49 protein-coding genes are annotated in these 55,244 nt (G+C 66.9%); 31 read left to right on the top strand and 18 right to left on the bottom strand.

All coding sequences use genetic code 11. From position 1 onward, the window contains the following. Positions 1-529: 529 nt before the first annotated feature. Positions 530-4,216: a vitamin B12-dependent ribonucleotide reductase gene (locus ACK8OU_RS15720; protein WP_410304362.1), complete on the top strand. Its 3,687-nt coding sequence runs from the start codon at positions 530-532 to the stop codon at positions 4,214-4,216. 50 nt (positions 4,217-4,266) lie between these two features. Next, the gene (locus tag ACK8OU_RS15715) at positions 4,267-4,521 is read left to right on the top strand and encodes a hypothetical protein (protein WP_410304361.1); all 255 of its coding nucleotides are present in this window, start codon (positions 4,267-4,269) and stop codon (positions 4,519-4,521) included. Between the two features lie 147 nt (positions 4,522-4,668). Here ACK8OU_RS15715 and ACK8OU_RS15710 read toward each other — a convergent pair whose 3' ends face one another. Next, positions 4,669-5,472: a helix-turn-helix domain-containing protein gene (locus ACK8OU_RS15710; RefSeq protein ID WP_410304360.1), complete on the bottom strand. Its 804-nt coding sequence runs from the start codon at positions 5,470-5,472 to the stop codon at positions 4,669-4,671. A 355-nt stretch (positions 5,473-5,827) separates the two neighbouring features. Here ACK8OU_RS15710 and ACK8OU_RS15705 point away from each other — a divergent pair, with 355 nt between their 5' ends. After that, the gene (locus tag ACK8OU_RS15705) at positions 5,828-5,998 is read left to right on the top strand and encodes a hypothetical protein (protein WP_410304359.1); all 171 of its coding nucleotides are present in this window, start codon (positions 5,828-5,830) and stop codon (positions 5,996-5,998) included. Here ACK8OU_RS15705 and ACK8OU_RS15700 read toward each other — a convergent pair. Both ACK8OU_RS15700 and ACK8OU_RS15695 read right to left on the bottom strand, forming a co-directional pair. Next, positions 5,966-6,487, bottom strand: a complete 522-nt coding sequence (locus ACK8OU_RS15700; RefSeq protein ID WP_410304358.1) for a hypothetical protein — start codon at positions 6,485-6,487, stop codon at positions 5,966-5,968. The genes ACK8OU_RS15705 and ACK8OU_RS15700 overlap by 33 nt on opposite strands. Continuing rightward, positions 6,480-7,205: a helix-turn-helix transcriptional regulator gene (locus tag ACK8OU_RS15695; RefSeq protein WP_410304357.1), complete on the bottom strand. Its 726-nt coding sequence runs from the start codon at positions 7,203-7,205 to the stop codon at positions 6,480-6,482. Before ACK8OU_RS15695 ends, ACK8OU_RS15700 begins: the two co-directional genes overlap by 8 nt. A gap of 613 nt (positions 7,206-7,818) precedes the next feature. Here ACK8OU_RS15695 and ACK8OU_RS15690 point away from each other — a divergent pair. The 5 genes from ACK8OU_RS15690 (at position 7,819) to ACK8OU_RS15670 (ending at position 15,405) form a co-directional block, all read left to right on the top strand. Then, on the top strand, positions 7,819-9,606 hold the full coding sequence (locus ACK8OU_RS15690; RefSeq protein ID WP_410304356.1) for a hypothetical protein: 1,788 nt from the start codon (positions 7,819-7,821) through the stop codon (positions 9,604-9,606). Positions 9,607-9,811: 205 nt separating this feature from the next. Further along, positions 9,812-11,908: a hypothetical protein gene (locus tag ACK8OU_RS15685; RefSeq protein ID WP_410304355.1), complete on the top strand. Its 2,097-nt coding sequence runs from the start codon at positions 9,812-9,814 to the stop codon at positions 11,906-11,908. 14 nt (positions 11,909-11,922) lie between these two features. Beyond that, a complete protein-coding gene (locus ACK8OU_RS15680; protein WP_410304354.1) occupies positions 11,923-13,161 on the top strand; it encodes an ABC transporter transmembrane domain-containing protein in 1,239 nt (412 codons plus the stop codon). After that, a complete protein-coding gene (locus ACK8OU_RS15675; protein ID WP_410304353.1) occupies positions 13,061-14,029 on the top strand; it encodes a type I secretion system permease/ATPase in 969 nt (322 codons plus the stop codon). Before ACK8OU_RS15680 ends, ACK8OU_RS15675 begins: the two co-directional genes overlap by 101 nt. Then, positions 14,026-15,405 carry an HlyD family type I secretion periplasmic adaptor subunit gene (locus ACK8OU_RS15670; RefSeq protein WP_410304352.1) on the top strand — a complete coding sequence of 460 codons (1,380 nt, stop codon included), beginning with the start codon at positions 14,026-14,028 and terminating at the stop codon, positions 15,403-15,405. Before ACK8OU_RS15675 ends, ACK8OU_RS15670 begins: the two co-directional genes overlap by 4 nt. A 60-nt stretch (positions 15,406-15,465) precedes the next feature. Here ACK8OU_RS15670 and ilvN read toward each other — a convergent pair whose 3' ends face one another. From ilvN to ACK8OU_RS15655, 3 genes are all read right to left on the bottom strand, one after another. Next, positions 15,466-16,026 carry an acetolactate synthase small subunit gene (ilvN, locus tag ACK8OU_RS15665; protein WP_410304351.1) on the bottom strand — a complete coding sequence of 187 codons (561 nt, stop codon included), beginning with the start codon at positions 16,024-16,026 and terminating at the stop codon, positions 15,466-15,468. 60 nt (positions 16,027-16,086) lie between these two features. Continuing rightward, a complete protein-coding gene (locus ACK8OU_RS15660; protein WP_410304350.1) occupies positions 16,087-17,841 on the bottom strand; it encodes an acetolactate synthase 3 large subunit in 1,755 nt (584 codons plus the stop codon). A 109-nt stretch (positions 17,842-17,950) separates the two neighbouring features. Then, positions 17,951-18,289 (bottom strand): hypothetical protein, encoded by a 339-nt coding sequence (locus ACK8OU_RS15655; RefSeq protein ID WP_410304349.1) that lies wholly within the window; start codon positions 18,287-18,289, stop codon positions 17,951-17,953. Here ACK8OU_RS15655 and ACK8OU_RS15650 point away from each other — a divergent pair. Then, a complete protein-coding gene (locus ACK8OU_RS15650) occupies positions 18,288-19,388 on the top strand; it encodes a TRAP transporter substrate-binding protein (RefSeq protein WP_410304348.1) in 1,101 nt (366 codons plus the stop codon). The genes ACK8OU_RS15655 and ACK8OU_RS15650 overlap by 2 nt on opposite strands. 118 nt (positions 19,389-19,506) lie before the next feature. On the opposite strand, the gene ACK8OU_RS15645 is transcribed toward ACK8OU_RS15650, so the two are convergent. From ACK8OU_RS15645 to ACK8OU_RS15635, 3 genes are all read right to left on the bottom strand, one after another. Further along, the gene (locus ACK8OU_RS15645; protein ID WP_410304347.1) at positions 19,507-20,895 is read right to left on the bottom strand and encodes a TRAP transporter large permease; all 1,389 of its coding nucleotides are present in this window, start codon (positions 20,893-20,895) and stop codon (positions 19,507-19,509) included. 4 nt (positions 20,896-20,899) lie between these two features. After that, positions 20,900-21,448: a TRAP transporter small permease subunit gene (locus ACK8OU_RS15640; protein ID WP_410304346.1), complete on the bottom strand. Its 549-nt coding sequence runs from the start codon at positions 21,446-21,448 to the stop codon at positions 20,900-20,902. 221 nt (positions 21,449-21,669) lie between these two features. Then, positions 21,670-22,512, bottom strand: coding sequence for an arginyltransferase (locus ACK8OU_RS15635; protein ID WP_410304345.1), 843 nt, complete (start codon positions 22,510-22,512; stop codon positions 21,670-21,672). Between the two features lie 293 nt (positions 22,513-22,805). Here ACK8OU_RS15635 and ACK8OU_RS15630 point away from each other — a divergent pair, with 293 nt between their 5' ends. Together ACK8OU_RS15630 and ACK8OU_RS15625 are read left to right on the top strand one after the other, a co-directional pair. Next, the gene (locus ACK8OU_RS15630; RefSeq protein WP_410304344.1) at positions 22,806-25,616 is read left to right on the top strand and encodes a [protein-PII] uridylyltransferase family protein; all 2,811 of its coding nucleotides are present in this window, start codon (positions 22,806-22,808) and stop codon (positions 25,614-25,616) included. 35 nt (positions 25,617-25,651) lie between these two features. Continuing rightward, on the top strand, positions 25,652-25,909 hold the full coding sequence (locus tag ACK8OU_RS15625; protein ID WP_410304343.1) for a hypothetical protein: 258 nt from the start codon (positions 25,652-25,654) through the stop codon (positions 25,907-25,909). On the opposite strand, the gene eda is transcribed toward ACK8OU_RS15625, so the two are convergent. Together eda and edd are read right to left on the bottom strand one after the other, a co-directional pair. Further along, positions 25,906-26,547 carry a bifunctional 4-hydroxy-2-oxoglutarate aldolase/2-dehydro-3-deoxy-phosphogluconate aldolase gene (eda, locus tag ACK8OU_RS15620; RefSeq protein WP_410304342.1) on the bottom strand — a complete coding sequence of 214 codons (642 nt, stop codon included), beginning with the start codon at positions 26,545-26,547 and terminating at the stop codon, positions 25,906-25,908. The two genes, ACK8OU_RS15625 and eda, sit on opposite strands and share 4 nt — an antisense overlap. An 89-nt stretch (positions 26,548-26,636) precedes the next feature. Then, positions 26,637-28,478: a phosphogluconate dehydratase gene (gene edd / locus ACK8OU_RS15615; RefSeq protein WP_410304341.1), complete on the bottom strand. Its 1,842-nt coding sequence runs from the start codon at positions 28,476-28,478 to the stop codon at positions 26,637-26,639. Between the two features lie 209 nt (positions 28,479-28,687). Here edd and ACK8OU_RS15610 point away from each other — a divergent pair, with 209 nt between their 5' ends. The 5 genes from ACK8OU_RS15610 to pgi all read left to right on the top strand — a co-directional run bounded on the left by ACK8OU_RS15610 (position 28,688) and on the right by pgi (position 34,311). Next, positions 28,688-29,926 carry an RSP_2647 family RNA methyltransferase gene (locus ACK8OU_RS15610; RefSeq protein ID WP_410304340.1) on the top strand — a complete coding sequence of 413 codons (1,239 nt, stop codon included), beginning with the start codon at positions 28,688-28,690 and terminating at the stop codon, positions 29,924-29,926. Then, on the top strand, positions 29,923-30,465 hold the full coding sequence (locus ACK8OU_RS15605; RefSeq protein WP_410304339.1) for an RSP_2648 family PIN domain-containing protein: 543 nt from the start codon (positions 29,923-29,925) through the stop codon (positions 30,463-30,465). Before ACK8OU_RS15610 ends, ACK8OU_RS15605 begins: the two co-directional genes overlap by 4 nt. A gap of 93 nt (positions 30,466-30,558) precedes the next feature. Continuing rightward, on the top strand, positions 30,559-32,028 hold the full coding sequence (zwf, locus tag ACK8OU_RS15600; RefSeq protein ID WP_410304338.1) for a glucose-6-phosphate dehydrogenase: 1,470 nt from the start codon (positions 30,559-30,561) through the stop codon (positions 32,026-32,028). Beyond that, the gene (gene pgl / locus ACK8OU_RS15595; RefSeq protein WP_410304337.1) at positions 32,025-32,696 is read left to right on the top strand and encodes a 6-phosphogluconolactonase; all 672 of its coding nucleotides are present in this window, start codon (positions 32,025-32,027) and stop codon (positions 32,694-32,696) included. Before zwf ends, pgl begins: the two co-directional genes overlap by 4 nt. A 1-nt stretch (position 32,697) precedes the next feature. Continuing rightward, positions 32,698-34,311, top strand: coding sequence for a glucose-6-phosphate isomerase (gene pgi / locus ACK8OU_RS15590; RefSeq protein ID WP_410304336.1), 1,614 nt, complete (start codon positions 32,698-32,700; stop codon positions 34,309-34,311). Between the two features lie 139 nt (positions 34,312-34,450). Here pgi and ACK8OU_RS15585 read toward each other — a convergent pair whose 3' ends face one another. Continuing rightward, positions 34,451-35,695 (bottom strand): MFS transporter, encoded by a 1,245-nt coding sequence (locus ACK8OU_RS15585; RefSeq protein WP_410304335.1) that lies wholly within the window; start codon positions 35,693-35,695, stop codon positions 34,451-34,453. A 64-nt stretch (positions 35,696-35,759) separates the two neighbouring features. Here ACK8OU_RS15585 and ACK8OU_RS15580 point away from each other — a divergent pair, with 64 nt between their 5' ends. From ACK8OU_RS15580 to ACK8OU_RS15570, 3 genes are all read left to right on the top strand, one after another. Continuing rightward, complete coding sequence (locus tag ACK8OU_RS15580) at positions 35,760-36,392, top strand: DNA-3-methyladenine glycosylase family protein (protein WP_410304334.1); 633 nt, start codon at positions 35,760-35,762, stop codon at positions 36,390-36,392. Further along, positions 36,389-37,051: an alpha/beta hydrolase gene (locus tag ACK8OU_RS15575; protein ID WP_410304333.1), complete on the top strand. Its 663-nt coding sequence runs from the start codon at positions 36,389-36,391 to the stop codon at positions 37,049-37,051. The genes ACK8OU_RS15580 and ACK8OU_RS15575 overlap by 4 nt, the downstream gene beginning before the upstream one ends. A gap of 167 nt (positions 37,052-37,218) precedes the next feature. After that, complete coding sequence (locus ACK8OU_RS15570) at positions 37,219-37,818, top strand: HNH endonuclease (protein WP_410304332.1); 600 nt, start codon at positions 37,219-37,221, stop codon at positions 37,816-37,818. A gap of 114 nt (positions 37,819-37,932) precedes the next feature. Here the strand turns inward: ACK8OU_RS15570 and ACK8OU_RS15565 are convergent, their stop codons facing one another. The 5 genes from ACK8OU_RS15565 to ACK8OU_RS15545 form a co-directional block, all read right to left on the bottom strand. Then, positions 37,933-38,583 (bottom strand): DUF1638 domain-containing protein, encoded by a 651-nt coding sequence (locus ACK8OU_RS15565; RefSeq protein WP_410304331.1) that lies wholly within the window; start codon positions 38,581-38,583, stop codon positions 37,933-37,935. 24 nt (positions 38,584-38,607) lie between these two features. Continuing rightward, positions 38,608-38,766, bottom strand: coding sequence for a hypothetical protein (locus ACK8OU_RS15560; RefSeq protein WP_410304330.1), 159 nt, complete (start codon positions 38,764-38,766; stop codon positions 38,608-38,610). Between the two features lie 73 nt (positions 38,767-38,839). Next, complete coding sequence (locus ACK8OU_RS15555; RefSeq protein WP_410304329.1) at positions 38,840-39,538, bottom strand: corrinoid protein; 699 nt, start codon at positions 39,536-39,538, stop codon at positions 38,840-38,842. 271 nt (positions 39,539-39,809) lie between these two features. Then, positions 39,810-40,895, bottom strand: a complete 1,086-nt coding sequence (gene bmt / locus ACK8OU_RS15550; protein ID WP_410304328.1) for a betaine--homocysteine S-methyltransferase — start codon at positions 40,893-40,895, stop codon at positions 39,810-39,812. A gap of 225 nt (positions 40,896-41,120) precedes the next feature. Beyond that, positions 41,121-41,435 (bottom strand): DUF1476 domain-containing protein, encoded by a 315-nt coding sequence (locus ACK8OU_RS15545; RefSeq protein ID WP_410304327.1) that lies wholly within the window; start codon positions 41,433-41,435, stop codon positions 41,121-41,123. A 269-nt stretch (positions 41,436-41,704) separates the two neighbouring features. Here ACK8OU_RS15545 and purC point away from each other — a divergent pair, with 269 nt between their 5' ends. The 7 genes from purC to ACK8OU_RS15510 all read left to right on the top strand — a co-directional run bounded on the left by purC (position 41,705) and on the right by ACK8OU_RS15510 (position 50,973). Beyond that, positions 41,705-42,466, top strand: coding sequence for a phosphoribosylaminoimidazolesuccinocarboxamide synthase (purC, locus tag ACK8OU_RS15540; protein WP_410304326.1), 762 nt, complete (start codon positions 41,705-41,707; stop codon positions 42,464-42,466). Between the two features lie 14 nt (positions 42,467-42,480). Next, positions 42,481-42,720: a phosphoribosylformylglycinamidine synthase subunit PurS gene (gene purS, locus ACK8OU_RS15535; RefSeq protein WP_410304325.1), complete on the top strand. Its 240-nt coding sequence runs from the start codon at positions 42,481-42,483 to the stop codon at positions 42,718-42,720. Positions 42,721-42,792: 72 nt separating this feature from the next. Next, positions 42,793-43,461: a phosphoribosylformylglycinamidine synthase subunit PurQ gene (gene purQ, locus ACK8OU_RS15530; protein ID WP_410304324.1), complete on the top strand. Its 669-nt coding sequence runs from the start codon at positions 42,793-42,795 to the stop codon at positions 43,459-43,461. A gap of 58 nt (positions 43,462-43,519) precedes the next feature. Beyond that, entirely contained in the window at positions 43,520-45,295 is a 1,776-nt protein-coding gene (locus ACK8OU_RS15525) for a sensor histidine kinase (protein ID WP_410304323.1), read from the top strand. A 4-nt stretch (positions 45,296-45,299) separates the two neighbouring features. After that, positions 45,300-46,631, top strand: a complete 1,332-nt coding sequence (locus ACK8OU_RS15520; protein ID WP_410304322.1) for a sigma-54-dependent transcriptional regulator — start codon at positions 45,300-45,302, stop codon at positions 46,629-46,631. A gap of 576 nt (positions 46,632-47,207) precedes the next feature. Next, positions 47,208-50,075 carry an Rne/Rng family ribonuclease gene (locus tag ACK8OU_RS15515; RefSeq protein WP_410304321.1) on the top strand — a complete coding sequence of 956 codons (2,868 nt, stop codon included), beginning with the start codon at positions 47,208-47,210 and terminating at the stop codon, positions 50,073-50,075. Between the two features lie 142 nt (positions 50,076-50,217). Next, complete coding sequence (locus ACK8OU_RS15510; protein WP_410304320.1) at positions 50,218-50,973, top strand: cytochrome c biogenesis CcdA family protein; 756 nt, start codon at positions 50,218-50,220, stop codon at positions 50,971-50,973. 95 nt (positions 50,974-51,068) lie between these two features. On the opposite strand, the gene ACK8OU_RS15505 is transcribed toward ACK8OU_RS15510, so the two are convergent. Beyond that, the gene (locus ACK8OU_RS15505) at positions 51,069-51,857 is read right to left on the bottom strand and encodes an enoyl-CoA hydratase (protein ID WP_410304319.1); all 789 of its coding nucleotides are present in this window, start codon (positions 51,855-51,857) and stop codon (positions 51,069-51,071) included. 55 nt (positions 51,858-51,912) lie between these two features. Between ACK8OU_RS15505 and ACK8OU_RS15500 the strand changes: the two genes are divergently transcribed. The 5 genes from ACK8OU_RS15500 (at position 51,913) to pssA (ending at position 55,090) form a co-directional block, all read left to right on the top strand. Next, entirely contained in the window at positions 51,913-52,335 is a 423-nt protein-coding gene (locus ACK8OU_RS15500) for a PaaI family thioesterase (protein ID WP_410304318.1), read from the top strand. Between the two features lie 164 nt (positions 52,336-52,499). Beyond that, on the top strand, positions 52,500-52,964 hold the full coding sequence (rplM, locus tag ACK8OU_RS15495) for a 50S ribosomal protein L13 (RefSeq protein WP_410304317.1): 465 nt from the start codon (positions 52,500-52,502) through the stop codon (positions 52,962-52,964). A gap of 1 nt (position 52,965) precedes the next feature. After that, positions 52,966-53,454 carry a 30S ribosomal protein S9 gene (rpsI, locus tag ACK8OU_RS15490; RefSeq protein ID WP_410304316.1) on the top strand — a complete coding sequence of 163 codons (489 nt, stop codon included), beginning with the start codon at positions 52,966-52,968 and terminating at the stop codon, positions 53,452-53,454. A gap of 137 nt (positions 53,455-53,591) precedes the next feature. Next, positions 53,592-54,347: a phosphatidylserine decarboxylase gene (locus ACK8OU_RS15485; protein ID WP_410304315.1), complete on the top strand. Its 756-nt coding sequence runs from the start codon at positions 53,592-53,594 to the stop codon at positions 54,345-54,347. A gap of 11 nt (positions 54,348-54,358) precedes the next feature. Further along, positions 54,359-55,090, top strand: a complete 732-nt coding sequence (gene pssA, locus ACK8OU_RS15480; RefSeq protein ID WP_410304314.1) for a CDP-diacylglycerol--serine O-phosphatidyltransferase — start codon at positions 54,359-54,361, stop codon at positions 55,088-55,090. Positions 55,091-55,244: the final 154 nt, after the last annotated feature.

Here is a 55,244-nt window from a genome sequence, read left to right as displayed (position 1 = left end):
GGTTTTGGGTACCGTAGGTCGGAAGTTCGAATCTTCTCGCCCCGACCAATCCTTCCTTTTCCCTGAAATTCGGATGCCCGCGCGCGTTTGCGCCGGGGTTGGCGCCTGCGGCTGCCGGATATCCACAAGATATTGTGTGTTGTGGATGAAATTCATGCAGATTGTCATCTTCGCGTCGCAAGGCCCAAGCAGACAAGGCAAAAGCCCCCGCCGGGGCGGGGGGCGGTGCGGTGCCCTTCTGTGGATGAATCAAAAGGTTAACGCGACCCCCCGCAGCCCGCCCCGCGTCAACAGAAAAATCGCCCTCGAAAAGGTGAAAACTTTGTTGACCGACGGCACGTCCTACGCCACTTTGTGTCCGTCAGCTGCGGCGCCACCAGATTTAGTGGTAGCAGGCGGGACAAGACCGATCACCCCTGATGGCCGCACCGCTGTAACGGTGGCCTTCCTTCGCGGTTTTCCGCGGGGCCGGATCTGTCTTGGCACCGTCACCGCGGCGTATGGAACAGAACCGTAAGGGACAGGGCACATGAAGATCGAACGCAAGTTCACCAAGGCCGCATCCGGCGCCTACGGCGAGATGGCCTTTACCACCACCGCCTCCGAGATCCGCAATCCCGACGGCAAGATCGTGTTCCGCAACGAGAACGTCGAAGTGCCCGAAGGCTGGAGCCAGGTCGCCTCGGACGTGCTGGCGCAGAAATATTTCCGCAAGGCGGGGGTTCCGGCGGCGCTGAAGCGCGTCAAGGAAAAGGGTGTCCCCGAATTCCTGTGGCGGTCGGTCCCCGATGAGGCCGCGCTTGCCACGCTGCCCGAGGAAGAACGCTTCGTGGGCGAAACCTCGGCCAGGCAGGTCTTTGACCGTCTGGCCGGCGCCTGGGCCTATTGGGGCTGGAAGGGCGGCTATTTCACCACCGAGGCCGATGCCCGCGCCTATTACGACGAAATGCGCTTCATGCTGGCCGAACAGATGGCCGCGCCGAATTCGCCGCAGTGGTTCAACACCGGGCTGCACTGGGCCTATGGCATCGACGGCCCCAGCCAGGGCCATTATTACGTCGATTTCCAGACCGGCAAGCTGACCAAATCGGCCAGCGCCTATGAACACCCCCAGCCGCATGCCTGCTTCATCCAGTCGGTCAAGGACGATCTGGTCGGCGATGGCGGCATCATGGACCTGTGGGTCCGTGAAGCGCGCCTGTTCAAATACGGGTCCGGCACGGGCACCAACTTTTCAAGCCTGCGCGGGGAAGGGGAAAAGCTGTCGGGCGGTGGCAAGTCCAGCGGGCTGATGGGGTTCCTGAAGATCGGTGACCGCGCGGCGGGCGCGATCAAGTCGGGCGGCACCACGCGCCGCGCGGCCAAGATGGTGATCTGTGACATGGATCACCCCGATGTCGAATCCTTCATCAACTGGAAGGTCATCGAGGAACAGAAGGTCGCCAGCCTGGTGGCCGGGTCCAAGATGCATGAGCGTGAGCTGAACAAGATCTTCGACGCGATCCGGGCCTGGGACGGCACCATGGCCGATGCCGCCGATCCGGCGAAGAATGAGGCGCTGAAAGCCGCGATCAGGTCGGCCAAGCGCGTGATGATCCCGGAAACCTATGTCAACCGCGTGCTGCAATACGCCCGCCAGGGTTATTCCAGCATCGAATTCCCGACCTATGACACCGATTGGGACAGCGAAGCCTATGTCTCGGTTTCGGGGCAGAATTCGAACAATTCGGTGCGCGTCACCAATGCCTTCCTGCAGGCGGTCAAGGACGATGCCGACTGGGCGCTGATCCGGCGCACCGATGGCAAGGTCGCCAAGACCGTGAAGGCGCGCGATCTGTGGGATCAGGTCGGCCATGCCGCCTGGGCCTGCGCCGACCCGGGCATCCAGTTCCACGACACGGTGAACGAATGGCACACCTGCCCCGAGGACGGGCAGATCCGCGGTTCGAACCCGTGCTCGGAATACATGTTCCTGGATGATACGGCCTGCAACCTGGCCTCGATGAACCTGCTGACCTTCTACAAGAACGGCAAGTTCGACGCGGAAGGCTATGTCCACGCCACCCGGTTGTGGACCGTGACGCTGGAAATCTCGGTCACGATGGCGCAGTTCCCCAGCCCCGAAATCGCGCAGCGGTCCTATGACTTCCGCACGCTGGGCCTTGGCTACGCCAATATCGGCGGGCTGTTGATGACCATGGGCCTTGGCTATGACAGCGATGAGGGCCGGGCGCTGTGCGGCGCGCTGACCGCGGTGATGACCGGGATCAGCTATGCCACCTCGGCGGAAATGGCCGCCGAACTGGGCGCATTCCCGGGCTATGGGCGCAATTCGGCCCATATGCTGCGGGTGATCCGCAATCACCGCAACGCCGCCTGTGGCCGCGCCGATGGCTATGAGGGGCTTTCGGTGCTGCCGGTGCCGCTGGATCAGGTCAACTGCCCCGATCCCACCCTGGTCGCGCTGGCCAAATCCGCCTGGGATGAGGCGCTGGTGCTGGGCGAAAAGCACGGCTACCGCAACGCGCAGGTGTCGGTGATCGCGCCCACGGGCACGATCGGTCTGGTGATGGATTGCGACACCACCGGGATCGAACCCGATTTCGCGCTGGTCAAGTTCAAGAAGCTGGCGGGCGGGGGCTATTTCAAGATCATCAACCGTTCGGTTCCCGCCGCGCTTGAGGCGCTGGGCTATGGCTCGGCGCAGATCGAGGAGATCATCGCCCATGCGGTGGGTCATGCGTCCTTGGGCAACTGCCCCGGCATCAACCACACCGCGCTGATCGGCCACGGCTTTGGCCCGCGCGAGCTGGAAAAGATCGAAGCCGCGCTGCCCTCGGCCTTCGATATCCGCTTTGTCTTCAACCAGTGGACGCTGGGCGAGGAATTCTGCACCCGGTCGCTGGGCATCCCGGCCGAAAAGCTGAACGATCCCACCTTCGACATGCTGCGCCACCTGGGCTTCACCAAGGCCCAGATCGACGCCGCCAACGACCACGTCTGCGGCACGATGACGCTGGAAGGGGCGCCGTTCCTGAAGCCCGAACATTACCATGTGTTCGATTGTGCCAATGCCTGCGGCAAGAAGGGCAAACGCTATCTGTCGGTGGAAAGCCACATCCACATGATGGCGGCGGCGCAAAGCTTTATCTCGGGGGCGATTTCCAAGACGATCAACATGCCCAATTCGGCCACGATCGGGGAAACCCTGGCGGCCTATGAGCTGTCCTGGAGCCTGGGGATCAAGGCCAACGCGCTGTATCGTGACGGGTCCAAGCTGAGCCAGCCGCTGGCATCGGCCCTGGTCGAGGATGACGAAGAGGCCGAGGAAATCCTTGCCACCGGCAGCCAGCAGGAAAAGGCCGCCGTCCTGGCCGAAAAGATCGTCGAAAAGATCGTGGTCAAGGAAATCGTCCGCAGCCACCGCGAAAAGCTGCCGGAACGCCGCAAGGGCTATACCCAGAAGGCGGTCGTGGGCGGCCACAAGGTCTATCTGCGGACCGGCGAATACCGCGACGGCACCCTGGGCGAGATCTTCATCGACATGCACAAGGAAGGCGCGGGCTTCCGGGCGATGATGAACAACTTTGCCATCGCGGTGTCGGTGGGCCTGCAATATGGCGTGCCGCTGGAGGAATTCGTCGACGCCTTCACCTTCACCAAGTTCGAACCCGCGGGCATGGTGCAGGGCAATGACAGCATCAAGAACGCGACCTCGATCCTGGACTATGTGTTCCGCGAACTGGCCGTGTCCTATCTGGACCGCACCGATCTGGCCCATGTGAAGCCGCAGGGCGCCAGCTTCGACGATCTGGGCGGTGGCGCGGATGAGGGCAAGCGCAACATCGAGCCGGTCAGCGAAAGCGCCGCCTCGAAGTCGCTGGAAGTGCTGCGCCAGATTTCCTCGACCGGCTATCTGCGCAAGCGGCTGCCGCAGGAACTGGTGGTGCTGCAGGGTGGGGTCGGGGCGACCGCGCTGGCCGGTGCGGCCGATCCGGCGGTGGCGCTGGCAACGCTGGTGCCTGAAACCGCCATGGCGGCGGCGGGGGCCACAACGGCGCTGGCCTCGGGGGTGGTGGCGATGGATGCGCGCACCAAGGCCAGGATGCAGGGCTATGAGGGCGAGGCCTGCGGCGAATGCGGCAACTATACGCTGGTGCGCAACGGCACCTGCATGAAGTGCAACACCTGCGGCGCGACCAGCGGCTGCAGCTGACCGAAAGGGCCCCGGGCAGTGATGTCCGGGGCCCTGGCTTGAAAGGGCGGATGATGGATCTGATCGTGGGCGACAAGCGGGTGGTGCCGGGGGCGATGCGCGCCATCCCGGGGGGCGTCGAGGTGGACCTGAGCGGGCCGGCCCTGCTGTCGCTGCTGGATGCGACCTTCGCCGGCCCCGCCTCGGTCGAGCTGTGGGACCGGGGCAGTGCCCCCCGCCCGATGCGCGTGGCCGATATACGCATGCAGGGCGCGCGCACCACCGTCACGCTGCTTGGCGCGGGCGGGCCCGCGCGGATGAACTGAGATCCGGGGCGGGTGCGCTCGCCCCAGACGTCGAGAAGGCCCAGGCGAAACCATAACACCTCGGGCGGTGAACCAACGAGCCTGATCGACGAAACTGGCGGGGCGGCCCTGGGGCGCGCCCCGCCTTCTTGTTCATGGGGCGGGGTGTCAGACCGGATGGTCCTGCATCAGGTGGCGGGCGAACAGCGCGGGCACCTGATCCATCGGGCGATAGCCGGTCTCGCGCGCAAGTTGCGGCAATGGCGGGTGCGGGGCCGGCAGATGTTCGGCCAGTACCCCCACCGCGCGCAGCTGCCCCGCCGACCTGTCGCGCGCCAGCGTGGCATAGCCCGCATGCAGCGTGCCAAAGCCTGCATGGCCCTGGCGCAGATAGGTGAAGCGGTGCAGCCGCTGTCCGCGCGGCATGGTCAGTGTGGCCACCCCATCTTCGGCGCGCATGACAAAGCCCTGCACCGGCACCACGGGCGGTCGGGCCATGTCAAAGGCATAGGGCGTCAGCTGCTGCGGCTCATAGCTTTTGATCAGGGTCACCGGGCCTTCGCGCCAGACCCGGGCCAGCGATACCACCGCCCGGTCGGGCAGGGCAAAGGACCGCCGCCAGATCCGGAACAGCCCGCTGGGAAACATCGTCTCGGGGACACGCAGTTCGGCCGCATCGGGGCGGCTGCGGTCCATCGCGGCGGCCAGATGCTGATGATCCGACGGCGGCGGGATATCGGCGATCGGGTCCAGCAGGATACGCGCATCGACCCCGAAATGGGTGCAGATCCGCTGCAGCACATCAGGCCGGGGAAAGGCGCTGCCGTTCAGATAGCGCAGGAACTGGGTGCGGTTGATGCCAAGATCGCGGCACAGTTGCGCCACCGACCCCGCCCCGGCCATCAGACTTTGCAGGTTACGCCCGAAGATGGCGCGGATGTCCTGTGGCGAACGCGCTTTGGGGGAAATCATCGGGGTTGCATCGCCTCGGGTTTGAAAACTCGGTTGAATACGTCCTCTGATCAAAATGTTTTGCTTTGGAACTGTGTCAAATCTGTCGCTGTTTGGCGACATTCTGTCCGGCGTTTGTGCAAAATCCGTAGTCTTTTGACATCAATTTGACATTTCGAAAACATCGCAAGCGTCCTATTAAAGGCATATGTTTGCGTCGCGGAAGTCGCTTTTCGCGCCAAAAGGCGTGTTCTGGGGTAATGGTAGAATGCAATGTGTTCTCGTTTGGCGTGATCGACCGGGTAAAGCGGTGGTGGTCCGCAGTTCCGCCCTTGGAATATTTGCCCAGACGTGCGGGGGACGACGTGCGCGGGCCTTGCCGGGCCCATTGGTCCTGGCGCGGGCCGAGTTGCAGATTGCCCGTGCGGTGGTGCAGGCCAGCCATGTCGTGCGGGTCGTGCGTCTGGCCGAAGGGGTGATGCTGGCGGACGCCGGGGCCAAGATGGCCGGAATTTCAGAACGGGAAAGCGTAGTCGCCCACGATTGACCAGATTTCCGCATTGACCTGCTGCAATTCGGTCAGGGCCGCGTCGATCTCGGCCAGGGTGGCGCGGTCCAGTGTGCTGGCTGCGCCCATGCGGATGCTTTCGCGCCGGTCGGCGATCCGCATCAATATGGCGCGCGGCGGGCCGCCTTCGGCATCGAAGGCATAGATGCAGTGGTTGAAGCGGTTGCGCAGCGCCGACAGCGATTTCATCCGGGCGCTGACCGACAGGATGCGCGCCTGCGCCGCGGGCGGGATCGGGCAGGGGGCGCGCTTGGCCAGGCGTTCGACCAGATCCAGCCGCGCGCGCGTGGTGTTCAGTGTCAGGAACAGGATGACGGCGGTGTCCTTGTCGGTCCGCGCCAGTCCCGCGATCAGATGGATCAGCAGACTTTCGGTATTGGTCCAGGCATAGTTCAGCTGGCCGATGCGCAGCAGGAAGGCCTCGAACCCCGGCGGGGGCGGGGCGGGGCCCGGGGCCGGATCAGCCATGATGCGCCCGGTGAAAGACCAGCGCGGCCTCGGTCCGGTTGTTGACGCCCAGTTTGGCGATGATCCGGTGGATATGCAGTTTGACCGTATGTTCCGACAGGTTCATCTGCAGCGCGATCGCCTTGTTTGCCTGCCCCAGCGACAGCATCTGCAGCACCTGGGTTTCGCGCGGGGTCAGGCCATAGCGGGTGCAGGGGTCGTCTTCGGGCGCGGGTGGTGCGGTGGCGGGGGTGCCCTGTGCGCCCGCGCGCCCCATCAGATCGGGCGGGATGTAATGTCCCCCCGACAGCGCCATGCGCAGCACCGCCAGCCAGGTTTCCAGATTAAGGTTCATCGGCAACAGGCTGATCGCCAGATCAAAGACCGCCTGACCCTGCGACCGGATCAGGCCCTGCGCGGCGTCGCGGTGGGTATAGGCGATGATCAGGCCCGCATCGCTGAGCGCGGGATGGCGATCGGCGCGTGCCGTGATCAGCGGTCCGGCCTGGGATTCCTCGACGACAAGGGCGCAGAAGGGCTTTTGCGACGGGCTGTCCAGCAGCGCGGCAAGGCTGGGCGCGCGGATCGGCTGCACCGGGCGCAGTTCGCTTTGCACGGTGCGCAGGACGGCATCGGGAAACTGGATGGCCGAACCCACGAAACACAGCGTTGCGCCCTCGGCGGTACAGTTTTCGGAAAGCGGGGAAGAAAAGTCATCCGTAAAAGCGGCGGCATTCATGAGATCGTTACTCCGCTGTCAAGGGGCGTAAGGAATTTTACCCAGGGTAAGCTTTGACAAAGCCGGACGGTAACACATTTTTGCCACAGTTTCATCGCCCAAAGGGTCTATCAGGGGTAGGGAATTCCAGACCCTTGGCCGGATATTAACGAAAAATACACGCCCAGGGTGTATAGCGACCGCTTCTGGATAGCCGATTCGGTGGTGCCGCGTGGCAAACGCCCCGCCAAACGCCCCGCCAAACGCCGGACCCGGGCCACCCGCCCGCACGACCCCGCCGATCAGGCTAGACCCTCCGGCGGATCGGGAATTCCTGGTCCGGCCCCGAAAACCCTGCCTTGTGGCACAGTTGGCCGTCTGACCCCGGGTTTAGCCCGAACAGGTGATTGTTTCGCAGCCCCGCCTGCCGAAAGATCGGATCCGTTGGCGGTACGTTCCGCCCGCATGTGAAACCCGACATGGACAGGCAATGCCCCGACGCCCCGGCGCCGGCCAGTGGTTTTGCACGCCCATGACGGCCCAACAGGCGCATCGGCGCCGAACCGGACCGGGCACGATACCGTTTGTCAGATGAATGGCGGTCGCTGCGGTCCCCCGACAGGAGTGAGGATCGATGAAACGCAACAACTATTTCTGGGGTGACTGGGACAATCAGCACCAGAGCCAGGATCAGGACCAGGATCAGGACCAGGATCAGCATCAAGGCCAGCACGCGATGCAGGGCCAGGGTCAGATACAGGGCCAGTACAGCGTCAGCGACAATGCCAACGATAATGACAATGGCAATGAAAACGGCAACGCGAATGGCAATGGCAACGCGAATGGCAATGCCAACATGAACGGCAATGCCAACGCCAATGCCAGCGGCAACATGAACGGCAACGCCAACACCAATGCCAATGGCAACACCAATGCCAATGCCAATGGCAACATGAACGGCAATGCCAACAGCAACACCAACCAGAATGCCAACAGCTCGCAGACCGATGTCGGCGTCACCTCGGACACGGATGTCGATGTGGATGTCGATGTGGACATCGATCTGGGTCTGGACGGGATGATGCCTTCGGATGATGACTTTGCCGATCTTGATCTGAGCCATTCGTCCACCGGCGACATTTTCATGTCAAACGGCGGCATGAGCTTTGAGAACGGTCATGATGTCGCGCTGAACGACATTCTGAACGGCGCGCTGACCGGCGCGGGCAATGACGTGGGGCTGGTGAATGCCCAGGGCAACGTTCTGGCCGACAATGACGACCTTAGCGGGGCCAGCGTTGCCAACAACGGGCCCTTCACCTTCAACGGCACCGCTGCGGGCGGGCAGGCCAAGGCGGCCGATGGCATCGATGCCACGGGCGGCGAAGGCGGCCATGGCGGCGATGCCCGGTCCGAGGGCGATGACGGCGGCGCGGCATTCGCGGGCGGTGGCATCGCGATCGGCACCGGCGCGCGGTCGGGCGATGGCGGTGAGGCCGATGCGAACGGCGGCGATGGCGGCGACGGCGATGCGAACGGCGGCGATGGCGGCGAAAGCGATGCCGATGGTGGCAACGGCGGGGCCAGCGGGGCCACGGGCGGCGCCGGTGGTGGCGCGGGGGCCGATGGTGGCGATGGCGGCCTTGGACTGGGCGTCGGGCTTGGCCTGGGTCTGGGCGCCGGGATCGGCGTGTCGGGTGATGCCACGGGTGGCACGACCGATGGCGGCGATGGCGATGGCGGCGATGCCACGGGCGGTGACGGCTCGGGCGGCGGCGCGGTCGGCCTTGGGCTTGGTCTGCTGGGGCTGGGTCTGGCCGATGGTGGCGCCGGGATCGGCGGCGATGCCGGCGCGGGCAATGGCCCGGGCGGCGATGCCGGCGATGCGGGCGGCGCAGGCTCCTGGGCGGGCGGCACCGGCGGCGGCAGCGGCAGCGGTGGCGGCTCGGCCGCGGGCGGCACCGGCGGGCTTGGCTCGGCTGCGGGCGGCACGGGTGGCCTTGGCTCGTCCGAGGGAGGCTTGGGTGGCCTTGGCTCGTCAATGGGGGGGCTGGGTGGTCTTGGCTCGGCCGCGGGCGGTGACGGCGGCGGCGCGATGGCCTGGGCCGGCGGGTCCGGGTCCGCGACCGGCGGCTATGGCGAGGCCGGCGGCGGCATGGCGCAGGGCGGCCTGGGCGGTGACGGCGGCTATGCCTATGGCGGTGCCGGTGGCAACGCGGGCGGCCTTGGGTCCTGGGGGTCGGGCAATGGCGATGACGGCTTCGTCACCGGCGAATCCTATGCCAGCGCCGCGGCCCAGCTTAGTGCCACGGCCTTCAACCAGTCGATCGTGATGGGTGCCAACGTGCTTGGCAATTCCGTCGATACCACGGTCGTCGGCGGCTCGCTCAGCTCAAGCTATGTGGGCGATGACGAGCTGTGATGTGACACTGCCGGCGGGTAGCCCCCGGTTGGCCGGTCGACCCCACGACCGCTGATCCGGGACCGGCCGCCGCCGGAAGACCCCGCGTCGTTTCCCCCAAGACGGCGCGGGGTTTCAGACCTTCTGGCCCTGTATCCCGCAGGGCCGCCAGGACCGGATGCGGACCGGCCCCCCGGGGCCGATGCGCCAGGAAAGGAGGGGAACCATGTTTGATCTGCAGTCCGAAGCGATTGCCCATTTCATCGGTCATTTTCAGCTTCTTGTCGAACGGGCCATGTTGCGGCTGGAGCATGACCGCCTGGTCCATGCGGCCAGGCAGATCGACGACCCGCCGCCATTGCCGCATGTGACGGTCAAGGTCGAAAGCCTGCTTGCCCCCGCCGATCTGTCCTTTGTGGCCCCCCGCCTGCCCGATGCGGGTCTGCCTGCCGGGGCGACGGTGCCCGGCGCAGGCTGGGCCGCGCCGGTTGCGGGGGCGGCGGGCCCGGTTCCGGCCCAGCCCGGCTTGCCCGCCCCGCCCGCGGCACTGTCCGCGGTGGCGTTGCCCGCCGCATCGGGCCAGATCACCTGGACGATCCCCCCCGCCGATCAGGTCGCGGTCATCACGCTGCAATATAACCTTGCGCAGGATCAGGACATCTGGCTGGACGGTATCTTTGCCACCGCCGCAAGCCCGTTGGGCGCGCCGATCCCCTTTGCCGCGCTGGCCGCCGATCTTGAGGCGCTGGTGGCGCTGGCGGGCCAGCTGATGCCGGTGGCCCCGCCGGGCGCAAGCCTGACCGGCGCGGCGGCGATGGCGCAGCTGCGCGACGATCTGGCCACGACCGATCCGGCGTGGGCGCCGGCTGTGGCGCAGATCACCCTGTTGCGCCGGGGCGATCCGTTGCCCGATGAGGATGGTGCGACCCTGCCCTTCGCCGGGGGCATCGTGGTCAATGGCGTGCAGGCCAGCGCCGTGCCCGACCATCTGCAGATGGTGCTGGACGCCCGCACCCCCGCGCCCGAGGATGGCCCGAATGATGAGGTGACGTTGCAGACCGATCCCGCGCCGCTGGCCCAGCAGGTCACGACCGGGGGCAACCTGCTGATCAATGAAACCGCGCTGGGCCACGATTGGCTGGACGCGCCGGTGATCGCCGTGGCGGGCAGCGTGACGTCGCTTGCCGTGATCGCGCAGGTCAATCTTCTGTCGGATCGCGACCGGGTTGAAGGCCCGGTGGATCTGGCCGCTGCGGGTGGTGCCGGTGCGGGTGGTGCCGCTGCGGCCTCGGCGGCGTTCAACATCGCCAGCCTGACCAGCCAGTCCCGGCTTGCCGCCGCCCAGGCCCTGGCCAATGCCCGCACCGATGCCGCGCGCGATGCCGCCGGCGATGGCCCGGCCGATCCGGTCCTGCCCGCGCATTGGGCCGTGACGCGGATCGAGGGCGATGTGCTGATCGAGAACTGGGTGCTGAAGATCAACCTGTTGTCCGATGACGACGTCGCCCGCTTTGAGACCGGGCATCACGGGCTGCAGGTGGGGATGGGCGAAAATACCCTGCTGAATCTTGACAGCCTGCTGGCGCTGGGTGCGCATTACGACCTGATCATGATCGGCGGGCAGATGATCGACCTGACCCTGATCCAGCAGGTCAATGTGCTTCTGGACAATGACCATGTGCTGCTGATGGGCGGTGCGGGGCCGCAGGGGCCGGGCGGGGTGTCCAGCCATGGCAACACGCTGTGGAACGAGGCCGCGCTGAACCGGATCGGGGTCGATTACCACACCGATCTGGACGCAGGCTTTGCCCGCGTGCTGCAGGCGCTGGCCGACGGCGGGGACGATCTGTCCGCGATCGCCGGCGATCCGCTGTTCCAGGGCTTCGAGGCGCTGCGCGTTCTTTATATTGAGGGCGATCTGATCCGGCTGGATGCGATCACCCAGGTCAACATCTTGGGCGACAGCGACCAGATCGCGGTGCTGGCCGATCACTACGCCGGTGAAGGGCTGCTGCCGCTGGACCTTGCGGCGGGGGACAATGTGCTGATCAACGCCGCCGCGCTGACGCAGGCGGGGGTGGACAGCACCGTCATGGCCGGGGGCGGGGTCTATTCGGATGCGGTGATCTGGCAGGCGGGCTTGCTGGATACCGATGCCACGCCGCTGGAGGGTGGCTTGGGCGCGCTGGCCACCGAGGCGGTGGCCTTTCTGGCCGAGGGGATGATCGACCCGATCCTGCCGCCCGAGGCCGATCTGGCGATCGCGCCCGATCCGGGATCGGCCGGGCCGGGGCATGACGTGATGCACAGCGTACTGACATGACGGAAAGGACAGCGATGCAGGCCATCAAAGCCGCGACCGACACCGCCCCGCCCTTGTTCCGCACCGGGAGAAAACCCGTGACTGACCCGCTGATCCTGCCCGCCGAAGCCCGCGTCCCGCGCCCGGACGATCCCCCCGCCGCCCCGGCGGCAGGCGCGGGCGACGCCGCCGGGGCAGGGGCCGGGCGGGCGCGCGGCAACGGCGCTGACAAGCCCGCCACGGGCCAGCAGGCAGGCGGCATCAGAGCAGCAGGCGTCACAGGGGCAGGCGGCGGCACAGGGGCCGGGGGCGCCGGGGCCGGGGCCGGGGGCGGCAGTGGGCAGGCCAGCTTCCACCGCCGGCTTGGCCCGGTCGATTACACCCGCACCCTGGGCGACACGCGGCGGCGCATCCGGGCCAACATGCTGTTCGTCGGGCTGATGACCTGCGCCACCAACGTCCTGATCCTGTCGATCCCGATCTATCTGTTCCAGATCTCGGACCGGGTGCTGACCTCGCGGTCGACCGATACGCTGGTGATGCTGACGCTGGTGATCACCGGGGCGATCGTGGTGCAGGCGGTGCTGGATGCGGTGCGCCGCTTCGTGCTGATGCGCACCGCGACCGATGTGGCCGCGCGGCTGGGCGCGCCGATCCTGTCGGCGGCGGCGCAGGCCGCGCTGCATTCCAACGGGCGCGAATACCAGACGCTGGGCGATCTGAACCAGCTGCGGTCGTTTCTGGTGTCGGGCACGCTTTTGTCGTTTCTGGACGTGCCCTTCGCGCCGCTGTTCATTCTGGCGATCTTTCTGATCCATCCGCATCTGGGCATGATCGTGGTGACCACGGCGGCGGCGCTGGCGGTCTTTGCCTATATCAACCAGCGGCTGACCTCGGACGGGTTCCGCCGCGCGACGGCGCATCAAAGTCGCGCGAACCTGCATCTGGACTCGATGGCGCGCAACAGCCAGATCATCAACGCCATGGCCATGATCCCCGAGGCGGTGACGATCTGGGGGCGCGATACGGCGGCCTCGCTGAAGGCCCAGGTCGAGGCGCAGGACCGCAACATCCTGACCGCCTCGGCCTCGCGCATGGTGCGGCTTCTGACGCAGGTGGCGATGCTGGGCTGGGGGGGCGTGGCTGGCGCTGGACGGGCAGATCACCGGGGGGATGGTGATTGCCGCCTCGATCATCGCGGGGCGGGCGCTTGCGCCGATCGAAGGATCGATCGAGGGCTGGAACAGTTTCCTGCTGTCGCGCGCGGCCTATGACCGGGTGGCGGGGCTGCTGCAATCCAGCGCGCAGAAATTCGACAAGCTGCGCCTGCCCCACCCCGAGGGGCGGCTGGATGTGGAACGGCTGCTGTATGTGCCTGCGGGCACGCGCACGGTGGTGCTGAATGCGCTGTCGTTTTCGCTGGCGCCGGGGGACGCGCTGGCCGTCATCGGCAATTCGGGCGCGGGCAAGACCACGCTGGGCAAGATGCTGGTGGGCTCGATCCTGCCCACCTCGGGGGCGGTACGGCTGGACCTGATGGATCTGCGCAACTGGGACCCGCGCCAGCTGGGCGAGATCGTGGGCTACCTGCCGCAGGACGTGCAGCTGTTCCCCGGCACGATCAAGGCCAATATCGCGCGGATGCGCGAGGATGCCAGCGACGCGGCGATCCACCGCGCGGCCATGCTGGCGGATGTGCATGACATGATCGCGGGGCTGCCGCATGGCTATGAAACGGTGGTTTCGGCGGATGGATCGCCCCTGTCGGGCGGCCAGAAACAGCGCATCGGTCTGGCGCGTGCCTTCTTTGGCGATCCGAAGTTCGTGGTGCTGGATGAACCCAATTCCAACCTGGATACGGCGGGCGATCAGGCGCTGGTGCGGGCGCTGGGGCATGCGCGCGCGCATGGCATCACCACGGTGGTGATCACGCAAAAACCGTCCATCCTGAGCGCGGTGGACAAGATCATGTTGCTGGCGGACGGCAATATCGCGCTGTTCGGCTGGCGCGATCAGGTGCTGAAGGAACTGGAAAAGCGCCAGCGCGCCCGCCCGCCCGTGCAAGCCCCACCCCCGCAGGCCCCCCCGCAGGCCAATCCCGCCCTGAACGGCAACGCCCCGATGAAGGGAACCCCGGCATGACCCAGGCGCATTCGCCCACCCCCGTCACATCATTCCCCGTCATATCCCCTGCCGATGCCCATGCCGCGCCCTGGTATGATGAGGTGCCCCGATCGATCCGCACTCAGGTGATCTTCGGGCTTCTGGTCCTGGCCATGGCTTTCGGCGGCTTTGGCGTCTGGGCCTTTACCGCGCCGCTGGCGGCGGCGATCATGGCGCCGGGGTCTTTCGTGGCCACGGGGCGCAACAAGATGGTGCAGCATCTGGAAGGCGGCATCATCAAGGACATCACGGTGTCCGAGGGCGATTTCGTCACCGAAGGCGCGGCCCTTTTGCGGCTGGATGAAACCGCGGCGCTGGCCAATGAACGCGCGCTGTTCCTGCGCCGCGCGCGTCTGGACGCGATGGAGGCGCGGCTGCAGGCCGAGTATGACCAGGCCGACCGGCTGGTCTTTCCCGACTGGCTGGCCCGGGCCCGCGCCGACCCCGAGATCGCCGCCATGCTGGACAGCCAGCGCCTGTCGTTCGAGATCGCGCGCACCCGGCTGACCAATGAACTGGCGCTGCTGACACGCAACATTTCCGCGCTGGAAAGCCGGTCCCAGGGCTATGGCGCGCAGCTGACCGCGACCGAGGCGCAGCTGGACATCCTGCGTGAGGATCATGCCAGCAAGGCGCAGCTGCTGGAACAGGGGCTGATCCGGCGCACCGAGATGAATGCGTTGCGCCGCGCGCTGGCCGAAACCGAAGGCCAGGCCGGTCGGCTGCGCGCCGAAGTCACCGAAAGCGCCGAGATGCAGGCCCGCTATCGCGCGCAGATGGATCAGGCGATTTCCACCTATCGCCAGGCGGCGCTGGATGAACTGCAGCAGGTGCAGGCCGAACTGGACACCGTGCGCGAACAGGAACGCAAGGCAAGCTCGGTGCTCAAGCGCGTGGTGATTGAGGCGCCGGTCACCGGCACGGTGGTGCGGCTGAACTATTCGGGTGCGGGCGGCGTGATCGAGGCGGGCAAGGTCATCGCCGAAATCCTGCCCGCCGAGGCGCCGCTGATCATCGAAACCGTGATCGCGCGCAATGACATCGACAGCGTGAAGGTGGGGCAGGTGGCCTCGGTCCGGCTGATCGCGCTGAACCAGCGCACGACGCCGGTGTTGCAGGGGCGGGTATTTTACGTCTCGGCCGATGCGATCGCCGACCGCACCGAGGGCGTCCAGCGCGAGGTTTATCTGGCGCGGGTCGAACTGCCGTCATCCGAACTGCGCCGGGTGCCGGGCTTTGCGCCGCTGCCGGGGATGCCGGTCGAGGTGATGATCCAGACCGCCGAACGCAGCTTTGCACAATATCTGGTCAAGCCCATCACCGATTCGATGCAGCGGGCCTTCCGCGAACAATGAACGGCAAAAGGGCCGGGACACCCCGGCCCGGCCCGTTCCGCTTGCCTGCCGCGCCCCCGGTCAGACCCCGCGCGCCAGCGCCGCAACGCCGGTGCGCGCCACATCCACCAGACCCAGCGGGCGCATCAGATCGGCGAAGGCGTCGATCTTTTCCGGCGTGCCGGTGATTTCGAAGACAAAGCTTTCCAGCGTCGAATCGACCACATTGGCGCGGAAGATATCGGCCAGGCGCAGCGCCTCGACGCGCTTTTCACCGGTGCCCGCGACCTTGAACAGGCCCAGTTCACGTTCGACCGAGGGGCCCTCGACCGTCAGGTCATGCACTTCATGCACGGGCACGATCCGGCCCAGCTGTGCCTTGATCTGGTCGATCACCGACATCGTGCCGCGCGTGACGATGGTGATGCGCGAACGGTGGCCCTTGTGGTCGACCTCGGCCACGGTCAGGCTGTCGATGTTGTAGCCGCGACCGGAAAACAGGCCGATCACGCGGGCCAGAACGCCCGATTCATTGTCGACGATCACCGCCAGCGTGTGGCTGGTTTCAACCTGGCTGTGGCTGTCGCGCAGGTCATAGGCGGAATGGCTGGTCGAGCCTTTCTTGATGTTCAGAGCGGCCATCGCCTCTCTCCTTATGCAAAAGTCATTGAGGGACCGGGGACCGCAGCCCCCGGTCGCCTGTCACACAAGCACCGCGCCGCCCGCCTGGATCGCGCCCTCGGTCGAGGCGTCGCCCAGCAGCATTTCATTGTGCGGCTTGCCCGAGGGGATCATCGGGAAGCAGTTTTCGTGCTTTTCCACCAGACAGTCGAACAGCACCGGGCCGTCATATTCCAGCATCTCGATGATCGCGTCGTCCAGTTTCGCCGGATCGTCACAGCGGATGCCCTTCCAGCCAAAGCTTTCGGCCAGTTTCACGAAATCGGGCAGGCTTTCCGACCAGGAATGGCTGTAGCGTTCACCGTGCAGCAGTTGTTGCCACTGACGCACCATGCCCAGCCGTTCGTTGTTCAGGATGAACTGCTTGACCGGGGCGCGGAACTGGGTCGCGGTGCCCATTTCCTGCATGTTCATCAGCCAGCTGGCCTCGCCCGCGACGTTGATGACCAGCGCGTCGGGATGCGCGATCTGCACCCCGATCGAGGCCGGGAAGCCATAGCCCATCGTGCCCAGCCCGCCCGACGTCATCCAGCGGTTGGGGGCGTCAAAGCCCAGGAACTGCGCGGCCCACATCTGATGCTGGCCGACCTCGGTGGTGACATAGCGATCGCGGTCCCTGGTCAGCGCCTCAAGGCGTTCCAGCGCATATTGCGGCTTGATGGTCCTGGTCGAGGGTTTGTAGGTCAGGCATTTCTTCGCCTTCCATTCCTCGATCTTCTTCCACCATTTTTCCAGGCCGGCCTTGTTGACCTTGCGCCCGCGCGCCTTCCAGACCTTCAGCACGTCTTCCAGCACATGGCCCACATCGCCCAGGATCGGCAGATCGACCGGGATCACCTTGTTGATCGAGGACACGTCGATATCGACATGGACCTTTTTCGATTTCGGGCTGAAATCGGTGATCCGCCCGGTGATGCGGTCGTCGAACCGCGCGCCGAGGTTGATCATCAGGTCGCAGCCATGCATCGCCAGGTTCGCCTCATACAGGCCGTGCATCCCCAGCATCCCCAGCCAGGATTTGCCGCTGGCCGGATAGGCGCCCAGGCCCATCAGCGTCGAGGTGATCGGAAAGCCCGTCGCATCGACCAGTTCGCGCAGAAGCTGGCTGGCCGCGGGGCCGGAATTGATCACGCCGCCGCCGGTGTAGAAGATCGGGCGTTCGGCGGTCTCGATCATCTCGACCAGGCGGGTGATCGCCTCGATGTCGCCCTTCTTCCTGGGCTGATAGTGATCGACCCGTGCCTGTTTCGGCCCGGTATAGCTGCCGGTGGCGAATTGCACATCTTTGGGGATGTCGATCAGCACCGGCCCGGGCCGCCCCGAGGTGGCGACATGGAAAGCCTGGTGGATGGTTTCCGCCAGCCTGTTGGTATCCTTCACCAGCCAGTTGTGCTTCGTGCAGGGGCGGGTGATACCGACGGTATCGGCCTCCTGGAAGCCATCGGTGCCGATCATGAAGGTCGGAACCTGCCCCGAGAACACCACCAGCGGGATCGAATCCATAAGCGCATCGACCAGACCCGTCACCGCATTGGTCGCACCCGGCCCCGATGTCACCAGAACGCAGCCCGGCTTGCCGGTGGAACGGGCATAGCCTTCGGCCATGTGCACGGCGGCCTGTTCGTGGCGTACCAGAATGTGGCGGATCTCGTTTTGCTGAAAGATCTCGTCATAGATCGGAAGCACCGCGCCCCCGGGATAGCCGAAGATCGTATCGACGCCCTGATCTCTCAGGGCTTGCACCACCATTTTCGCGCCGGTCATCTGCCGTGACATCATCATACTCCATCAGCCCGTTTCGCAATAAAAAGCCCCCGTTTCGGGCGGGGGCGCATGGGAACCATCATGGTCTGCCGTCACCGGCCCATGCGCCAAGCCCCACCGACTACAAGGATCGCATCCATTGCGACTGTCCTTTCCGTTGCGTTGGCCGGACATTATTTGCCCAGGAAGGGGGCGTCAACGGCAAAACCACGAATAAAATGACGCAGAAGTGAATTTTTCTTTTCATTTGTTGCGGCGGGGTGTCGGGCCGGGAAATAATCGCAAAAATCGGATATGTCCCCCGGATTGCCCCGGCGGGCGGTGCGGCGCCTTGCCCCGGGTTTCCCAAAAAGCCACGCGTTTCCAAGTTCTTCGGGCTTTGCAGCCGGCGGGTGATGTGCTTAACTCGCGCCACTTTGCGCCAGAACGGCCGCACAAGAACAAATCTGGAGGAAATCATGGATCGTCGCTCATTCCTGCGGGCATCCGCCCTTGGCGGAACCGCTGCCGCCGCATCCGCCCTGGCAGCGCCCGCCATCGCGCAGGGCCGCATCACCTGGCGCATGGTCACCACCTGGCCGAAGAACTTTCCGGGCCTTGGCGTGGGCGCCCAGCGACTGGGCGACCGCATCACCGCCGCATCCGACGGGCAGCTGACGGTGCAGGTCTTTGCCGCGGGTGAAATGGTGCCGCCGCTGCAGGCGCTGGATGCGGTCATCGACGGTTCCGCCGAGATGAGCCACGGCGCCGCCTATTACTGGCAGAACAAGTCCACCGCGCTGTCGTTCTTTACCGGCGTGCCCTTTGGCATGACCTCGCGCGAGCTGACGTCCTGGGTGCGCTACATGGGCGGGCAGGAAATCTGGGATGAGATCTATGACCAGTTCGGCCTGCAGGGCTTCCTGTCGGGCGATACCGGCACCCAGGCGGGCGGCTGGTTCGCCAATGAACTGAAGGGCCTTGAGGACATTCAGGGCATGCGCTTCCGCACGCCGGGTCTGGGCGGGCAGGTCTGGGGCAGGATCGGCGCCTCGGTGACCAACATGGCCGCGGGCGAGATTTTCCAGGCGCTGCAGAACAATACGCTGGATGCCGCAGAATTCGTCGGCCCCTACAATGACCTGGCACTTGGTTTCCACCAGGTGCGCAAGCACTATTACACATCGTCCTTCATCGAGCCGGGCCTGGCGACCGAACTGGTTGTGGACAAGGCCAAGTATCAGGCGCTGCCCGCCAACCTGCAGGCGATCGTGCGCGATGTCTGCCAGGCGGAATACGATCAGGTTGCGTCCGACATGTATGCCAACGATCCGCGCGCGCTGGCCACGCTGGTCAACGATCACGGCGTGATCACCCATGCCGCCTTCCCCGCCGATATTCTTGAGGCAGCGGCCAAGGCCTCGGTCGAGGTGCTGACCGAACTGCGCGAAAGCGGCGATGACCTGACCAAGAAGACCTTCGAAAGCTTCCTGTCGGCGCTGAACACGATGCGCACCCGCACCGAGGGCACCGACATGTCCTTCCTGGAAGCGCGCGCCAGGCACTTCCAGCTGAGCTGATCGCCGGCCGGCCCGGGCACGCCCGGGCCGATCCGCCCGAAACGGCAAAGGCCCGAAACGACAAAGGCCCGGCGCGATGCCGGGCCTTTTTCATGGGGTTTTCGATTTCCCGCGGGGGTCAGCGCAGCGCCGCGGGCAGCCAGGTCACCACCTCGGGGAACAGGAACAGCGCCGCCATCGCCGCGATCTGCAGGACCACGAAGGGCACCGCCCCGCGATAGATCTGGCCCGTGCTGACCGTGCCCGGCGCCACGCCGCGCAGGTAGAACAGCGCGAATCCGAAGGGGGGTGTCAGGAATGAGGTCTGCAGGTTCATCCCCACCATGACGCCCAGCCAGATCGGGTCCATCCCCATGTCCAGCAGGATCGGCGCGGTGATCGGAATGATGATGAAGATGATCTCGAACGTGTCCAGGATAAAGCCCAGCACGAACATGATCGCCATCACCACGATCATCGCCCCGGTCATGCCGCCGGGCAGATCGGACAGGAATTCATGCACCAGATTGTCCCCGCCCATCTGGCGGAACACGATCGAAAAGACCGAAGCGCCGAACAGGATGACAAAGACCATCGAGGTGATCGTGGCGGTGGCGGTGACCACCTCGCGCAGCACGCCGAAGGACAGCCGCCAGCGCAGCGCCGCCAGCAGCGTGGCGCCCACCGCGCCCACCGATGCGGCCTCGGTCGGGGTGGCGATGCCGCCCAGGATCGAGCCCAGCACCGCGATGATCAGCGCCAGCGGCGGGGCCAGTGCCACCACCACCTCACGCGCCAGGGCGCGCCGTTCGCCGGCCGGAACCGGCGTCGCCGGGCAAGAGGCGGGGTCCGTCACGGCCTTGAAGATCACGAAGCCGATATAGACAGCCACCAGCATCAGCCCCGGCAGGAAGGCGCCCGCGAACAGATCGCCCACCGACACCGGCGAGGGGGCGAAATTGCCCTTGGCCATCTGCACCTGCGCATTGATGCCCGCCAGCATGTCGCCCATGAAGATCAGCACGGTCGAAGGCGGGATGATCTGCCCCAGCGTCCCCGAGGCGCAGATCACCCCCGAGGCCAGCCTGGGGTCATAGCCCGCCCGCATCATCGCCGGCAGCGAAATCAGCCCCATCGTCACCACGGTCGCGCCCACCACCCCGGTCGATGCCGCCAGCAGCGCCCCCACCAGAATGACCGAAATGCCAAGCCCGCCGCGCATCCGCCCGAACAGCTTGCCCATCGTCAGCAGCAGCTGTTCGGCAATGCGCGATCGTTCCAGCATCACCCCCATGAAGATGAACAGCGGCACCGCCACCAGCACCTCATTGGTCATGAAACCGATGTAGCGATTGGCCAGCGCGCCGAAATTCGACAGGTCGAACACCCCCAGCCCATAGCCCAGGGTGGCAAAGATCAGCGACGTGCCCGCCAGCGTGAAGGCCACCGGAAAGCCCAGCATCAGCATGCCGATCACGCCAAAGAACATCAGCCCGGCGAGAACCTCGCCCAGAAGTACGGGGTCCAAGGGATCACTCCTTTGCGCTATAGCGATAGGTGGCGGGGACCAGATCGTCGCGCCCGGCCAGAACCAGGATCGACCGGGCCAGCATGGCGATGCCCTGAAGGCCGACCAGGACCGCGAAGGCGATGATGAAGGTTTTCAGAACGTAAAGCCCCGGCATCCCGCCGACATTGGCGGAATTTTCCATGAACCGCCACGACCGCTGCACGAAGGGCAGGGAATAGACCAGCACCACCCAGATGAAAGGCAGCAGGAAGAAGACCGTGCCGATCAGATCGGCCAGCGCGCGGGTGCGCACCCGCGCGGGCCGGTAGAAGATGTCGACGCGCACATGCTCGTCGCGCAGCAGCGCAAAGCCTGCGACGGCGGTGAACATCGCCCCGTTCAGCCAGACATACAGATCCTGCATCCACAGCCGCGTGGTCGAGAACAGATAGCGTTCCACCACCACCCAGAAACAGACCGCCACGATCCCCAGCGCCAGCCAGGAAAACACCTTGCCGACGACTGCGTTCAAACCGTTGATGAACCGCAACAGCAGTCCAAGCAAAGCCATGATGGGCCCCCCTCATATTGTCCTGCGGTGATCCCGGGCGGCCCTGTGCGGTGTGGGCCGGGCCACGCGCCTTGGTCAGATCGCCGGATGCAGGGTTGTATGCCCGTGCCTTGCCCCGCAGGTCAACCTGTTTTGGGGCCGGTGTGACCTGTCTTTTCAGTTCGATAGGGTGCATGTTCATCCCGCATCGCCGCCCGGCCCTGGCCGAGGCGCGGCGGGGCCTAGCGGTCGCGCATGTCCGGCAGGCTGATGCGGGCGACCTGTTCGGCGATCGGATCGACCGACAGCGGATGGGTTTCACCCGAATGATCCGCAGGATCGCCGATCGGCTGCCATGCGCCGCCCTTGAAGATTTCCAGCGCCGCGAAATTCGCCTTGTAGCCCATCTTGCGGCTGCCCGGCACCCAGTAGCCCAGATAGACGTAAGGCAGCCCCGCGCGGCGGGCGATGTCCACATGGTCGAGGATCAGATAGATCCCCAGCGAGGCCTCGACCCGTGCGGGGTCGTAAAAGCTGTAGACCATGCTGACCCCGTCATCGAGCACATCGGTCAGGCAGACCGCAACCAGGGGCCGCGCCCCGCGGGTGCCTTCGGCGCGCGGCCCCGCGCTGTCGCGGTATTCGATGACGCGCGACTTGACCGGGGTTTCCTCGATCATCGCGGCGAATTCAAAAATGTCCATGTCGGCCATGCCGCCATCGGCGTGGCGATGGTCAAGATAGCGGCGGAACAGGTCGAACTGTTCCTCGGTGGCCCAGGGACTGGTGGCGGTGCGGCGCAGGGTGTCATTGCGCCTTTGCACCCGGCGTTGCGTGCGGCCGGGGGTGAAATCCGCTACCCGGATGCGCGCCGACAGGCAGGCCGTGCAATCCGCACAGGATGGCCGGTAGAGCACGTTCTGCGACCGCCGGAAGCCCTGCCGTGACAGCGCATTGTTCAGCCGGTCCGCGCCCTCGCCCTGCAGCGCGGTGAACAGCTTGCGTTCGGACCGCCCGTCCAGATAGGGACAGGGCTGCGGCGCGGTCACATAGAACTGCGGGGCAAGCGGAAGGGAATGGCGCATCTGGTCGGATCGGGTTCAGGGTTCCGGCGGAGGCTAGCAACAAGTCGTGCCTGCGCCAAGCCTTTCCTGAGGTGGGGCGCGGCCCTTTGCGGGACGAGGTCCGGCGCGGTCACGTTCGCGCGATCACGCGACCGCGCGGCCCGTGGCAGGCGGGGAAGCCTCCGGCGGGGATATTTGGGCAAAGCCGAAGGGGCGGACGGGGTTCCCAAGGCCCGCCCGAAGCCTGCCCGAAGCCCGCCCGAAGCCCGCCCGAAGCCCGTTGACGCGGCGCCCGCGCGGGATAGTGTGCAGCCATGAGCTTTGCATCCCGCCTGACCCGCTGCCCCATTCCCCATGAACCTGACCGCGGCGCCGATTGTGCCGCGCTGTTTGGCGATCTTGCGCCGGAACTGCGCGCGCTGGTGGCCGGGACGGCGGGCTGCAGCCCCTATCTGGCGGGCCTGTTGCGCCGCGACCGTGACTGGATCACGGCTGCCCTGTCGGGCGCACCCGAGGCGGCGCTGGCGGCGGCCTTTGCGGGGCTTGACGCGCTGGGCGCGCCCGATGTGGCGCCCGATGCGCTGGGGGCGGCGTTGCGGGTGGCCAAGCGGCGCGTGGCGCTTTTGGCCGGGCTGGCCGATCTGGGCGGGGTCTGGCCGCTGGAACAGGTGACCGGCGCGCTGACGCGGCTGGCCGATGTCGCGGTCGACCTGGCGTTGCGCCGGTTGGTGGGCGAGGAAATCCGCCGTGGCAAGCTGCCGGGTGCCACCCCCGAGGATGCCGCCCGCGCGGGCGGGATGGTCGCGCTGGCGATGGGCAAGATGGGCGCGGGCGAGCTGAACTATTCCTCGGACATCGACCTGATCTGCCTGTTCGACGAAACCCGCTTTGACCCCGCCGACCAGATGGAGGCCCGCGCCGCCTTTATCCGCGCGACCCGCAAGATGGCGGCGATGCTGTCGGATCTGACCGCCGAGGGCTATGTCTTTCGCACCGATCTGCGGCTGCGGCCCGATGCCAGTGTCACGCCGGTCTGCATCTCGATGGGGGCGGCGGAACTGTATTATGAGGCCGAGGGCCGCACCTGGGAACGCGCCGCCTATATCAAGGCGCGCGCCTGCGCCGGCGACATTGCGGCGGGCGAGCGGTTCCTGCAGACGCTGACGCCTTTTGTCTGGCGCCGTCATCTGGATTTCGCCGCGATCCAGGATGCCCATGACATGCGCCTGCGCATCCGCGATCACAAGGGCCTGCACGGGCCGATCACGCTGCCCGGTCACAACATGAAGCTGGGCGTGGGCGGCATCCGGGAAATCGAGTTCTTTACCCAGACCCGCCAGCTGATCGCCGGCGGGCGCGACCCGTCCTTGCGCGACCGCACCACGCTGGGCGGGCTGGCGGCGCTGGCCGCCAAGGGCTGGGTCGGGGCCGGGGAGGCGGCGGAACTGGCCGGTCACTATCGTTTTCACCGCGAGGTGGAACATCGCGTGCAGATGGTGAACGATGCCCAGACCCATCTGCTGCCCGCCACGCCCGAGGGGCTGGACCGGATCGCGCGGATGATGGGGGTAGGCGATACCGGTGCCTGGGCGGGCGCGCTGATCGCGCGGCTGGAACGGGTCGAGACGCTGACCGGCGCCTTCTTTGCCCCGGGCGAGGTCGCCGATATCCCCGTGCTGTCGCCCGCCGCGCGCGCCATCGTGGACGGCTGGCGCGCCTATCCCGCGCTGCGATCGGCCCGCGCGCAGGGCATCTTCCGCCGTGTCGAGCCCGAGATCCTGCGCCGGATGCAGCGCGCCTCGAACCCCGAAGAGGCGCTGCGCCAGTTCGACGGTTTCCTGGCGGGGCTGCCTGCGGGGGTGCAGCTGTTTTCGCTGTTCGAGGCCAATCCCCAGCTGATCGACCTGATCGTCGACATCTGCGCCACGGCCCCGGGGCTTGCGGCCTATCTGTCGCGCAATGCCGGGGTGCTGGATGCCGTTCTGGGGGGGGCGTTCTTTGCCCCCTGGCCGGGCGCGCCGGGGTTGGCCGACAGCCTGGGCGATGCCCTGTCAGCGGCGATGGATTATGAGAAAAAGCTTGATACAGCAAGGCGTTGGGCGAAAGAGTGGAAGTTCCGCATCGGCGTGCACCACCTGCGCGGGCTGACCGATGCGGCCGAGGCCGCCCGGCAATATGCCGATCTGGCCGGTGCGGTGGTGGGCACGCTCTGGCCCGCCGTGCAGGCCGAATTCGCCGCCCGCCACGGGCCACCGCCGGGGCGCGGGGCGGTGGTGGTGGGGATGGGTTCGCTGGGGGCGGAGCGGTTGAACGCGGCCTCGGATCTCGATCTGATCGTGATCTACGACCCGCAGGGGGCCGAAGCCTCGGACGGGCCGAAACCGCTGGCCACGCGGCCCTATTACGCGCGCCTGACGCAGGCGCTGATCACTGCGCTGACCGCGCAGATGCCCGAGGGGCGGCTGTATGAGGTCGACATGCGGCTGCGCCCCTCGGGGCGACAGGGGCCGGTGGCGACGGCGCTGCAATCCTTTCGCAGCTATCAGATGGATGAGGCCTGGACCTGGGAACATCTGGCGCTGACGCGGGCGCGGGTGGTGGCCGGGCCGCCCGATCTGGCCGCCGATGTCGAGGCCGCCCGCCTGGAGGTGTTGCGCGCCAAGGGCGCGGGCGCGCAGGTGATGGCCGATCTGGCGGAAATGCGCGCGCGGATCTTTGCCGCCAGGGCCCCCGATGGCGACTGGGAGGCCAAGATCGGCCCGGGCCGGTTGCAGGATATCGAGCTGCTGGCGCAAAGCTTTGCACTGCGCAGCGGCGAACCCGCCCGCCGGGTCGAGGCGCAGTTGCGCATCGGCCCCCGTGCGGGGCTGGTCAGCAAGGCCGATGGCGAGGTGCTGGCCGTGGCCTACCGGCTGCTGTGGCGGTTGCAGGCGGGGGGGCGGTTGTTGACCGGCCGCCCGCTGGACATGGCGGCGATCGGCGAGGGCGGGCGCGCCTTCTTGCTGCGTGAAACCGGCGAAAGCGGGCTTGGGGCGCTTCTGGACCGGCTGACCCGGACGACCGCCCAGGTGGCGGATATCGTGGACCGGGCGCTGGCCCCGGGGCCCGGCCAGTCCGGGGGGTAGGGCAGCACATGGCGAGGCAGGTGATGGATCCGGGCATGGCAGACCCCAAGGGGCTTATCCGCGAAAGCTATCGGATCGAGGGGATCGGCCTGGCCGAATGCCGGTCGATCTTTCTGGACTGGGCGCTCAGCCTGGCGCCGGGCGTGGATGCGGCCGAGGCGATGCGCGCCGTTCTGGTCCGCCACGGCGCGGGGCACATGCGCCATCCGATGACCGCGGTCCTGACCGAAGGGCTGACGCGCGCGCAGGCAAAGCCGACCCGGCGCGGCGGGCGCGCGGCGCGCCGGGGCTAGCCGCGCAGCGCCGCCGCCTCGCGCGCCAGCGCCGTGATGCCCGCCCAATCGCCCGCAGCGGTCAGCCGATCAGGCGCGACCCAGCTGCCGCCGACACAAAGAACGTTCGGCAAGTCCAGGTAATCCCGCGCATTTTGCAGGCTGATGCCGCCGGTCGGACAGAACCCCACCTGCGGGATCGGCGCGCCGATCGCCGCCACCGCCGCCGCCCCGCCCGCCACCGCGGCCGGAAAGAACTTCAGCGCCGTGTAGCCGCGTTCCAGCAGCGCCATCACCTCGGTCGCGGTGGCCGCGCCGGGCAAAAGCGGCAGCCCCTCATCCTCGCAGGCGCGCAGCAGACGTTCGGTCGCGCCGGGCGACACCCCGAAGGTCGCGCCCGCTGCCTTGGCTGCCTTCACATCCGCCGGCGTCAGCAAGGTGCCCGCGCCGACCACCGCGCCTTCAACCCCGGTCATGGCGCGGATCGCCTCCAGCGCGGCGGGGGTGCGCAACGTGACCTCCAGCGCGGGCAGCCCGCCCGCGACCAGCGCGCGCGCCATCGGTACGGCCTGCGTGGCATCGCGGATCACGATCACCGGGACGACGGGGGCCAGCGCGCAGATCCGGCGCGTGGCAAGGGATTGATCGGCGGGGGTCACGGGCGGGTCTCCTGCTTTGGCCGCGTGCGGGCGGCGGGTTCGGAAGCCTCCGGCGGGAGTATTCGGGCCAAGAAGAAGGGGCCGGGGGTTCACCTTGCTTGAAATACCTCCGCCGGAGGCGGCGCGGCGCAGATCACGGACGCGCCGGTGGTGGCGGGGCCGACGGTGCGGCGGAAGGTTTCGAACAGTTCGCGCCCAAGGCCATGGGCATTGGTGGACAGGTCTGGCGTTGCCGGGGGGCGGGTGTCGAAATCGGGGGCCAGGCATTCCAGCAGGCCCGCCGCGGCGTCGAGCCGGATCAGGTCGCCGTCGCGCAGGCGCGCCAGAGGCCCGGCCTCGGCCGCCTCGGGGCTGACATGGATCGCGGCCGGAACCTTGCCGCTGGCGCCCGACATCCGCCCGTCCGTGACCAGCGCCACGCGCAGGCCCCGGTTCTGCAGCACCGACAGCACCGGGGTCAGCGCGTGCAGTTCGGGCATGCCATTGGCGCGCGGACCCTGAAAGCGGACCACGACAACGGTGTCGGCGGTGAATTCGCCGCGCTGGAAGGCGGCCTTGACCCCGGCCTGGTCGTGGAAGATGCGGGCGGGGGCCTCGATCCGGTGAAATTCCGGGGCAACGGCAGAGGTCTTGATCACCGCGCGCCCGAGGTTGCCCGACAGTTGGCGCAGGCCGCCGCTGGGCTGGAACGGGGTGGCGGCGGGACGCAGGATGCGGTCGTTGTGGCTGGTCGTGGCGCCGTCCTGCCAGATCAGCGCGCCGTCGGTCAGCCGGGGTTCGGCGGTATAGCGGGACAGGCCGTCGCCGGCCACGGTGCGCACGTCTTCGTGCAGAAGGCCGGCGCCCAGCAGGTCGCGGATCATGAATTGCAGCCCGCCCGCGGCATGGAAATGGTTCACGTCGGCCAGGCCGTTGGGATAGACCTTGGCCATCAGCGGCACGACATCCGAGATCGCGTCGAAATCTTCCAGGTCCAGCACGATGCCTGCGGCGCGCGCCATGGCAGGCAGGTGCAGCACAAGGTTGGTTGATCCCCCCGTCGCCATCAGCCCGACCAGCCCGTTGACGAAGGCGCGCTCATCCAGGATTTCGCCTGCGGGGCGGGCCTCGTTGCCAAGCGCGGTGATCTGGGCTGCGCGGCGCGCGCCGGCGATGGTCAGCGCCGCGCGCAGCGGCGTGCCGGGGTTGACAAAGCTGGCGCCAGGCAGGTGCAGGCCCATGAATTCCATCAGCATCTGGTTGGTGTTCGCGGTGCCGTAGAAGGTGCAGGTGCCCGGCCCGTGATAGCTGGCCATTTCCGCCGCCATCAGCGTCGCGCGTCCGACTTCGCCGGTGGCGAATTGCTGGCGCACCTTTGCCTTTTCGTCATTGGGCAGGCCGCTGGTCATGGGCCCCGCGGGCAGGAACACCGCCGGCAGGTGGCCGAAGGTGGCCGCCGCGATCACCAGCCCCGGCACGATCTTGTCGCAAACGCCCAGATACAGCGTCGCGTCAAAGGTGTTGTGGCTCAGCGCGATGCCTGCCGCCAGTGCGATGACGTCGCGGGAAAACAGCGACAGTTCCATCCCCGGCTGGCCTTGCGTGACGCCGTCGCACATCGCCGGAACCCCGCCCGCGACCTGGGCGGTGGCGCCGATGTCGCGCAGCGCGTCCTTGATCAGGCGGGGGTAATCCTCATAGGGCTGATGTGCCGAGAGCATGTCGTTATAGGCCGTGACGATGCCGATGTTGGGCGCGCGTCCTTCGGCCAGGGGCGTCTTGTCCGGCCCCATCGCGGCATAGGCATGGGCCTGGTTGCCGCAGGACAGATGCGCCCGGGCCGGGCCTGCGGCCGTGGCCGCGCGGATGCGGGCCAGATAGTCCGATCGCGTCGCGTGCGACCGGGCGCGGATGCGGTCGGTGATGCGGGCGATGGTCGGGTTCAGGGTCATGCGGGCCTCGGGGCGGGGGGCGGATAGGTGCATTATGGATCGTTAGCGATAACACCACAAGCGTGGCGCGGCAGGCGGCGGTTGGCAAGGGATAGCGCGGGGCAGCGGCGAAATCCACCGCCCGGCGGCTTTCGGCGCGGGGCGGGGCTTTCGCGCGGGTCCGCTTCGCGTTAGAGGGGGCGGCGAAACCCCAGACCCGCAGGTTCCCCATGTCCGACGATGCCGCCCACGCCGCCCCCGATGCCCGGGGCCCCGATGCCCGTGCCACCGTGCGGCTGCGCCCCAAGGTCGAGGCGCGCCCCATCCGGCATGGCTTTCCCTGGGTTTATGGCGATGAACTGGTGACAGACCGGCGCACGCAAGGACTGCCCCCCGGCACCATCGCCCGGCTTGAGGATGCGGACCGGCGCGCGCTGGCCACGGTCACGGTCAATCCCCGCTCGAAGATCATCGCCCGCGTTCTGGACCGCGATCCCGACGCGGTGATCGACCGGGCCTGGATCGCCGGGCGGATCGCCCGGGCGCAGGACCTGCGCGCGCAGGTGTTCGACGCGCCCTTCTACCGGCTGGTCCATGCCGAGGCCGATGGCCTGCCCGGTGTCATCATCGACCGTTTTGGCGCGGCGGCGGTGATTCAGCCCAATGCCGCCTGGGCCGAGGCGATGATCGACGATCTGGCCGCGGCCCTGGCCGGGGTGACGGGCGTCACCACCATTGTCAAGAACGGTGCGGGCCGGGCCCGGGGCCTGGAGGGCCTGCCCGAGGAAACGGTCGTCCTGCGCGGCGCGGTGGATGGCCCGGTCGCGGTGCCGATGAATGGCGCGACCTATATGGCCGACATTCTGGGCGGGCAAAAGACGGGGTTGTTCTTTGACCAGCGCCCCAACCATGCCTTTGCCGCGCGGCTGGCGCGGGGGGGCGCGCGGGTGTTGGACGTGTTTTCCCATGTCGGGGGCTTTGGCCTTGCGGCGCTGGCGGGGGGCGCGGGGTCTGCGCTGGCGGTTGATGGTTCGGCCGCTGCGCTGGCGCTGGCCGAACGGGGCGCGCAGGCGATGGGGGCCGAGGCGCGCTTTGCCACGCGCCAGGGCGATGCCTTTGCCGTGATGGAGGCGCTGGCCACCGAAGGCGCCCGGTTCGATCTGGTGATTTGCGATCCGCCGGCTTTCGCGCCGTCGAAACAGGCGCTGCAGGCGGGGTTGCGGGCCTATGAACGGGTGGCGCGTCTGGCCGCGCCGCTGGTGGCGCCGGGGGGCTATCTGGGCCTGTGTTCGTGTTCGCATGCCGCCGATCTTGCGCAGTTCCGCAATGCCAGCGCGCGCGGCATCGGCCGGGGCGGGCGGCGCAGCCAGCTGTTGCACACGGGCTTTGCCGGACCGGACCATCCGATGCTGCCGCAGCTGGCGGAATCGGGCTATCTCAAGGCGCTGTTCTTCCGGCTGGACGGATGAAGGTGGTTCTGGACGCCTGCGTCCTGTTTCCCACCGTCCTGCGTGAGGTGCTGATCGGCGTGGCGCGGGCGGGGCTGTATCGTCCGCTGTGGTCGGACCGCATCCTTGAGGAATGGGCCCGCGCCGCGCGCCGCTTTGGCCCGGGGGATGAGGCGATCGCGCGTGGCCAGATCGCAGCCCTGCGCGCCGAATTTCCCGCCGCCTGCATCGCGCCCCAGCCGGGGCTGGAATCGCGGCTGCATCTGCCAGATCAGAACGACATCCACGTTCTGGCCAGCGCCATCGCGGGCCATGCCGATGCGATCCTTACCTTCAACGCCGCCGATTTCCCGCGCGGCGTTCTGGCGGGCGAGGGGCTGGACCGGCGCGATCCCGACAGCTTTCTGTGGCAGCTGTGGTCGCATCACCCCGGCACCGTCGCCGCCTGTGCCGAGGCGGTGCGCGCCGAGGCCGAACGGCTTTCGGGCGAGGATCAGCCGATCCGCGCGCTGATGAAGCGCGCGCGTCTGCCAAGGCTGGGCAAGGCGCTGGCGGGGTAGTGGCCAGTGCCGCGCGGGGGTGATAAGCATGGACCTGCGCTGGCGGCACACCGCCGGCGGGCCTTGCCGCCAGCGCCAACAACGGAGCGTTTCATGGTTTCGCGCGTCATCCCCGTCGATCCCTTCGACCTTGTGATCTTTGGCGCCACCGGCGATCTGGCGCGCCGCAAGATCCTGCCGGGGCTGTATCGGCGCTTCGTCGCAGGCCAGATCCCCCAGGGCGCGGCCATCATCGGCGCGGCCCGCACCCGGATGGAGGCGGCCGCCTTCCGCGCCCTGGTCCGCGACGTGATCGAGGAATTCGTCGATCCCGCCAAGCACCACCCCGATCAGATCGAGGGGTTTCTGGCGCTGCTTGATTATGTCGCGATCGATGCCCGCGGCACCGCCGGATGGGTGGCGCTGAAGGCGCTTGTGACGCCGGGGCGGGTGCATGCCTTCTATTTCTCGGTCGCGCCGGGGCTGTTCGGGGATCTGGCCGAACGGCTGCATGCCCATGACATCGCCGGCGATCAGGCGCGCATCGTGGTGGAAAAGCCCTTTGGACGCGATCTGGCCACGGCGCGGGTGCTGAACGCGACGCTGGCCGAACATTTCGACGAACATCAGATCTACCGGATCGACCATTATCTGGGCAAGGAAACGGTGCAGAACCTGATGGCGGTGCGCTTTGCCAACATGCTGTTCGAACCTTTGTGGAACGCGCAATACATCGACCACGTCCAGATCACCGTGGCCGAAACCGTGGGCGTGGCCGGGCGCGGGGCCTATTACGACCGCGCGGGCGCGATGCGCGACATGGTGCAGAACCACATGATGCAGCTTCTGTGCCTGATCGCGATGGAACCGCCCTATCATTTCGACCCGGACGCGGTGCGCGATGAAAAGCTCAAGGTGATCCGCGCGCTGGACCCCGTCGATCCGCAGGATATCGTGCGCGGCCAGTATCTGGGCGTTTCGGGCAAGGGCTGCGCGCCGCAGCCGGGCTATCTTGCGGATGCCGAAAACCCCGGATCGCGCACCGAAAGCTATATCGCGATGAAGGTGCATGTGGCGAACTGGCGCTGGAAGGGCACGCCCTTCTATCTGCGCACCGGCAAGCGGCTGCGCGCGCGCACCAGTGAAATCGCGATCACCTTCAAGGAACCGCCGCATTCCATCTTTGACGATGCGGGCGACTGGCGCGAAAACGTGCTGGTGATCCGCCTGCAACCCAATGAGGGGATGAACCTCAAGGTGATGATCAAGGAACCGGGGCCGGGGGGCATGCGTCTGGTGCAGGTGCCGCTGGACATGTCCTTCGCCGAGGCGCTGGGCGATGACGGCGCCGATATCCCCGACGCCTATGAACGGCTGATCATGGATGTGATCCGCGGCAACCAGACGCTGTTCATGCGCGGCGACGAGGTCGAGGCCGCCTGGGCCTGGACCGACCCGGTCATCGCCGGATGGGAAGCGCGCGGCGACCGGCCCCAGCCCTATGACGCGGGCAGTTCCGGCCCCGAAGACGCGCTGATGCTGATGCATCGCGACGGGCGCCGCTGGCGGGAGATCCGCGAATGAACCTGATCGCCTATCCCGACCGCGACCTGATGATGATCGCGCTGGCCGACCGGATCGCGGCCGAGCTGGGCGCGGCGCTGCGCGCCCGCGGGCGGGCCACGCTGTCGGTGCCGGGCGGCACCACGCCGGGCCCGGTCTTCGACCTTCTGTCGGCGGTCGATCTGGACTGGGCCAATGTCGCCGTCGTGCTGAACGATGAACGCTGGGTGCCCGAAACCTCGGCGCGGTCCAACACCCGGCTTGTGCGCGAACGTCTGTTGCGCGGGCACGCGGCCGGGGCGACCCTGCTGCCGCTTTACGCCCCCGCGCCCCGCCCCGAGGACCGGATCGACGATCTGGCCGCCGCCATCGCGCCGCATCTGCCGATCACCGTGCTGGTGCTGGGCATGGGCGCGGACATGCATACCGCAAGCCTTTTCCCCGGTGCCGACCGCCTGGCCGGGGCTCTGGCCCCCGACGCCCCGATCCTGATGGCCCTGCGCGCCCCCGAAGCACCTGAACCGCGCGTGACGCTGACCGCGCCGGTCCTGGCCGATGCGATGCACGTCCATGTGCTGATTACCGGGGCCGAAAAACGCGCCGCGATCGAGGCTGCCGCCGGTCTGCCCCCCGAACAGGCGCCGATCCGTGCCGTTCTGAAGACTGCCACCATCCACTGGGCCGAATGACATGACGATCTGGGACGACCTTTCCCGCCACGCCAGGGCCACCGCCGACCGCCCGATCCTGCAGCTTTTCGACGAATACCCCGACCGCGCCCTGGATTTCAGCGCCGAGGCCTGCGGCTTTCTGTTCGATTATTCCAAGACCGCGATCGATGCCCCCGCGCGCGCGCTGCTGCTGGCGCTGGCCGAGGCTGCGGGCGTTGCCGCGCGGCGCGAGGCGATGTTTTCCGGCGCCCTGATCAATGAGACCGAGGGCCGGGCCGTCCTGCACACCGCGCTGCGCAATCGGGACAGGCCGGTGCAGGTGAATGGCCAGGACGTGACGCCGGCGCTGCGCGCCACCCATGCCCGCATGGCCCGCTTCGCGCATGATGTCCGGCAGGGGCGGTTTGCGGGGCAGGGCGGGACGATCACCGATGTGGTCAACATCGGTATCGGCGGGTCCGACCTGGGCCCCGCGATGGCGGTGCAGGCGCTGGCACCCTGTCATGACGGGCCGCGCTGTCATTTCGTCTCGAATGTCGATGGCGCGCATGTGCATGACACGCTGAAGGGGCTGAACCCGGAAACGACGCTGGTCATCGTGGCCTCCAAGACCTTCACCACCGTTGAAACCATGACCAATGCCGATACCGTGCGGCGCTGGATGGGCGCGCGCGTGGCTGACCCCGCCGCGCAATTCGCGGCGCTCTCATCGGCTACCGACCGCACGTCGGCCTATGGCATCGACCCCGCGCGCGTCTTTGGCTTCGACGACTGGGTGGGCGGGCGCTATTCGGTCTGGGGGCCGATCGGGCTGTCGCTGATGATCGCGATCGGCCCCGCGGCTTTCGACCGCTTTCTGGCCGGCGCCGCGGCGATGGATGCGCATTTCCGCCAGGCCCCCCTGGCGCAGAATCTGCCTGTATTGCTGGCGCTGGTGGGGATCTGGCACAACCAGATCTGCGGCCACGCCACGCGTGCGGTGCTGCCCTACGACCAGCGGCTTGCACGTCTGCCCGCCTATCTTCAACAGCTTGAGATGGAAAGCAACGGCAAGCGCGTGGCGATGGACGGCAGCGATCTGGCCCATCATTCCGGCCCCGTGGTCTGGGGTGAGCCCGGCACCAACGGTCAGCATGCCTTCTACCAGCTGATCCATCAGGGCACGCGGGTGGTGCCCTGCGAATTCCTGATCGCGGCCACTGGCCATGAACCCGATCTGGCCCATCACCACCGCCTGCTGATCGCCAATTGCCTGGCGCAATCCGAGGCGTTGATGCGTGGCCGCTCGCTGGATCAGGCGCGCGCCCTGATGGCCGCCCGCGGGCTGACAGGGGCCGAACTGGAACGTCAGGCGCGCCACCGGGTCTTTCCCGGCTCGCGGCCCTCGACGACGCTGCTCTATCCCCGGCTCACGCCCGAGGTGCTGGGCGGCATCCTGGCGCTCTACGAACACCGCGTTTTCGTGGAAGGGGTGATCCTTGGCCTCAACAGCTTTGACCAATGGGGGGTGGAACTGGGCAAGGACCTTGCGCTGACCCTGGCCCCGGTGCTGGCAGGCACCAGCGCGGGCGCGGGCAAGGACGCATCGACCCTGCATCTGGCCGCCCGCATCCGCGCGCTGGCGCAGGGCTGAGTCGCCCCGCGCTGCCCGCCTGTCCCCATTCATCTTGCCTTAAATACCTCGGGGGGTGAATTGGCGCGCCCGCGCCAAGAGGGGGGCAGCGCCCCCCTGCGCCAATCCGAATCCGGCGCCAAAGCCGCCTGTCAGCCCCTCAGCGGCTGTCCCCGGGGCGCAGCATCAGCCAGATCAGCGCGCCCCCCGCCAGCACCAGGAAAGGCAGCATCGCCAGGTTCACCGCTTCCCAGCCCGCCTGCGGATTGCCGCCCGAGGTGCAGTTCATCAACCCGCCCGACGACAGCGAGGCCAGGAACACCCCGCCGAAAACCACGAAATCGTTGATCCCCTGCACATGGCCGCGTTCTTCGGGCGCATGGGCCGAGGCCAGCATCGCGGTGGCCCCGATGAAGCCAAAGTTCCAGCCAACGCCCAGCAGGATCAGCGCGATGTAGAACTGCTCCAGATCCACGCCCGACAGCGCGACCGCCCCTGATCCGGCTAGGATCAGCAGGCCCAGCCCCACGATCACCTCGCGCCCGAAACGCGCGATCAGATGGCCGGTGAAGAAGGACGGCAGATACATCGCCAGCACATGGGCCGAAACGATATTGGCCGCGTCCGCCTGTTCGAACCCGCAGCCCACGACCGCCAGCGGCGTCGAGGTCATCACCAGGTTCATCAGCGCATAGGACACCATCCCGCAGATCATCGCCACCGCGATCACCGGATCGCGCAGCAATTCGCGCCGGCTGCGGCCCGGATGCGCGGCCCCCTTCGCCCGCCCGCCCGGTGCGGGAATGTCCAGAAAGGCAAACAGCACCGGCCCCAGCGCATTCAGCGCGATGATCGCCAGATAGGTCGCCATGAAGGGCACCACCATCGCCTGGCTGGTCGCCTTGACCAGCTGCGGCCCGATGACCGCCGCCGCCAGCCCGCCCGCCATCACATAGGAAATCGCCTTGGGCTGGAATGCGGGGCTTGCGGTGTCGGTCGCGGCAAAGCGATAGAACCCCTGCGCCGACATGTAGATGCCGGTCAGGAACGACCCCGCCATGAACAGCGGGAACGACCCGACATACAGCGCCCGCGCCGCGATCGCGGCCCCCAGCGCGCCTGCGGCCGTGGCCAGGATGAAACCGGCGCGCCGCCCGTGGCGGGACATGAATTCCGACAGCGGCTGCGCGCTCAGCACCGACCCGAGGATGATCAGCGACAGCGGCAGCGTGGCGAAACAGGGGTTCGAGGCCAGCGACTGCCCCGCCAGCCCGCCGACGATGAAGATCATCGACATTTGCGACCCAAGCAGCGCCTGGGCCAGCACAAGCACGGCCACATTGCGCCGCGCGCGCGCGTCAGAGACGGGGGATTCGGGATGCGGGGGGGCGGAAGTTTCGGTCATGGATCAGCCCTAGCCGGGGCGGAAGGCGCTGGCAAGCGGTGCGACAATCGGGCAGGGTGGGGCCATGGTGGGACGGATCATCGAAACCAGCGACGACATCGCCGAGGGCGCGGCCTGGCTGGCCCGGGCCGAGCCGCGCTTTGCCCATGTGCTGGATATTGCCGGCCCCTTGCCACTGCGCCGGCGCGCCGATGGCTTTGCGGCACTGCGCGATGCGATCATCGGCCAGCAGGTCTCGGTCAGGGCGGCGGATGCGATTCGCGCCCGGCTGATCGCGGCGGGCTATGGTGACGCCTGCGCACTTGCGCCCGCGCAGGAAGATGATCTGCGCGCCTGCGGCCTGTCGCGCCAGAAGGTACGTTATCTGCAGGCGCTGGCGCGTGCGGACATCGACTTTCCCGCGTTGCGCAACCTGCCCGATGCCGCGGTGACCGAGGCGCTGTTGCCGCTGCCCGGTATCGGGCGCTGGACGGTCGAGATGTATCTGATCTTTGCCCTGGGCCGCGCCGATGTCTTTGCCCCCGACGACCTGGCCCTGGCCGAAGCTGCGCGAATGCTGTTCGATCTGCCCGACCGGCCGCGGCCCCGGGCCTTCGCGGCGATGGCGGCGGACTGGTCCCCCTGGCGGGCGGTTGCGGCCCGCGCGCTCTGGGCCTACTACGCACACAGGAAATCGCGCGAGGGGGTTCAGTCATGACGCGGGTGTTGCAGGCGGGGCGCAAGGCGCCGAAATCGGGGCTGGTGAAATCGGCGGTGGTGTTCCTGCACGGCTATGGCGCGGATGGGGCGGACCTGCTGGGCCTGGCCGATCCGCTGGCGCCGCATCTGCCCGACACGCTGTTCCTGGCCCCCGATGCACCCGAACCCTGCGCGGGCAATCCCTTCGGGCGGCAATGGTTCCCGATCCCCTGGCTGGACGGCTCGTCCGAGGCGGTCGCGGCCGAAGGCATGGCGCGTGCCGAGGCCGATCTGAACGCCTTTTTCGATGCCGTTCTCGAAGACGAGGGGCTGGCCCCCCGCCAGCTGGCCGTGGTCGGCTTTTCGCAAGGCACGATGATGGCGCTGCAGGTGCTGCCGCGCCGCGCCGATTCCGTTGCGGGGCTGGTGGCCTTTTCCGGCCGGCTGCTGAATCCCGACCGGCTGGCGGCCGAGGCGCGCTGCAAGCCGCCGGTGCTGCTGGTGCATGGCGATGCCGATCCGATGGTACCCTTCGCCGACATGGGCATCGCGGGTGATGCGCTGGTGCAGGCCGGTTTTGAAACCTATGGCCATGTCATGAAGGGCACCGGCCACGGCATCGCGCCCGACGGGCTTTCGGTGGCGCTGGCCTTCCTTAAGGACCGCCTTCCCGGCTGATCGTGTCACACGGGCGTCACCCGCCCTTGCCAGACCTTTGTGTGTCCGGGATCGCATATCGCGGTCTTGCCAGAAGAAAAGGGCAAGATGTAGTATGCGTGCAGGCAGGGGCGGGTTCCCCGCCCGGGCCGCCGGATCGGGCAGTCAGGGCGAGGGTGGTATCTTTCATGCTGGACCAGATCAAGGGATCGGATTTTCGAAGCCGGTTCGTGCGCGAACCCGCCAGTCTGCGCCAGTATCCCGCGCTTGTGCTGAATGCCGATTACCGCCCGCTGTCCTACTATCCGCTTTCGCTCTGGCCCTGGCAGGAAACGATCAGGGCGGTCTGTCTCGACCGGGTCGGCATCCTGGCGGAATATGATACATCGGTGCGAAGCCAACGCGCGGCGATACGCATCCCCTCGGTCGTGGTGCTCAAGGAATTCGTCAAACCCAGGAAGCGCGTGGCCTTCACGCGCTTCAATCTTTTTCTGCGCGACGAATTCCGTTGCCAGTACTGCGGATCGAAAAGCGATCTGACCTTCGACCACGTCATTCCCCGCTCGCGCGGCGGGGTCACCAGCTGGGATAATGTCGTCGCGGCCTGCGCACCGTGCAACCTGAAAAAGGCCAACAAGTCGCTGCGCGAGTCGGGCCTTGCGCTGCGCCGCACACCGCGCGCCCCCACGCCTGAGGATATGCGTAGCGTCGGTCGCCGGTTCCCGCCCGGCCACCTGCACGAAAGCTGGCTGGATTTTCTCTACTGGGATGCCGAGCTGGAGGCCTGAACGCGGTTCCTGAGTATTTTTGCCAAGAAGAAGCCGCAAGACCTTTGCGCCATTCCTTTCATCTTGCCCCAAATACCTCCGCCGGAGGCTTCCGCGCCCGCCGTCCGCGCCCGGTCAGGCCTGCGCAAGCGCGTCGGCCAGATCGCCGTAGCCGGTAAAACGCCGCTCATAGCGCAAGCCAAGCCGCGCCGCCGCGTCTTGCGCCAGCGCGTCAAGATCGGGCGCGTCGGTCTGGGCAAGATAGATCAGCCGGTCGTAATGCGCGAAATAGCTGTCGCGCAGTTCGGGGTGGCGATCCAGCCCCATCGGGCGCCAGACGAAGGCGTCGAACTGACGCACCAGGAAATCGGTCAGGTAGAAGGCGGTGAACTCTGTCCCGGCCTGGGCCGCGAACCGGGCCGTGCCGTCGAAGAAGGCATAGCAATGCGGCCCCGCCACCATCTCGACGCCCAGTTCCGCGCAGCGCGCCTGCAGCAAACCGCCGGTGCCGCAATCGGCATAGACGACGAAGATGCGTTCGTAATCGGCGCGGTGGCGCCGCACGGCCCGGGCCACCGCATCGGGGATACGACCGGGCCACAGGTGCAGGTTGGCCGGCAGGCAGGTCAGGTCCAGGTGATCCCAGCCGTTGGCCTTGCGCAGCGCCAGGATTTCCCGGGCCAGCGCGCCACAGGCGATCAGCAGCACCCTTGCCCCGCCCCGCGCCGCAAGCCCGTGCCGGACAAGGGTTTCGTCATCGGGCAGGGCGGCTGGCGTCTTGGGCATGGCGCCTCCTGTCGTGTTCGGGGGCTATTGGGCCCGCATCATCAGCCGGACCAGCCCGGCGCCCAGAAGCGCGATCAGCCCAAGCAGGGGCAGGGGAACGCCGGCCCCCGCCGCCAGCCACACGGTCAGCGCGGCACCGAATGTGACCAGCGCGATGAGTGTCAGGAAACGGGGTAGTGGCATGCGACCCTCCTTCATCCTGTCCAATATGGGGTCGCGGGGGGCGAAGGGAAAGCCCCGATCTGGGGGGCGCAACTCAGCCCGGCAGCTGGTTGTGCTTGCGCGCGATGAACCGCCTGGCGGTTTCCACCGCCACCGCCGCATCGCGGCAATAGGCATCCGCCCCGATCGCGCGGCCGAATTCCTCGTTCAGGGGCGCGCCGCCCACCAGCACGATGTAATCTTCGCGCAGGCCCCTTTCCTTCAGCGTATCGATCACGACCTTCATGTAAGGCATGGTCGTGGTCAGCAGGGCCGACATGCCGATGATGTCCGCCCCTTCGCGTGCCGCGGCCTCCAGATAGGCCTCGGCAGGGTTGTTGATGCCCAGATCGACGACCTCGAAGCCCGCGCCCTCCATCATCATGGCCACCAGGTTCTTGCCGATGTCATGGATGTCGCCCTTGACCGTGCCGATCACCATCTTGCCCATGCGCGGGGCGCCGGTTTCCACCAGAAGCGGTTTGAGGATCGCCATTCCCCCCTTCATCGCATTGGCGGCCAGCAGCACCTCGGGCACGAACAGGATGCCGTCGCGAAAGTCATTGCCGACAATGGTCATGCCTGCCACCAGCGCCTTGGTCAGGACGTCATAGGGTGTCCAGCCGCGGTCGAGCAGGATCTGAACGGCCTCCTCGATCTCTTCCTTCATGCCGTCGTAGAGGTCGTCCATCATCTGAAGCACAAGCTCTTCGTCATCCAGTTCCGAAAGGATGATGTCGTCGTCTTCGGCCATTGCGCTGTCTCCTGGCGGGTCGCTTGCCTTCTTGATGGGGGCAAAGCGTGCGGCCGGGTTGGCGGATTGCGACATGCGCCCCTTCGGTTCCGACAGGCGGGTACGGGGATCGCGGTTGGCCCTGTGCAATTGCCCCGGCGCTGCGCCGCTGGCCTGTGTGGTCCGAGTATTTTTGCCAAGAAGAAGCCGCAGCCCCGGGTTCTGGCGGCTGGCTTCTTCTTGGCCCGAATACTCCCGCCGGAGGCATCCGCCGCGCCGGGCGCGCGACCGGTCAGTTGCGGCGCCGGCCGCGCCGTTCGCGCGCGGCGCCCTCATCCCCGCCGGTGCCGTCCGAGCTGGAGGAAAACGGGCCGAGCCGCGCCGAAATCGCCTCCAGTGTGGGGCGGGGGCCGCGCGGGCGGGTTTCCAGCGCCGCGCGCATGGCGCGCAGATGCACCGGCATGGTGCCGCAGCAGCCGCCGATGATCGTGGCGCCCGCATCGCGCGCCAGCACCGCATAATCGGCCATCAGTTCGGGCGTGCCATCGTAGTGAATATGGCCGTCGTGATATTTCGGGATGCCGGCATTGCCCTTGGCGATCACCGGGCGTTCGCTGCCCGCGGCGCCAAAGCCCAGCACGGTGCGCAGCAGGTCCGGGGCGCCGACGCCGCAATTGGCGCCATAGGCGATGGGCGGGTTGGGCAATTTCTCGACCAGGGCCGCCAGCTGGGCCGAGGTCACGCCCATCATGGTGCGGCCGGCGGTGTCGAAGCTCATGGTGCCGCACCAGGGCATCGCGGCCAGCCGCGCGGCTTCGGCGGCGGCGCGGAATTCCTCGGGGGCCGAGATCGTTTCCACCCACAGCACATCGGCCCCGCCGGCCTTGAGCGCCTCGGCCTGTTCATGGAACATCTCGACCGCGAGGTCATGGGTCAGCGTGCCCATTGGCGCGAAGATGTCGCCCGTGGGGCCCATCGAACCCGCCACGACCACCGGGCGGCCTGCTGCGTCGGCGATCTCGCGGCCCAGTTCGGCGGCGCGGCGGTTCAGCCCGGCTACGCGGCCCTGGGCGTTGTGCAGCCTCAGCCGGCTGGCATTGGCCCCGAAGGAATTGGTCAGGAAGATGTCCGCCCCCGCCTCGACCGCGCCACGATATAGGTTGCGGATGCGGTCGGGGTGATCGACGTTCCAAAGCTCGGGCGGCTCGCCCGAGGCAAGCCCCATGTTGAACAGGTTGGTCCCCGTCGCGCCATCGGCCATCAGCCAGTCGCGGGTTTGCAACAGCCGGCTGAGGGCATTGGCGGGGGTGGTGGGGGGCTGTGCCGGCGCCGGTGTCCGGGCGGGCGTCCGGGCGGGCGTCTGGGGGGCGTCGGGCATGGTCGGGCCTTTCACTCTTGGGCGAGGGGCGTTGGATCAGCTGTGCCATGGCGTGGGGCGGTTGGCAAATCGCTTCTGCCCGGCCTGTGCGCGGGCGGCGCCGCAGACAAGCCGCGCGCCCATGAAAAACGCGCCACAGCGGGACTGCGGCGCGCAAGCGGGTCCGGGCCGGGTATCGTCGCCGGGTATCGTCGGCGCGCGCGGGCGCGCGCGGACGGGGGCCGGTCAGGCCTCGTTCATGATCTGGCGCTTGGCCTCGGCCATCAGTTCGTCCATGCGGGTGCGGATCGTCGTTTCATCGGCGCGATCACCCAGATCGCCGGCGATCTTGCGGTAGACGTCTTCATGGCCCGCTTCCTCGAAATCGGCGGCGACGACCTGTTTGGCATAGGCCTCGGCCTCGGCGCCGGATTTGCCCAGCAGGCCGGCGGCCCAGAGCCCCAGCAGCTTGTTGCGCCGCGCCTCGGCCCTGAACTGCAGCTCGGCATCATGGGCGAACTTGTTCTCAAAGGCGTTTTCACGATCGTCGAAGGTGGTCATGGGGGCCCCCGTCAGTGGAAATGGATGTCGTTTCCCATATGCCTGCGTCGGGCGCGGCCTGCAAGACCCCGTAGCGCGTCCCCGTGCGCGTCCCCGTGCGCGTCCCCGTGCGCGTCCCCGTGCGCCCCGGGGCCGGGCATGCCTGTTTGCCTTGCGGCGCGGACTGCCTTGGCCTATAGGGGCCGAAAGGGGCCCTGGGCCCTGCCGCATCCGCGGGGCTGCGCAAGACAGATGCGCGCGCCCTGCGGCAGTTACCGAACGGAGCAGCCATGGCACCCCGGCGCAAGAAGATTTACGAAGGCAAGGCAAAGATCCTGTACGAAGGCCCCGAACCGGGCACCCTGGTGCAGTATTTCAAGGATGATGCGACCGCCTTCAACGCACAGAAGAAGGCGACGATCGAGGGCAAGGGCGTGCTGAACAACCGCCTGTCCGAATTCTTCATGACCGGCCTGGCCAACATCGGCGTGCCCAATCACTTCATCCGCCGCCTGAACATGCGCGAGCAGCTGATCCGCCAGGTCGAGATCGTGCCGCTGGAAGTGATCGTGCGCAATTTCGCGGCAGGATCCATCGCCAAGCGGCTGGGCCTGGAGGAGGGCACCCCGCTGCCGCGCCCGATCGTCGAGTACAGCTACAAGAACGACGCGCTGGGCGATCCGATGGTCAGCGAGGAATACATCATCGCCTTTGGCTGGGCCAACCAGCAGGATCTGGATGACATCGTGGCGCTGGCGCTGCGGGTGAACGATTTCCTGTCGGGCGTGTTCTATGGCGTGGGCATCAAGCTGATCGATTTCAAGATCGAGATCGGCCGGATCTGGGATGGCGATTTCACGCGCCTGATCGTCGCCGACGAGATCAGCCCCGACAGCTGCCGCCTGTGGGATGTCAAGACCGGGCAGAAGCTGGACAAGGACGTGTTCCGCCGCGATCTGGGCAACCTGACCGACGCCTATTCCGAGGTGGCGCGCCGTCTGGGTGTGCTGCCGGCCAATGCCACCAATATCAAGCCGACGCTGATCAACTGAAAGGGACCTCCGCGATGAAGGCGCGTGTTCATGTCATGCTGAAGGATGGGGTTCTGGACCCGCAGGGCGAGGCCGTGCGCCATGCGCTGGGTACGCTGGGCTTTGCCGGGGTGGAAACCGTGCGCCAGGGCAAGGTGATCGATCTGGACCTGTCCGCGACCGACCGCGCCGCGGCGGAGGCCGAGGTGAAGGCGATGTGCGAAAAGCTGCTCGCCAATACCGTGATCGAGAAATACACTATCGAGATCGCCTGAGGTGTTGTCCCGGGGGCGCTGCCCCCGGACCCCCGAGGTATTTTCGGCAAGATGAAAGCAGGAGTGCTTGCGATGAAAGCCGCCGTCATCACCTTTCCCGGGTCGAACTGCGACCGTGACCTGGCCCGTGGCTTCGAGCTGGCGGGGGCCGATGTGGTGCGGGTCTGGCACAAGGATACCGATCTGCCCGCGGGCATCGACATCGTGGGCGTGCCGGGCGGGTTTTCCTATGGTGATTATCTGCGCTGTGGCGCGATCGCGGCGCAAAGCCCGATCGGCCGGGCGGTGCGGGATTTCGCGGACCGGGGCGGGCATGTGATCGGGATCTGCAACGGCTTTCAGATCCTGACCGAGATGGGGCTTTTGCCTGGCGCGCTGATGCGCAATGCCTCGTTGAAATACATCTGCAAGCCGGTCACGCTGAAGGTGGCGACGACGGACAGTATCTATACCTCGGGCTATGGCAAGGGCGATGAGGTGGTGTTTCCGATCGCCCATCACGACGGCAATTACACGATCGATGCCGAAGGGCTGGCGCGGCTGGAGGGAGAGGACCGGGTGGCGTTCCGCTATGCCGGGAATCCGAACGGATCGATGGCCGATATCGCCGGTGTGCTGAGCGGGAACCGCCGGGTTCTGGGCATGATGCCCCATCCCGAGCGCGCGGTCGAGGACGCCCAGGGCGGCACCGACGGGGTGGCGCTTTTCCGCGCGTTGGCGGGGATGATGGCGGGCGCCTGAGCAGCTGTGCCTTGTTGGGGGCGGGGGCTTGGCCTAAGGTCTGCCCATGCCCGGGACCATGCAACAATCTGATCTGGCGGGCGTCGCGGGCCCCTCGCGGCGCGGGCGCTGGTTCATGCGCATCGCGCTGGGGGGCATTCTGGCGCTGGCGGTGGCGGTGATCTGGATCACCAATGCCTGGCTGACCGAACGGTTCACCGAAACGACAAGGGTGCGCACCGAGCTGCGGCTGGCGCTGTATTCGGGCAATATCATGAGCGAGCTGCAGCGCACCGGGGTGGTGCCGCTGCTGCTGGCGCGTGATCCGGCGCTGATCCGGGCGCTGGAATCGGGCAATTTCGCCACCACTTCGGGGCTGCTGATCACGGCGCGGCGCGACATTGCGGCGGCGTCGATCCGGCTGCTGGACATGTCGGGGCGCACGGTGGCGGCGACGAACCGCAACTTGCTGGGCACATCCTATGCCAGCGCGCCGTTCTTCGTTGAGGCGCAGCGGTCGCGTGAGACCGTCTTTACCGCCGTCGCCCGTGAAACCGGGGGGACCGAGTTCATCTATTCCCGCGCGCTGGTCAGCGATGGCCGCCCGGTGGGGGTGATCGTGGTCGAGGCTGAATTGCAGAAATTCGAACGGTCATGGGCGGGGATATCGGATGCGGTGGCGGTCAGCGACAGCGAGGGCCGGATCATCCTGACGACCGAGCCGCGCTGGCGCGGGCTGACGATCGAGCAGGCGCTGGCGGCGCGTTCGGCACCGTCAGCGATCCGGCGGGCGTTGCAGGCCACGGCGGACTGGGCGAACGTGCCCCCCGACGCCTATCTGAGCGGCACCGCCGTGATGCGGACCGAGGCACGCATTCCTTTCCGCGGCTGGCGGATGGTGGCTTTCACCGGCTATGAATCGGTGCGCGAGCGGGTGAATGCGGTGCTGGCGCTGGAGATCATGGGCTTTGCGATCCTGCTGGCGCTGGCGTTCTACTGGCGTTCGCGCCGGGCGCGGGTGCAAAGCGCGGCCTACCGGCGCGAGTCGGCCGAATTGCGCGCGCTGAACGCCCGGCTGAGCCGCGAGATCGCCGAGCGCGAGCGGGTGCAGAAGGATCTGGCGGTGGCCGAGCTGACGCTGGCGCAATCGTCGAAGCTGGCGGCCCTGGGCGAGATGTCGGCCGCGGTCAGCCATGAGCTGAACCAGCCGCTTGCGGCGATGAAGACCTATCTGGCCGGGGCCCGGCTGCTGCTGCAGCGCGGTCGCAGCGAAGAGGCGTTATCCTCCTTCCAGCGCATCGACGATCTGATCGAACGCATGGGCGCGATCACCCGGCAGTTGAAGTCTTACGCGAGGAAGGGCGGCGAAGCCTTTGAACCTGTTGATCTTCGCGCGGCCATCAGCTCGGCGCTTGCGATGATGGAACCGCAGTTGCGCGCGCGCACGGTGCGTATCACGCGGACGCTGGCGCGGGGGCCGGTAATGGTGATGGCCGACCGGATCCGTCTCGAACAAGTGATCATCAACCTGTTGCGCAATGCGCTGGATGCGACGAAGTCTGTCGCCGAACCGCAGGTGGAGCTGTTGCTGACCGCGGGGGAAAGCGCGGTGCTGGCGGTGCGCGACAACGGTCCCGGGATTTCGGATCTGGACAAGCTGTTCGAGCCGTTCTGGACCACGAAGAAGCCGGGCGATGGAACCGGATTGGGGCTGGCGATTTCATCCTCGATTGTCGGTGATTTCGGCGGCCGGCTGACGGCACATAATGCCGAAGGCGGTGGCGCCGTTTTTGAAATGCAGTTGCCCCTGCATACGGGCGGGGCGCGCAAGACCGGATTGAGAGCAGCGGAGTGATTTTATGGCGCGCATGATGAAAGTGGCGATCGTCGATGATGAAGAGGACATGCGCCAGTCGGTCAGCCAGTGGCTGGCGCTGTCGGGCTTCGACACCGAAACCTATGCCAGCGCCGAGGAGGCGCTGAAGGTGATCGGCGCGGACTGGCCGGGCGTGGTGATTTCCGATATCCGGATGCCGGGCATGGACGGCATGGCCTTTCTCAAGCGGTTGATGAGCCTGGATAGCGGGCTGCCGGTGATCATGATCACCGGGCATGGCGACGTGCCGATGGCGGTCGAGGCGATGCGGCTGGGCGCGATGGATTTCATGGAAAAGCCCTTCAACCCCGACCGGATGACCGAACTGGCCAAGCGCGCCACCCAGGCCCGGCGGATGACGCTGGACAATCGCGCGCTGCGCCGCGATCTGGCCGAAGGGGCGCAGGTGATGGGCAAGCTGATCGGCACCTCGGCGCCGATGGAGCGGCTGCGTGAGGACATCCTCGATCTTGGCCAGGCCGATGGCCATGTGCTGATCGACGGAGAAACCGGCACCGGCAAGACGCTGGTTGCCCATGCGCTGCATGCGGTGGGTCCGCGCGCGGGAAAGAAATTCGTGCCCGTCAATTGTGCGGCCTATTCCGAGGATGGGCTGGCTGCCAGGCTGTTCGGCCCCATCGAGGAGGGCGGCGCGCTGCCTCTGGTCGAAGAGGCGCGCGGCGGCACGCTGTGCCTTGAGGATATCGAGGCGCTGAGCCAGGGCCTTCAGGCGCGGCTTCTGACCTTCATCAACGATCAGGGAATGCCGCCTGAAACCCGCATCATTGCGATCTGCAACACCCATGGCGAGGGCCGCACCGTCGAGGATGCGCTGCGCCCCGATCTGTATTTCCGGCTGGCGGCGCTGAAGATCACCCTGCCGCCCCTGCGCCAGCGCGGCGAGGATGTTCTGACGCTGTTCAACCGCATGGCCGAACAATTCGCCGAGGAATACGGCTGCGACGCGCCCGAGGTTTCCGCCCAGGAGGCCGCCCAACTGCTGCAGGCGCCCTGGCCGGGCAATGTGCGCCAGCTGATCAATGTGGCCGAACGCGCGGTGCTGCAGAACCGCCGCGGAACGGGCTCGATCGCGTCGCTTCTGATGGCCGACAACGAAGAGGCCGGCCCCGCGATGACGACCGAGGGCAAACCGCTCAAGGAATATGTCGAAAGCTTCGAGAAGATGCTGATCGACAACACGATGCGCCGCCACAAGGGCTCGATCGCTGCGGTGATGGAGGAACTTTGCCTGCCGCGCCGCACGCTGAATGAAAAGATGGCGAAATACGGCCTGTCGCGCGGCGACTATCTCTGACATCGCGCGGGCGTGCGGCGGGGCGGGGGCGCTGCCCCCTCTTGGCCTTTGGCCAATTCACCCCCGAGGTATTTCGGGCAAGATGAAGACAGCGAATTTCATCTTGCCGAAAATACCTCCGCCGGAGGCTTCCGCAGGTGCCGCCTGGCGCGATCGGCGGGGGCGTTAATCATTGGGTGACGAAAAAGCGATTGTCTTTGCGGGCGCTGTGCCGCTATTGTCGGGCCATGTCGGCACGGTGTGGTGTTTTGCGCGCCTTGTCCACGGAATTCGCTGATTTCCGGGCCATGGGACTGTCGCGATGGCGGGTCCGGTCCAGGGTCAACCGATTGGCCGCAAGGCCGCAAGTTTGCCCGTCGGTGCGATGCGCTGCGGGTGTTCAGATGGGCGCCGGGGTCACCCGCGCTTGGGAAAGAACCGCGATGACGGGTGAACGGATCGGGCAGGTGATGAGGGGCGGGCCATTGGCCGCCGCCGCCGGCCTGAGGTTCGCCGCCATCGCCTCAACGAAAAACCATGCAGGTCCCGCCCTCCGCCATGCGGATGGGCGGGGTCCGGCGTGGGGAACCAGGATACATGGCGAAGAAAATGCTTATCGATGCCACCCATGCGGAAGAGACCCGCGTGGTGGTGGTGGATGGAAACAAGGTCGAGGAATTCGACTTTGAGACCATCAACAAACGGCAGTTGGCCGGAAACATCTATCTGGCGAAGGTGACACGGGTCGAGCCGTCCCTTCAGGCGGCTTTCGTGGATTATGGCGGCAACCGTCATGGTTTCCTGGCTTTTGCCGAGATCCATCCCGATTACTATCAGATCCCGGTGGCCGACCGTCAGGCGCTTCTGGAGGAAGAGCGCGCCTATGCCGAGGCTGAGGAGGCCGAGGAACGGGCGCGCAGCGCACGACGGTCTCGGTCGCGGCCGCGCAACGGGGCGCGTGCCGAGAAGGCCACCGATGCCGATGCGGTGCTGCGTTCCGAGGAAATCCCGGGCATGGCGGTGATCGATGCCGATGCGCCCGATGAGGCCGGGGCGGGCGTTGTGGACATGCCCGGGATCGGTGCCGGACAGGCCGCCGAACCGTCGGCATTCGCGCCTGCCAGCGACGAGGCCGCCGAAGACGGCACTGCCGAAGACGGCACCACTGAGGGCAGCCCCGCCGAGGCGCGCGAGGAAGAGCCCTATGTGGCCGCCGATCATGCCGCCGAAACCGATGATGAGATCGAATCGGTCGCCGAAGAGGATGTGGCCGAGGAAATCAGCGCCCCGCGCAAGCCGCGCCCGCGCCGCTACAAGATCCAGGAAGTGATCAAGGTGCGCCAGATCATGCTGGTGCAGGTGGTCAAGGAAGAGCGCGGCAACAAGGGCGCCGCGCTGACCACCTATCTGTCGCTGGCGGGGCGCTATTGCGTGCTGATGCCCAACACTGCGCGCGGGGGTGGGATTTCGCGCAAGATCACCAATGCCGCCGATCGCAAGAAGCTGAAGGAAATCGCCTCGGAGCTTGAGGTGCCGCAGGGCGCGGGCCTGATCATCCGCACCGCCGGCAGCCAGCGCACCCGGACCGAAATCCGGCGCGATTATGAATATCTGATGCGGCTGTGGGAACAGATCCGCGAGCTGACGCTGAAATCCATCGCGCCCGCCCCGGTCTATGAGGAAGGCGATCTGATCAAGCGCACGATCCGCGACCTTTACAGCAAGGACATCGACGAGGTTCTGGTCGAAGGTGATCGGGGCTATCGCGCGGCCAAGGACTTCATGAAGATGATCATGCCGTCCCACGCCAGAAACGTGAAACATTACAACGAACAACTGCCGCTGTTCGCGCGCTTCCAGGTGGAAAGCTATCTGGGTGCGATGTTCAACCCGGTCGTGCAGCTGAAATCGGGCGGCTATATCGTGATCGGCGTGACCGAGGCGCTGGTTGCGATCGACGTGAACTCGGGGCGGGCCACCAAGGAAGGCTCGATCGAGGAGACCGCGCTCAAGACCAACCTGGAGGCCGCCGATGAGGTCGCCCGCCAGTTGCGCCTGCGCGACCTGGCCGGTCTGATCGTGATTGACTTCATCGACATGGAAGAGCGCAAGAACAACGCCGCTGTTGAAAAGCGCCTGAAAGAAAAGCTGAAAACCGACCGCGCGCGGATCCAGGTGGGCCGGATCTCGGGCTTTGGCCTGCTGGAAATGAGCCGCCAGCGCCTGCGCCCCGGCATGATCGAATCGACCACCCAGCCGTGCCCGCATTGCCATGGCACCGGGCTGATCCGGTCCGATGACAGCCTGGCGCTGCAGATCCTGCGTGCGATCGAGGAAGAGGGCACGCGCAAACGCTCGCGCGAGGTGCTGGTCAAGGCGCCGGTCGCGGTGGCCAACTACCTGATGAACGCGAAACGCGAACATATCGCGGGGATCGAGGCGCGCTATGGCATGTCGGTCCGGGTTGAGGCCGATCCGGCGCTGGTCAGCCCCGATTTTGCGATCGAGAAGTTCAAGACCGCGACGCGCGTCGTGCCCGAGGTGGTCAGCCAGGCGGTATCCGTCGATGCACGGCTGATGGCCGAGATCGACGAGGCCGAGGAAGAGCTGATCCTTGAGCCCGAAGAGCCCGAAGAGGCCGAAGACGCAGCCGAGGCGCGGGACAGCGCGCGCGAAGATGCCGGCGAAGAGGGGCCGCGCAAGAAGAAGCGCCGCCGCCGTCGCCGCAAGAAAGGCAATGGCGAGGCCGAGGCGGATCGCACCGGAACCGGGGCCGAGGCAGAATCCGATGAGCCCGAAGAAGAACCGGCTGCCGCCGAAGCCGCGCTGGCCGAGCCTGTGACCGCAGCTGCGGCGGAACCTGTTGCGGTCGAACACACGCCGCAAGCGCCCGAAACAGTCGAGGCACCCGCGCCGAAACCGCGTAGCCGCGCCCGCCGCAAGAAGGCCGAGGCCGAGCCCGCCACCGAAGCGGGGCAGGCCGAAGCGGGGCAGGCCGAAGCGGCCGCACCGGCGGCCAAAAAGCCCGCGCGCAGCCGTGCCCGGACCAGGGCCGCCGCGCAGGAGGCTGCCCCCGAGGCGGTCGAAGCGGTGCCCGAGGCGAACGAAGCCCCGGTCAGGCCGAAGCGCAGCCGCAGCCGCAAGGCCGCTGTGGTGACGGCAGGTGCCGAACCGGGCCAGCCGGATCAGACCCCTCCGGCAGAGGTTCCCGCCGAAGTTCCGGCTGTGACCCCGCCCGAGGCTCCGGTGGCACCGCCGCAGGAAAGTCCCGTCGCGCCGCCGTCAGAGGCCCCGGTCGAAGCCCCCGGTGAAGCCCCGGCCCAGACCCCGGTCGAGATGCCGGATCTGCCGGGCCTGCAACGGGATGAGGGCGACGTTGCGCTTGACACCGGGGCCGACACTGCGCCCGACACTGGCGCCGATGACAAGCCCCGTCGCCGCGGCTGGTGGTCGCTGGGCCGCTGATCCGATCACGATCCGACTGCCGGGCCCCGTGCCCGGCAGTTTTTGTCAGGGGGCGCTGGCGGTTCCGGGCCATATCCGGGGCCCACGCCGATGTGACATCGCGCCCGGTGACGCGGGCGCGCCATTGGGATAAGTCTCGGACATGTTCGAAATAGACCTCATCCTTGATGCCGCCTTCCTGCCCGCTGCCACCGTGGCGCTGTCGGCTGGGCTTTTGTCATTCCTCAGCCCCTGCGTGCTGCCGATCGTGCCACCCTATCTGGCCTATATGGGGGGGGTCTCGGTCACCGAGATGTCGGGCCGGGCCGCGCGGCGCGGCCCGGTTCTGATCGCGGCGGCGTTCTTCGTTCTGGGCCTGTCCACGGTCTTTTTGCTGCTGGGCTTTGCGGCTTCGGCGGCGGGGCGCGTTCTGCTGCAGTATCAGGATTGGTTCACCACGCTGGCGGGCCTGGTGATCATGGTGTTCGGCCTGCATTTCCTGGGTATCTTCCGCATCGGCTTCATGGACCGCGAGGCGCGCATCGACGCGGGCGAACGGGGCGGATCGGCTTTTGGCGCCTATGTCCTGGGCCTTGCCTTCGCTTTTGGCTGGACGCCCTGCCTGGGCCCGATTCTGGGTGCCATCCTCAGCCTTGCCGCGACCGAAGCCGATCTGGCCCGCGGCACCGCGCTGCTTGCGGCCTATGCGCTGGGGCTGGGCATCCCCTTTCTTCTGGTCGCGGCTTTCTTCCCGGTGCTTGGCGGGGTCATGGCCTGGATGAAACGCCACATGGGCCGGATCGAGCGGATCTCGGGGCTTTTGTTGTGGACGGTGGGCTTGATGATGCTGACCGGCAGTTTCTCGGATTTTTCGTTCTGGCTGCTCGAAACCTTCCCGGCCCTGGCCACCCTGGGCTGATCCGGGCTTTCATCTTGCCGCAAATACCTCGGGGGGTGAATTGGCGCACCTGCGCCAAGAGGGGGGCAGCGCCCCCCTGCGCGTCACGGTTGTCCTCAGCCGGCCCAGTCGGGATTGCGCTTTTCGATGAAGGCCGCAATCCCTTCGGCCGTATCGCGCCACAGCATGTTTTCCACCATCACCGCCCCGGCATGGGCATAGGCCCCGGCCAGATCCATCCCGGCCTGATCGTAGAAGGCGCGTTTGCCGATCCTGACCGCGGTCCCCAGTTTGGCGGCCACGGTTTCGGCCAGTCGCGCGGTTTCCGGCTCCAGGGCCCCGGGCGGCACGACCCGGTTCACCAGGCCCACGTCGCGGGCGCGTGCGGCGTCGATGAATTCGCCCGTGGTCAGCATCTCGAAGGCCACCTTGCGCGGCACGTTCCGGCTTAGCGCGACCATCGGTGTGGAACAGAACAGCCCGATGTTCACGCCGTTCACGCCAAAGCGCGTGGCCTCGGCGGCCACGGCCATGTCGCAGCTGGCGACCAGCTGGCAGCCGGCGGCGGTGGCGATGCCGTGGACCTGGGCGATCACCGGCTGGGGCAGGCGGGGAATCATCTGCATCACTTCGGCGCAGCGGGCGAAGAGATCGGTGAAATAGGCCTGGCCGCCATCGTCGGCCTGCCGCCCGGCCTGCATTTCCTTAAGGTCATGGCCCGCGCAAAAGGCCTTGCCCGCCCCTTTCAGCACGACGGCACGCACCGTGCCATCGCCTTCCAGTTCGGTCAGGCGGGCCTTCAGTGCCGCCAGCATCGCATCGGACAGCGCATTCAGGCTGCCCGGGGCATTCAGCGTCAGATGCGCCACCCTGCCATGGGTTTCGCGCAGGACCAGTTCGCTCATCTTGCCATTCCTCCCTTTTGGCGAAAGTCTAGGCGCGGGATGTGAGGGAGGGAAGATGGAACCGAAGATGGACATCACCGCGCTGAGCGGCTTTCTGGCGCGTGAATTTCCGCAGGTGGCGGATGATTTCGTGATCGAGGGGCTGACCGGCGATGGCGTCACCGTCCGGCTGAAGGTGGCCGACAGGCATCTGCGCCCGGGGGGAACGGTATCGGGGCCCACGATGTTCGCGCTGGCCGATGTGGCGATCTATCTGGCGATCCTGTCGCGGATCGGGCCGGTGGCGCTGGCGGTGACCACCTCGGGGCATATCGATTTCATGCGCAAGCCCGTGGCGGGTTGCGATCTGATCGCCCAGGCGCGCCTGCTGAAGCTGGGCCGGGTTCTGGCGGTGGGCGATGTGATCATTCATTCCGAGGGGCAGGCGGCACCCGTGGCGCGGTCCTCGATGACCTATTCGATCCCGCCCGCGCGCTGAATCGGGTGCCGGGGCAGGGGGGGTGATGTGGGGTATTTAAATACCTATTTTCCAGGTCATTGATTTTACATGGAAAAGCGAACGCGAAGGCGCTTGATTTCCGTTCCGGAATCTTGGAAAAGCCTGCATCCGAATTCCACAACCCTAACAAGGGCCACAAGTCGATGAAAACCTATACCGCAAAACCGGCGGAGATCGAGAAGAAGTGGATCCTGATCGACGCCGAGGGCGTCGTTCTGGGCCGCCTTGCCACGATCGTCGCCATGCGCCTGCGTGGCAAGCACAAGGCGACCTTCACCCCGCACATGGACATGGGCGACAACGTCATCATCATCAACGCCGACAAGGTGCAGATGACCGGCGCGAAGCGTGAAGAAAAGAAATACTACTGGCACACCGGGCACCCGGGCGGCATCAAGCACCGCACCGCCCGCCAGATCCTGGAAGGCGCGCATCCCGAGCGCGTCGTGATCAAGGCGGTCGAGCGGATGATCTCGCGCAACCGTCTTGGCCGTCAGCAGATGTCGAACCTGCGCGTCTATGCCGGGGCCGCCCATCCGCATGAAGCCCAGCAGCCCGAAGTCCTCGACGTCAAGTCGATGAACCCGAAGAACACCCGGAGCGCGTGAGATGGCCGAAGAACTCAAATCCCTCGACGATCTGAAGTCGGCCGTTTCGGGCACCCCCGCCGCCGTCGCCGAAGCCGCCCCGCGGGAGCCGCAGCGCGATGCGCTGGGTCGTGCCTATGCCACCGGCAAGCGCAAGGATGCGGTCGCACGCGTCTGGATCAAGCCCGGTTCGGGCAAGGTCATCGTGAACGGCAAGGAAATGGCGGTCTATTTCGCCCGTCCGGTGCTGCAGATGATCCTGCGCCAGCCCTTCCAGGTGGCCGGCGTGGAAGGCCAGTTCGACGTGATGGCCACCGTTGCCGGTGGTGGTCTGTCGGGCCAGGCCGGTGCGGTCAAGCACGGCATCTCGAAGGCGCTGCAGCTGTATGAACCCAGCCTGCGTGGCGCGCTGAAGGCCGCGGGCTTCCTGACCCGCGACAGCCGCGTTGTCGAACGGAAGAAATACGGCAAGGCCAAGGCCCGCCGGTCCTTCCAGTTCTCGAAGCGCTGATCTGCGGCGAAATGTTTTTGGAAAACGCGGTCCTTGCGGGCCGCGTTTTTCGTTTCCGGCCGGTCAGGTCCGCAGGGCGGCGTGCCTGATCCGGCCCGCGCGGGCGCCGGGGGATGTGATCGGCGCGGTCGGGGGCGATGTTTGCAACAGGGCCGCCATGCGCTAAGCAAGAGAAAAGAAAAGAAAGGCCAACCATGTCCGTCTCGATGCTGTCCACCTTCGTCAAGCCGATGCACCGCGAGGGGCGCAAGTTCGTCGCCATCGCCGCGGCGATCACGCTGGTTCTGTTCCTGATCTGGGATCCGCTGGGCTGGATCGGCCTGGGTCTGACGGTCTGGGTCTATTACTTTTTCCGCGATCCGGTGCGGGTGACGCCCACGCGCGCGGGCCTGATGGTATCGCCCGCCGATGGGGTGGTGTCGCTGCTGGAACCCGCGATCCCGCCGGCCGAGCTGGGCCTGGGCACGGCGCCGATGATGCGGATTTCGGTCTTCATGTCGGTGTTCAACTGTCATGTGAACCGTATCCCGCAGGAAGGGCGCATCACGGCGGTGGCCTATCGGCCGGGCAAGTTCCTGAATGCCTCGCTTGACAAGGCGTCCGAAGATAACGAGCGCAACGGCCTGGCGGTCGAACTGGCCGACGGGCGGCGCTATGGCGTGGTACAGATCGCGGGCCTGGTTGCCCGGCGCATCCTGTGCGAGGTGAAAGAGGGTCAGCAGATGGCGACGGGCGAACGCTTTGGCCTGATCCGGTTCGGCTCGCGGCTGGATGTCTATCTGCCCGAAGGTGTGGCGCCGCTGGTTTGCATTGGCCAGACCATGGTCGCGGGTGAAACGGTGCTGGCGGATCTGACCTCGGATGAGCCGGCCCGAACGGGCGGCATCCGGTAAGGGGTGCGCGGATGGAAAAGCGCGAACAGGAACCGATGCCCTTTCTGCAGCTGGTGCCGAATCTGGTGACGATCGCGGCGCTGTGCCTGGGCCTGACGGCGATTCGCTTTGCGATGGTGGGGCGGTTCGAACTGGCGGTGTCGCTGATTCTGCTGGCGGCGCTGCTGGATGGGCTGGACGGCCTGATCGCGCGGCGGCTGCGGGCCACGTCGGATTTCGGGGCCGAGCTGGACAGCCTGTCCGATTTTCTGAACTTCGGCGTGGCGCCGGGGCTTCTGGTCTATCGCTTTGCCCTGGGCGAGGCGAACAGCCTGGGCTGGATCTTTGTGCTGATCTATGCGGTGGCCGGGTGCCTGCGGCTGGCGCGGTTCAACGTGATGCGCGGCGCGCCCGAGGCATCGTCCAGGCATTTCGTAGGCGTGCCCGCGCCCGCGGGGGCCATGCTGGCGCTGTTTCCGGTGTTCCTGTCGTTGTCGGGGCTGGCGCCTGCGCAAGAGGCGCCGATGATCGTTGCGATCTGGCTGGGGGTCGTGGGCGTGCTGATGATTTCGCGCCTGCCGACCTTTTCGCCCAAGGCCCTGCGCATTCCGCGCGGGCGCGTCGGGCTGATGCTGATCGGCACGGCGATTGCGATGGGCATCCTGTTCACCCGATTCTGGATGCTGATGGTGCTGGTCGATCTGGCCTATCTGGCCGCGTTGCTGCCCGCGCTGTGGCGCGCGCGACGCCAGTTGCTGCGCTAGGGCGCGGAATCGGGACGTAGATTCGGGGGGGCAGGGGCGATCCTGCCCCCCTGTTCGTTCCGACCTGGCCGCGGGGGCACTCTGTTTCCGGCGCGGAGGACAAAAAAACACCAACAAAATATGGGGTCGGCAAGAAAAGTGACGGATTTGCGAA

Origin of the sequence: Pontitalea aquivivens (genome assembly GCF_046507575.1) — a bacterium.
GTDB lineage: Bacteria > Pseudomonadota > Alphaproteobacteria > Rhodobacterales > Rhodobacteraceae > Pontitalea > Pontitalea aquivivens.
The sequence above is the reverse complement of the archived record's forward strand: the minus strand, read 5'-3'. Positions and strand labels throughout refer to the sequence as shown.

What these genes read in the sequence shown, in the direction of transcription:
- ACK8OU_RS15720 (WP_410304362.1), top strand. Translation starts at nt 530, where the DNA reads ATGAAGATCGAACGCAAGTTCACCAAGGCCGCATCCGGCGCCTACGGC.
- ACK8OU_RS15715 (WP_410304361.1), top strand. Translation starts at nt 4,267, where the DNA reads ATGATGGATCTGATCGTGGGCGACAAGCGGGTGGTGCCGGGGGCGATG.
- ACK8OU_RS15710 (WP_410304360.1), bottom strand. Translation starts at nt 5,472, where the DNA reads ATGATTTCCCCCAAAGCGCGTTCGCCACAGGACATCCGCGCCATCTTC.
- ACK8OU_RS15700 (WP_410304358.1), bottom strand. Translation starts at nt 6,487, where the DNA reads ATGGCTGATCCGGCCCCGGGCCCCGCCCCGCCCCCGCCGGGGTTCGAG.
- ACK8OU_RS15695 (WP_410304357.1), bottom strand. Translation starts at nt 7,205, where the DNA reads ATGAATGCCGCCGCTTTTACGGATGACTTTTCTTCCCCGCTTTCCGAA.
- ACK8OU_RS15690 (WP_410304356.1), top strand. Translation starts at nt 7,819, where the DNA reads ATGAAACGCAACAACTATTTCTGGGGTGACTGGGACAATCAGCACCAG.
- ACK8OU_RS15685 (WP_410304355.1), top strand. Translation starts at nt 9,812, where the DNA reads ATGTTTGATCTGCAGTCCGAAGCGATTGCCCATTTCATCGGTCATTTT.
- ACK8OU_RS15680 (WP_410304354.1), top strand. Translation starts at nt 11,923, where the DNA reads ATGCAGGCCATCAAAGCCGCGACCGACACCGCCCCGCCCTTGTTCCGC.
- ACK8OU_RS15675 (WP_410304353.1), top strand. Translation starts at nt 13,061, where the DNA reads ATGGTGATTGCCGCCTCGATCATCGCGGGGCGGGCGCTTGCGCCGATC.
- ACK8OU_RS15670 (WP_410304352.1), top strand. Translation starts at nt 14,026, where the DNA reads ATGACCCAGGCGCATTCGCCCACCCCCGTCACATCATTCCCCGTCATA.
- ilvN (WP_410304351.1), bottom strand. Translation starts at nt 16,026, where the DNA reads ATGGCCGCTCTGAACATCAAGAAAGGCTCGACCAGCCATTCCGCCTAT.
- ACK8OU_RS15660 (WP_410304350.1), bottom strand. Translation starts at nt 17,841, where the DNA reads ATGTCACGGCAGATGACCGGCGCGAAAATGGTGGTGCAAGCCCTGAGA.
- ACK8OU_RS15650 (WP_410304348.1), top strand. Translation starts at nt 18,288, where the DNA reads ATGGATCGTCGCTCATTCCTGCGGGCATCCGCCCTTGGCGGAACCGCT.
- ACK8OU_RS15655 (WP_410304349.1), bottom strand. Translation starts at nt 18,289, where the DNA reads ATGATTTCCTCCAGATTTGTTCTTGTGCGGCCGTTCTGGCGCAAAGTG.
- ACK8OU_RS15640 (WP_410304346.1), bottom strand. Translation starts at nt 21,448, where the DNA reads ATGGCTTTGCTTGGACTGCTGTTGCGGTTCATCAACGGTTTGAACGCA.
- ACK8OU_RS15635 (WP_410304345.1), bottom strand. Translation starts at nt 22,512, where the DNA reads ATGCGCCATTCCCTTCCGCTTGCCCCGCAGTTCTATGTGACCGCGCCG.
- ACK8OU_RS15630 (WP_410304344.1), top strand. Translation starts at nt 22,806, where the DNA reads ATGAGCTTTGCATCCCGCCTGACCCGCTGCCCCATTCCCCATGAACCT.
- ACK8OU_RS15625 (WP_410304343.1), top strand. Translation starts at nt 25,652, where the DNA reads ATGGCAGACCCCAAGGGGCTTATCCGCGAAAGCTATCGGATCGAGGGG.
- edd (WP_410304341.1), bottom strand. Translation starts at nt 28,478, where the DNA reads ATGACCCTGAACCCGACCATCGCCCGCATCACCGACCGCATCCGCGCC.
- ACK8OU_RS15610 (WP_410304340.1), top strand. Translation starts at nt 28,688, where the DNA reads ATGTCCGACGATGCCGCCCACGCCGCCCCCGATGCCCGGGGCCCCGAT.
- ACK8OU_RS15605 (WP_410304339.1), top strand. Translation starts at nt 29,923, where the DNA reads ATGAAGGTGGTTCTGGACGCCTGCGTCCTGTTTCCCACCGTCCTGCGT.
- zwf (WP_410304338.1), top strand. Translation starts at nt 30,559, where the DNA reads ATGGTTTCGCGCGTCATCCCCGTCGATCCCTTCGACCTTGTGATCTTT.
- pgl (WP_410304337.1), top strand. Translation starts at nt 32,025, where the DNA reads ATGAACCTGATCGCCTATCCCGACCGCGACCTGATGATGATCGCGCTG.
- pgi (WP_410304336.1), top strand. Translation starts at nt 32,698, where the DNA reads ATGACGATCTGGGACGACCTTTCCCGCCACGCCAGGGCCACCGCCGAC.
- ACK8OU_RS15585 (WP_410304335.1), bottom strand. Translation starts at nt 35,695, where the DNA reads ATGACCGAAACTTCCGCCCCCCCGCATCCCGAATCCCCCGTCTCTGAC.
- ACK8OU_RS15580 (WP_410304334.1), top strand. Translation starts at nt 35,760, where the DNA reads ATGGTGGGACGGATCATCGAAACCAGCGACGACATCGCCGAGGGCGCG.
- ACK8OU_RS15575 (WP_410304333.1), top strand. Translation starts at nt 36,389, where the DNA reads ATGACGCGGGTGTTGCAGGCGGGGCGCAAGGCGCCGAAATCGGGGCTG.
- ACK8OU_RS15570 (WP_410304332.1), top strand. Translation starts at nt 37,219, where the DNA reads ATGCTGGACCAGATCAAGGGATCGGATTTTCGAAGCCGGTTCGTGCGC.
- ACK8OU_RS15565 (WP_410304331.1), bottom strand. Translation starts at nt 38,583, where the DNA reads ATGCCCAAGACGCCAGCCGCCCTGCCCGATGACGAAACCCTTGTCCGG.
- ACK8OU_RS15560 (WP_410304330.1), bottom strand. Translation starts at nt 38,766, where the DNA reads ATGCCACTACCCCGTTTCCTGACACTCATCGCGCTGGTCACATTCGGT.
- ACK8OU_RS15555 (WP_410304329.1), bottom strand. Translation starts at nt 39,538, where the DNA reads ATGGCCGAAGACGACGACATCATCCTTTCGGAACTGGATGACGAAGAG.
- bmt (WP_410304328.1), bottom strand. Translation starts at nt 40,895, where the DNA reads ATGCCCGACGCCCCCCAGACGCCCGCCCGGACGCCCGCCCGGACACCG.
- ACK8OU_RS15545 (WP_410304327.1), bottom strand. Translation starts at nt 41,435, where the DNA reads ATGACCACCTTCGACGATCGTGAAAACGCCTTTGAGAACAAGTTCGCC.
- purC (WP_410304326.1), top strand. Translation starts at nt 41,705, where the DNA reads ATGGCACCCCGGCGCAAGAAGATTTACGAAGGCAAGGCAAAGATCCTG.
- purS (WP_410304325.1), top strand. Translation starts at nt 42,481, where the DNA reads ATGAAGGCGCGTGTTCATGTCATGCTGAAGGATGGGGTTCTGGACCCG.
- purQ (WP_410304324.1), top strand. Translation starts at nt 42,793, where the DNA reads ATGAAAGCCGCCGTCATCACCTTTCCCGGGTCGAACTGCGACCGTGAC.
- ACK8OU_RS15525 (WP_410304323.1), top strand. Translation starts at nt 43,520, where the DNA reads ATGCAACAATCTGATCTGGCGGGCGTCGCGGGCCCCTCGCGGCGCGGG.
- ACK8OU_RS15520 (WP_410304322.1), top strand. Translation starts at nt 45,300, where the DNA reads ATGGCGCGCATGATGAAAGTGGCGATCGTCGATGATGAAGAGGACATG.
- ACK8OU_RS15515 (WP_410304321.1), top strand. Translation starts at nt 47,208, where the DNA reads ATGGCGAAGAAAATGCTTATCGATGCCACCCATGCGGAAGAGACCCGC.
- ACK8OU_RS15510 (WP_410304320.1), top strand. Translation starts at nt 50,218, where the DNA reads ATGTTCGAAATAGACCTCATCCTTGATGCCGCCTTCCTGCCCGCTGCC.
- ACK8OU_RS15505 (WP_410304319.1), bottom strand. Translation starts at nt 51,857, where the DNA reads ATGAGCGAACTGGTCCTGCGCGAAACCCATGGCAGGGTGGCGCATCTG.
- ACK8OU_RS15500 (WP_410304318.1), top strand. Translation starts at nt 51,913, where the DNA reads ATGGAACCGAAGATGGACATCACCGCGCTGAGCGGCTTTCTGGCGCGT.
- rplM (WP_410304317.1), top strand. Translation starts at nt 52,500, where the DNA reads ATGAAAACCTATACCGCAAAACCGGCGGAGATCGAGAAGAAGTGGATC.
- rpsI (WP_410304316.1), top strand. Translation starts at nt 52,966, where the DNA reads ATGGCCGAAGAACTCAAATCCCTCGACGATCTGAAGTCGGCCGTTTCG.
- ACK8OU_RS15485 (WP_410304315.1), top strand. Translation starts at nt 53,592, where the DNA reads ATGTTTGCAACAGGGCCGCCATGCGCTAAGCAAGAGAAAAGAAAAGAA.
- pssA (WP_410304314.1), top strand. Translation starts at nt 54,359, where the DNA reads ATGGAAAAGCGCGAACAGGAACCGATGCCCTTTCTGCAGCTGGTGCCG.